Source organism: Methylobacterium symbioticum (assembly GCF_902141845.1).
In the GTDB taxonomy this organism is placed as follows: Bacteria; Pseudomonadota; Alphaproteobacteria; order Rhizobiales; family Beijerinckiaceae; genus Methylobacterium; species Methylobacterium symbioticum.
On sequence record NZ_CABFPH010000002.1, the window covers coordinates 1 to 54958 of the forward strand.

At 70.1% G+C, this 54958-nt stretch carries 56 protein-coding genes, 1 other RNA gene and 1 pseudogene (1 of these 58 cut by a window edge); 31 read left to right on the top strand and 27 right to left on the bottom strand.

Translation table 11 applies throughout. The features are described from left to right. Positions 1–166: 166 nt before the first annotated feature. The 3 genes from ftsL to rnpB all read right to left on the bottom strand — a co-directional run bounded on the left by ftsL (position 167) and on the right by rnpB (position 2466). On the bottom strand, positions 167–577 hold the full coding sequence (ftsL, locus tag MET9862_RS00855; protein ID WP_142581224.1) for a cell division protein FtsL: 411 nt from the start codon (positions 575–577) through the stop codon (positions 167–169). Beyond that, positions 574–1602: a 16S rRNA (cytosine(1402)-N(4))-methyltransferase RsmH gene (gene rsmH, locus MET9862_RS00860; protein ID WP_142581225.1), complete on the bottom strand. Its 1029-nt coding sequence runs from the start codon at positions 1600–1602 to the stop codon at positions 574–576. Before rsmH ends, ftsL begins: the two co-directional genes overlap by 4 nt. Before the next feature lie 466 nt (positions 1603–2068). Beyond that, positions 2069–2466: RNase P RNA component class A (gene rnpB / locus MET9862_RS00865), an RNA gene on the bottom strand. A gap of 177 nt (positions 2467–2643) precedes the next feature. On the opposite strand from rnpB, the gene MET9862_RS29100 reads away from it, so the two are divergent. After that, the gene (locus MET9862_RS29100; protein WP_185156707.1) at positions 2644–2802 is read left to right on the top strand and encodes a hypothetical protein; all 159 of its coding nucleotides are present in this window, start codon (positions 2644–2646) and stop codon (positions 2800–2802) included. 20 nt (positions 2803–2822) lie between these two features. On the opposite strand, the gene gloA is transcribed toward MET9862_RS29100, so the two are convergent. After that, on the bottom strand, positions 2823–3263 hold the full coding sequence (gene gloA / locus MET9862_RS00870; RefSeq protein ID WP_142581226.1) for a lactoylglutathione lyase: 441 nt from the start codon (positions 3261–3263) through the stop codon (positions 2823–2825). A 105-nt stretch (positions 3264–3368) separates the two neighbouring features. Continuing rightward, positions 3369–3638, bottom strand: a complete 270-nt coding sequence (locus tag MET9862_RS00875) for a hypothetical protein (protein ID WP_142581227.1) — start codon at positions 3636–3638, stop codon at positions 3369–3371. A 365-nt stretch (positions 3639–4003) separates the two neighbouring features. Here MET9862_RS00875 and MET9862_RS00880 point away from each other — a divergent pair, with 365 nt between their 5' ends. The 8 genes from MET9862_RS00880 (at position 4004) to MET9862_RS00915 (ending at position 13112) form a co-directional block, all read left to right on the top strand. Next, a complete protein-coding gene (locus MET9862_RS00880; RefSeq protein ID WP_244612510.1) occupies positions 4004–4933 on the top strand; it encodes a helix-turn-helix domain-containing protein in 930 nt (309 codons plus the stop codon). A 458-nt stretch (positions 4934–5391) separates the two neighbouring features. Then, entirely contained in the window at positions 5392–8169 is a 2778-nt protein-coding gene (locus MET9862_RS00885) for a xanthine dehydrogenase family protein molybdopterin-binding subunit (RefSeq protein ID WP_142581229.1), read from the top strand. Then, positions 8166–8681 (top strand): (2Fe-2S)-binding protein, encoded by a 516-nt coding sequence (locus tag MET9862_RS00890; protein ID WP_142581230.1) that lies wholly within the window; start codon positions 8166–8168, stop codon positions 8679–8681. The genes MET9862_RS00885 and MET9862_RS00890 overlap by 4 nt, the downstream gene beginning before the upstream one ends. A gap of 40 nt (positions 8682–8721) precedes the next feature. Continuing rightward, the gene (locus tag MET9862_RS00895) at positions 8722–9303 is read left to right on the top strand and encodes an Isoquinoline 1-oxidoreductase subunit (protein WP_142581231.1); all 582 of its coding nucleotides are present in this window, start codon (positions 8722–8724) and stop codon (positions 9301–9303) included. An 86-nt stretch (positions 9304–9389) separates the two neighbouring features. Beyond that, a complete protein-coding gene (locus tag MET9862_RS00900; protein ID WP_244612511.1) occupies positions 9390–10517 on the top strand; it encodes a hypothetical protein in 1128 nt (375 codons plus the stop codon). Positions 10518–10786: 269 nt separating this feature from the next. Further along, entirely contained in the window at positions 10787–11353 is a 567-nt protein-coding gene (locus tag MET9862_RS00905) for a TetR/AcrR family transcriptional regulator (protein ID WP_142581232.1), read from the top strand. 201 nt (positions 11354–11554) lie between these two features. Further along, positions 11555–12607, top strand: coding sequence for an alpha/beta fold hydrolase (locus tag MET9862_RS00910; RefSeq protein WP_142581233.1), 1053 nt, complete (start codon positions 11555–11557; stop codon positions 12605–12607). Beyond that, positions 12591–13112, top strand: a complete 522-nt coding sequence (locus MET9862_RS00915) for a cytochrome P460 family protein (protein WP_185156708.1) — start codon at positions 12591–12593, stop codon at positions 13110–13112. Before MET9862_RS00910 ends, MET9862_RS00915 begins: the two co-directional genes overlap by 17 nt. Before the next feature lie 789 nt (positions 13113–13901). On the opposite strand, the gene MET9862_RS00920 is transcribed toward MET9862_RS00915, so the two are convergent. The 4 genes from MET9862_RS00920 to MET9862_RS29105 all read right to left on the bottom strand — a co-directional run bounded on the left by MET9862_RS00920 (position 13902) and on the right by MET9862_RS29105 (position 15032). After that, positions 13902–14096 carry a hypothetical protein gene (locus MET9862_RS00920; RefSeq protein WP_142581235.1) on the bottom strand — a complete coding sequence of 65 codons (195 nt, stop codon included), beginning with the start codon at positions 14094–14096 and terminating at the stop codon, positions 13902–13904. 42 nt (positions 14097–14138) lie between these two features. Continuing rightward, positions 14139–14507 carry a DUF6481 family protein gene (locus MET9862_RS00925; protein WP_142581236.1) on the bottom strand — a complete coding sequence of 123 codons (369 nt, stop codon included), beginning with the start codon at positions 14505–14507 and terminating at the stop codon, positions 14139–14141. Positions 14508–14613: 106 nt separating this feature from the next. After that, a complete protein-coding gene (locus tag MET9862_RS00930) occupies positions 14614–14823 on the bottom strand; it encodes a cold-shock protein (protein WP_142581237.1) in 210 nt (69 codons plus the stop codon). Positions 14824–14879: 56 nt separating this feature from the next. Continuing rightward, complete coding sequence (locus MET9862_RS29105; protein ID WP_185156711.1) at positions 14880–15032, bottom strand: hypothetical protein; 153 nt, start codon at positions 15030–15032, stop codon at positions 14880–14882. 442 nt (positions 15033–15474) lie between these two features. Between MET9862_RS29105 and MET9862_RS00935 the strand changes: the two genes are divergently transcribed. Further along, positions 15475–16248, top strand: coding sequence for a hypothetical protein (locus tag MET9862_RS00935; RefSeq protein ID WP_142581238.1), 774 nt, complete (start codon positions 15475–15477; stop codon positions 16246–16248). 140 nt (positions 16249–16388) lie between these two features. On the opposite strand, the pseudogene MET9862_RS00940 reads toward MET9862_RS00935, so the two are convergent. Further along, a pseudogene (locus MET9862_RS00940) lies at positions 16389–16646 on the bottom strand (histidine kinase); the annotation flags it as partial. Between the two features lie 148 nt (positions 16647–16794). Here MET9862_RS00940 and MET9862_RS00945 point away from each other — a divergent pair. Then, positions 16795–19248 (top strand): PAS domain-containing protein, encoded by a 2454-nt coding sequence (locus tag MET9862_RS00945; protein ID WP_142581239.1) that lies wholly within the window; start codon positions 16795–16797, stop codon positions 19246–19248. Positions 19249–19451: 203 nt separating this feature from the next. Then, positions 19452–20003 carry a YciE/YciF ferroxidase family protein gene (locus MET9862_RS00950; RefSeq protein ID WP_142581374.1) on the top strand — a complete coding sequence of 184 codons (552 nt, stop codon included), beginning with the start codon at positions 19452–19454 and terminating at the stop codon, positions 20001–20003. Between the two features lie 312 nt (positions 20004–20315). Here the strand turns inward: MET9862_RS00950 and ssb are convergent, their stop codons facing one another. Both ssb and curA read right to left on the bottom strand, forming a co-directional pair. Beyond that, positions 20316–20867 (bottom strand): single-stranded DNA-binding protein, encoded by a 552-nt coding sequence (ssb, locus tag MET9862_RS00955; RefSeq protein WP_142581240.1) that lies wholly within the window; start codon positions 20865–20867, stop codon positions 20316–20318. A gap of 204 nt (positions 20868–21071) precedes the next feature. Beyond that, entirely contained in the window at positions 21072–22085 is a 1014-nt protein-coding gene (gene curA / locus MET9862_RS00960) for an NADPH-dependent curcumin/dihydrocurcumin reductase (protein WP_142581241.1), read from the bottom strand. A 122-nt stretch (positions 22086–22207) separates the two neighbouring features. Here curA and MET9862_RS00965 point away from each other — a divergent pair, with 122 nt between their 5' ends. Then, complete coding sequence (locus MET9862_RS00965) at positions 22208–22624, top strand: DUF4174 domain-containing protein (RefSeq protein ID WP_142581242.1); 417 nt, start codon at positions 22208–22210, stop codon at positions 22622–22624. A 40-nt stretch (positions 22625–22664) separates the two neighbouring features. Here the strand turns inward: MET9862_RS00965 and MET9862_RS00970 are convergent, their stop codons facing one another. Then, positions 22665–23156 carry a hypothetical protein gene (locus MET9862_RS00970; RefSeq protein ID WP_142581243.1) on the bottom strand — a complete coding sequence of 164 codons (492 nt, stop codon included), beginning with the start codon at positions 23154–23156 and terminating at the stop codon, positions 22665–22667. A 234-nt stretch (positions 23157–23390) separates the two neighbouring features. Here MET9862_RS00970 and MET9862_RS00975 point away from each other — a divergent pair, with 234 nt between their 5' ends. Next, entirely contained in the window at positions 23391–24131 is a 741-nt protein-coding gene (locus MET9862_RS00975; RefSeq protein WP_438616584.1) for a phosphodiester glycosidase family protein, read from the top strand. A 39-nt stretch (positions 24132–24170) separates the two neighbouring features. Here the strand turns inward: MET9862_RS00975 and MET9862_RS00980 are convergent, their stop codons facing one another. From MET9862_RS00980 to MET9862_RS01020, 9 genes are all read right to left on the bottom strand, one after another. After that, positions 24171–24629, bottom strand: coding sequence for a peptidylprolyl isomerase (locus MET9862_RS00980; protein ID WP_142581245.1), 459 nt, complete (start codon positions 24627–24629; stop codon positions 24171–24173). A gap of 94 nt (positions 24630–24723) precedes the next feature. Continuing rightward, positions 24724–25056, bottom strand: a complete 333-nt coding sequence (gene tolA, locus MET9862_RS00985) for a cell envelope integrity protein TolA (RefSeq protein ID WP_438616585.1) — start codon at positions 25054–25056, stop codon at positions 24724–24726. Positions 25057–25184: 128 nt separating this feature from the next. Continuing rightward, positions 25185–25733 (bottom strand): peptidylprolyl isomerase, encoded by a 549-nt coding sequence (locus tag MET9862_RS00990; RefSeq protein ID WP_142581247.1) that lies wholly within the window; start codon positions 25731–25733, stop codon positions 25185–25187. 25 nt (positions 25734–25758) lie between these two features. Further along, positions 25759–26262: a pantetheine-phosphate adenylyltransferase gene (coaD, locus tag MET9862_RS00995; RefSeq protein ID WP_142581248.1), complete on the bottom strand. Its 504-nt coding sequence runs from the start codon at positions 26260–26262 to the stop codon at positions 25759–25761. 214 nt (positions 26263–26476) lie between these two features. Continuing rightward, positions 26477–29203: a DNA gyrase subunit A gene (gene gyrA, locus MET9862_RS01000; protein ID WP_142581249.1), complete on the bottom strand. Its 2727-nt coding sequence runs from the start codon at positions 29201–29203 to the stop codon at positions 26477–26479. 137 nt (positions 29204–29340) lie between these two features. Beyond that, positions 29341–29637, bottom strand: a complete 297-nt coding sequence (locus tag MET9862_RS01005; RefSeq protein WP_142581250.1) for a hypothetical protein — start codon at positions 29635–29637, stop codon at positions 29341–29343. Between the two features lie 92 nt (positions 29638–29729). Next, positions 29730–30404 carry a trna delta -isopentenylpyrophosphate transferase gene (locus MET9862_RS01010; protein WP_142581251.1) on the bottom strand — a complete coding sequence of 225 codons (675 nt, stop codon included), beginning with the start codon at positions 30402–30404 and terminating at the stop codon, positions 29730–29732. A 418-nt stretch (positions 30405–30822) separates the two neighbouring features. Beyond that, positions 30823–32913 (bottom strand): 3-hydroxyacyl-CoA dehydrogenase NAD-binding domain-containing protein, encoded by a 2091-nt coding sequence (locus MET9862_RS01015; protein WP_142581252.1) that lies wholly within the window; start codon positions 32911–32913, stop codon positions 30823–30825. Positions 32914–32947: 34 nt separating this feature from the next. Further along, positions 32948–34138 carry a CaiB/BaiF CoA transferase family protein gene (locus tag MET9862_RS01020; RefSeq protein ID WP_142581253.1) on the bottom strand — a complete coding sequence of 397 codons (1191 nt, stop codon included), beginning with the start codon at positions 34136–34138 and terminating at the stop codon, positions 32948–32950. A 166-nt stretch (positions 34139–34304) separates the two neighbouring features. Between MET9862_RS01020 and MET9862_RS01025 the strand changes: the two genes are divergently transcribed. The 10 genes from MET9862_RS01025 (at position 34305) to MET9862_RS01075 (ending at position 44729) form a co-directional block, all read left to right on the top strand. Then, on the top strand, positions 34305–36032 hold the full coding sequence (locus MET9862_RS01025; protein WP_142581254.1) for an AMP-binding protein: 1728 nt from the start codon (positions 34305–34307) through the stop codon (positions 36030–36032). Continuing rightward, positions 36029–37213, top strand: a complete 1185-nt coding sequence (locus MET9862_RS01030; RefSeq protein ID WP_142581255.1) for an acetyl-CoA C-acyltransferase — start codon at positions 36029–36031, stop codon at positions 37211–37213. The genes MET9862_RS01025 and MET9862_RS01030 overlap by 4 nt, the downstream gene beginning before the upstream one ends. 2 nt (positions 37214–37215) lie before the next feature. Next, positions 37216–38412, top strand: coding sequence for an acyl-CoA dehydrogenase family protein (locus MET9862_RS01035; RefSeq protein WP_142581256.1), 1197 nt, complete (start codon positions 37216–37218; stop codon positions 38410–38412). 257 nt (positions 38413–38669) lie between these two features. Continuing rightward, on the top strand, positions 38670–39821 hold the full coding sequence (locus MET9862_RS01045) for an acyl-CoA dehydrogenase family protein (RefSeq protein WP_142581258.1): 1152 nt from the start codon (positions 38670–38672) through the stop codon (positions 39819–39821). Between the two features lie 140 nt (positions 39822–39961). Continuing rightward, positions 39962–40576 (top strand): hypothetical protein, encoded by a 615-nt coding sequence (locus MET9862_RS01050; RefSeq protein WP_142581259.1) that lies wholly within the window; start codon positions 39962–39964, stop codon positions 40574–40576. Continuing rightward, positions 40563–40931, top strand: coding sequence for a transcriptional regulator (locus MET9862_RS01055; protein WP_142581260.1), 369 nt, complete (start codon positions 40563–40565; stop codon positions 40929–40931). The genes MET9862_RS01050 and MET9862_RS01055 overlap by 14 nt, the downstream gene beginning before the upstream one ends. Positions 40932–40981: 50 nt before the next feature. Beyond that, positions 40982–41707: a di-trans,poly-cis-decaprenylcistransferase gene (locus tag MET9862_RS01060; RefSeq protein ID WP_142581261.1), complete on the top strand. Its 726-nt coding sequence runs from the start codon at positions 40982–40984 to the stop codon at positions 41705–41707. Between the two features lie 125 nt (positions 41708–41832). After that, the gene (locus tag MET9862_RS01065) at positions 41833–42363 is read left to right on the top strand and encodes an ankyrin repeat domain-containing protein (protein ID WP_142581262.1); all 531 of its coding nucleotides are present in this window, start codon (positions 41833–41835) and stop codon (positions 42361–42363) included. 41 nt (positions 42364–42404) lie between these two features. Further along, positions 42405–44192: a pyrroloquinoline quinone-dependent dehydrogenase gene (locus MET9862_RS01070; RefSeq protein ID WP_142581263.1), complete on the top strand. Its 1788-nt coding sequence runs from the start codon at positions 42405–42407 to the stop codon at positions 44190–44192. Positions 44193–44318: 126 nt separating this feature from the next. Then, positions 44319–44729, top strand: coding sequence for an acyl-CoA thioesterase (locus tag MET9862_RS01075; protein WP_142581264.1), 411 nt, complete (start codon positions 44319–44321; stop codon positions 44727–44729). 80 nt (positions 44730–44809) lie between these two features. Here MET9862_RS01075 and MET9862_RS01080 read toward each other — a convergent pair whose 3' ends face one another. The 3 genes from MET9862_RS01080 to MET9862_RS01090 all read right to left on the bottom strand — a co-directional run bounded on the left by MET9862_RS01080 (position 44810) and on the right by MET9862_RS01090 (position 48235). Then, the gene (locus tag MET9862_RS01080; protein ID WP_142581265.1) at positions 44810–45715 is read right to left on the bottom strand and encodes an alpha/beta hydrolase; all 906 of its coding nucleotides are present in this window, start codon (positions 45713–45715) and stop codon (positions 44810–44812) included. 155 nt (positions 45716–45870) lie between these two features. Beyond that, positions 45871–46869, bottom strand: coding sequence for a lytic transglycosylase domain-containing protein (locus tag MET9862_RS01085; RefSeq protein WP_185156709.1), 999 nt, complete (start codon positions 46867–46869; stop codon positions 45871–45873). Beyond that, on the bottom strand, positions 46850–48235 hold the full coding sequence (locus MET9862_RS01090) for a CoA transferase (RefSeq protein WP_142581266.1): 1386 nt from the start codon (positions 48233–48235) through the stop codon (positions 46850–46852). The genes MET9862_RS01085 and MET9862_RS01090 overlap by 20 nt, the downstream gene beginning before the upstream one ends. Before the next feature lie 74 nt (positions 48236–48309). Between MET9862_RS01090 and MET9862_RS01095 the strand changes: the two genes are divergently transcribed. The 3 genes from MET9862_RS01095 to MET9862_RS01105 are packed head-to-tail and all read left to right on the top strand — an operon-like array spanning position 48310 to position 51345. Further along, complete coding sequence (locus MET9862_RS01095) at positions 48310–49929, top strand: ABC transporter ATP-binding protein (protein WP_142581267.1); 1620 nt, start codon at positions 48310–48312, stop codon at positions 49927–49929. A 4-nt stretch (positions 49930–49933) separates the two neighbouring features. Continuing rightward, positions 49934–51148: a phosphopentomutase gene (locus MET9862_RS01100; protein ID WP_142581268.1), complete on the top strand. Its 1215-nt coding sequence runs from the start codon at positions 49934–49936 to the stop codon at positions 51146–51148. Between the two features lie 8 nt (positions 51149–51156). After that, positions 51157–51345, top strand: coding sequence for a DUF1192 domain-containing protein (locus MET9862_RS01105; protein WP_142581269.1), 189 nt, complete (start codon positions 51157–51159; stop codon positions 51343–51345). Positions 51346–51354: 9 nt separating this feature from the next. On the opposite strand, the gene MET9862_RS01110 is transcribed toward MET9862_RS01105, so the two are convergent. After that, positions 51355–51768, bottom strand: a complete 414-nt coding sequence (locus MET9862_RS01110) for a thioredoxin family protein (protein ID WP_142581270.1) — start codon at positions 51766–51768, stop codon at positions 51355–51357. Positions 51769–51871: 103 nt separating this feature from the next. Continuing rightward, on the bottom strand, positions 51872–52174 hold the full coding sequence (locus MET9862_RS01115) for a hypothetical protein (protein WP_142581271.1): 303 nt from the start codon (positions 52172–52174) through the stop codon (positions 51872–51874). A gap of 196 nt (positions 52175–52370) precedes the next feature. Here MET9862_RS01115 and MET9862_RS01120 point away from each other — a divergent pair, with 196 nt between their 5' ends. The 4 genes from MET9862_RS01120 to MET9862_RS01135 all read left to right on the top strand — a co-directional run. After that, positions 52371–52997 (top strand): TetR/AcrR family transcriptional regulator, encoded by a 627-nt coding sequence (locus MET9862_RS01120; protein WP_142581272.1) that lies wholly within the window; start codon positions 52371–52373, stop codon positions 52995–52997. Between the two features lie 70 nt (positions 52998–53067). Further along, the gene (locus MET9862_RS01125; protein WP_142581273.1) at positions 53068–53517 is read left to right on the top strand and encodes a DUF2852 domain-containing protein; all 450 of its coding nucleotides are present in this window, start codon (positions 53068–53070) and stop codon (positions 53515–53517) included. Positions 53518–53665: 148 nt separating this feature from the next. Further along, a complete protein-coding gene (gene upp, locus MET9862_RS01130; RefSeq protein WP_142581274.1) occupies positions 53666–54298 on the top strand; it encodes a uracil phosphoribosyltransferase in 633 nt (210 codons plus the stop codon). A 50-nt stretch (positions 54299–54348) separates the two neighbouring features. Further along, positions 54349–54958, top strand: partial view of an NAD(P)H-quinone oxidoreductase gene (locus tag MET9862_RS01135; protein ID WP_142581275.1) — the 5' portion only. The gene runs 401 nt beyond the window's last position; the window shows 610 of its 1011 coding nt (coding positions 1–610); its start codon is at positions 54349–54351; its stop codon lies off the right edge, out of view.

The window sequence follows — 54958 nt, forward strand, 5'->3', positions numbered from 1 at the left end:
GGCGCGGCGGGCGGCGGCGGCACCTCCTCGATCGCGGGCCGCGGGCCGGCCTCGCCGGCGATCTCGCCGCTCGGCGCAGCCACGGAGGCCGCGCTCTCGAAGACGGGCTGCGCCTCGGCGGCCGGCGCGTCGTCGCGGTGCTCAGTCGGGTGATCGGACACGGATGCTACCTCGCGGCCGCGGTGGGCGTGCGGGTGTTGACGGTGCGGGTCAGGGAGCCGGTGGTCCGCGGCTCGGGCGGACCCTTCTCCTTCGGCGTCGCGGTGGCGGCGAGCAGACGTCCGATCTCATCGCCGCGTTCGGGGCGGTTCGGCAGGTCCGCGAAGCGTCCGAGATGCGTGATGCCGATCGGCTCCAGCGCGAGATGCTTCTCCACCGCGGCCTGGAGACGGTCCGGCCGCGTCAGGAGCTGCCACTCGGCGCGCAGCACCGCGATGGCCTGCCGCTCCTTGTGCAGGGCCGATTTCAGCTTCGAGACCTGACCGCCCTGATAGAGCGTGTCGTACTTGGTCGAATAGGCGTAGATCGCCGAGGCGATCAGGCCGCAGACCGCGAGCAGGTTGAGCAGGCGGATCACCGGCGCCCTCCCCCACGTGCGTCAGGCAGGCTCGCCAGCGCCTCGACCGCCGCCAGCGGCGCCGGCGCGGGGGCCTCCGTGCGCTCCGCGACCCGGAGCTTGGCCGAGCGCGCACGGGGATTGCGCCGCTGCTCGTCCTCGCCCGGCAGGACCGGCCCCTTGGTCACGGGCGCGAAGCTGCGCGCGGGTGCCGCGCCCGGCAGGCCGCCGGGCAGGTGGCGCGAGCCCTGGGCCGAGCGACCGCTGCGCCCGGCGAAGAACTGCTTGACGATCCGGTCTTCCAGCGAGTGGAACGTGACCACGGCGAGACGGCCGCCGGGGCGCAAAATCCGCTCGGCGGCGTGCAGCGCGCGGACGAGCTCGCCGAGCTCGTCGTTCACGGCGATGCGCAGGGCCTGGAAGGTCCGCGTCGCCGGGTGAATGCCGGGCTCGGACCGCACCACGCCCGCGACAAGGTCGGCGAGCTGGGCGGTGGTCTCGATCCGCCCGCGGCGGCGCGCCTCGATGATGGTGCGTGCGACGGCGCGGGAACGGCGCTCCTCGCCGTAATGGTAGACGATGTCGGCGAGGTGGGATTCCTCAGCCTCGTTGACGAGATCGGCCGCGCTCGGGCCGGTGGCGGCCATGCGCATGTCGAGGGGGCCGTCGTTGCGGAAGGAGAAGCCGCGCTCGGGCCGGTCGAGCTGCATCGAGGAGACGCCGATATCGAGCACGATGCGGTCGGCGCCCGCCTCGCCGATCGCGGCGAGCAGCACGTCGAGGCTTCCGAAACAGCCCTCGATGATGCGCAGGCGCCCCGCCGATTCCGCCACGAGCGCAGCGCCCGCGGCAATGGCGGTCGGATCGCGGTCGATCGCCACGACCTGGATGTCGGGCTGGGCGGCGAGCAGGGCACGGGTATAGCCGCCGGCCCCGAACGTGCCGTCGACCGCGAGCCCGGTCTCCGGCAGCGCGAGGCTCTCGATCACCTCGTCCAGAAGAACGGGAATGTGGGGCTGAGGTGCGGAACCCGCGCTGGCGCGCATGCTCACGCCTCCCCGGAGCGGGGTCGCGCCCCGTCGCGCACGCGCTGCGGGATGGCCGGAACGGCGCCTGCGATGGGTCGGCTCATGAACACCTGTATCCGGCCGCGGCGCGGCGCGCGGATTCCCTGAGGCGTCACCTGAGATGGGGGCAGCCATGGCCCGCATCCGGGCACGCCCTGCTCTGAGGAAGGGTGAGCCCGCCGATCCGATCGACGCCGTTGACGGTATGATGCCGGGTAACATGGGCCTCGGAGGATCGTCAACGCATCTAGACTGCCGGACGGCGTCGCACGATCAGACCGGAGCAAGGTTAACCGAGCGTTATCCGGACACGCGATTTCCGGCCGTCGGGCCTAGGTCTCATCGGCACAGAAGCTTGGCAGGACACGCGATTTTCGATCGCCGCGCGCGGCGGGCGCGAATGCTTGCAGGCGGCGGCGCGAAGACTTCTGCATCGCAGCCCTGGCGGATCAGGCGGCCTGTAAGCCGGGTTCTGTAGGGCCCGGAGCGCCGGAGCGCCCGGACGTGGCAGCCATTCCTCTGGGACGGTCGTCGCCGACCGCCTCAAGCAACCAACCCGGGCGACTGGCCTGGAGAGAGGGCCTGCCCCGGTCCCGAGGAACCGGGGCGCGTCGCCCCTATTCGGTTTTGCTCCCGGTGGGGTTTGCCGTGCCGTCCGCGTTGCCGCGTCCGCGGTGCGCTCTTACCGCACCCTTTCACCCTGACCCTGCAAGCAGGGCGGTCTGCTTTCTGTGGCACTGTCCCTGGGGTCGCCCCCGCCGGAGGTTATCCGGCACCGTCTCTCCATGGAGCCCGGACTTTCCTCCCCGGGCCGAAGCCCGGAGCGGCCGCCCGGCCGCCTGATCCGGGCTGCAGATGCGCCGCCGGCCGGGCACCCGTCAAGCGCGTCCGGGACATGCCTCGCCGATGGGCATGCCTGGATATGCGGCAGATGGTTGCCCCGGATTGCCGGTGGCCCACCTCCTCCGGAGGCGCGAGCGGCGGTCCACACCGACGGCTCGCGTTCCGGAGGAGGAAACCATGACGGAAACGACCTGGAGCCTCGACACCGTGCAGACCCTGCGGACGATGGCGCGCGAGGGCATCACCCCCGAGGTGATGAGCCTGAAGCTCAAGCGGCCGGTGGAGGCCGTGCGGGCCAAGCTCGCCGAACTCGGCATCACGCCCGCGACGACCTGAGCCCGTGCGGCATCGGCCGGCTACCACGTGCCGGTATTCTCCATCGAGGCCCAGGGCTCCTGCGGCGGCTTCGCGCCGCCCTTCTGCAGGATCTCGATGGAGATCCCGTCCGGCGACTTGACGAAGGCCATGTGGCCGTCGCGCGGCGGCCGGTTGATGGTGACGCCGGCATCCTTGAGCTTCTGGCAGAAGGCGTAGATGTCATCGACCTGATAGGCGAGATGCCCGAAATTGCGCCCGCCCGTATAGGTCTCAGGGTCCCAGTTGTAGGTGAGTTCGACCAGCGGCGACTTCGTCGTCTCGGCGCGGGCGGCGTCTCCCGGGGCTGCGAGGAAGACCAGGGTGAAGCGGCCCTTCTCGTTCTCGACGCGTCGCACCTCCTTCAGGCCGAACGTGTCGACGTAGAAGGCCAGCGCCCGATCGAGGTCGGCCACGCGAACCATGGTGTGCAGGAATTCCATAGTCGAGGCATCCTTTTCTGGAAGAAAGAATTCCGATCCCCGCGCAAGGGGCCGGACAAGCTTCAACGCCGCATGCCGATCGGTCGATCCTGCTCGGACAGACCGTCAGAGTGTCCGAGCCACGGGTTTGCCGGACAGACCTTGCGGCCCGCCGACGAGGAGCACGCCGCTGGCCACGAGGACGGCCGTGAGCACCGCGAACATGCCGTGGGGACCGTAGGACGCCAGGGCGCGCAGGAGAAGGCACGGTGCCGCTGCGGAGGCGATCCGGCCGGCCGCCCAGGCCGAGGTCAGGACCGATGCTCGCAGCCGCGTGGGCAGCAGTACCGTCGCGTAGATCGATAGGATCGCACCGTAGCGTGGCAGCGCAAGCACGGGAGTCAAGCCGGGAGGATAATTCTTTTGCAGCTGGATCGGATCTGGTCGGCAGATATAAAATTCATGCCATCGAGCCTTTTTGTATTGGATGGATTCTTCTCTGGTTCGATCGCCCTCGATGCGGGATGAGATCACCCGAAACCTTGCGACTCTCGGTCGCGATGCCCCGCTAGGCGAGGCGTGGGCCGTTCGGCCATTCTCATGGTGACGACCGTGCGATCAGGATAGGCCGCGTGACGCGGCCGCTTCCGTGTCCTGCCAACACCGCACATCGCACCGGATAGAGGCGCGGAAATGATAGGATGTAAGATCGAGTGCCGCGGGGAAATCTGTTTGTGTCAAAACTAGCAGTTGTGCCTAGCGTGATCGAGACGACGAGCCATGTCGAGCCGACCTGCGCCTTCGAGTTCTGGCGCAGCACGGCGCTCGCCCGGTTCGGCGATGTCGATCCCCAGCACCCGCGCGCTCCGTTCTCAGCCAAGCGCCTGACGGTCGCACAGCCGGACTGGATCCTGACTCACACGGTGAGCAGTCCGGTCGGGCTGAATTTCAGAACCCGGCACATCGATCGCAACGCGCGGGACATGGTGGTGATCGGCGTCGGCATCGACGGGATCGGATACCAGCAGCAAGGCGAGCGCGGCACGCAACTCGGAGGCGGCGACGTGAGCATCCTCTCCCGCGGTCTTCCGTTCGTAGCCGGCACACGCAGCGCCTACGAGGAGATCCGCCTCGCCGTGCCGCGGGAGACCATCGAGACCCGGATCGGCCGCGTCGAAGCCTTCGCGGGCGGCTGCGTCGGTGAGCCGTCGACGAGCGCGGAGTTCAGGGCCTTCATGCGCAAGCTTGCCGCATCGGTCGCCTGGATGACGGAGAGCGAGGCCCAGGTCGCGATCGACGGCGCACTGCACCTGCTCGGTTGTCTCGTCCGCGACACGGACGAGCCATCCGGAACGGAGGTCTCGCAGGCGATGGCGGTCTCGCTCGCCCGCGCGCACATCGTGCGCCGGATGCACGATCCGAATCTCGATCCGCGCGCGATCCATGTCGCGCTGGGCATCTCGCGGGCACAGCTCTACCGGGCCTTCGCCGAGACCGGTGGCGTCGCGGCGGCAATCCGTGACGTGCGTCTCGACCTTGCATATCGGCGCCTGACATCGCCGCGCGATGACAAGCTGAAGGTCGCGACGATCGCCTATGGCTGCGGGTTCACCGACATTCCGACATTCAACCGCGCGTTCCGCCGCCGCTTCCACCTCTCGCCGCGCGACGTGCGAGCGAGCCGCGCCTGATCGACCACTTTGCAGGTCGGGTATCGGGGGCCGCGGCCGTGGAGCACGGACAAATTCATTGTCGATCCGTCTCCGAGGCCGTGCGAGGCCGAACTACGAAATGCCGAACACGGCAATGGAACGATTCTAAATCAATCTTCTCAGAAGAAATATAAACAATAAATCTTCGCTATATTTCGATTTGGCAAATAAGCAGACACTATACATTTATGTCGTTCTCGCGACGCTATAAGCTGTTGATTTCTGCATGCCAAGTGTGGTTACAAGCCATTCCGGGGCGTGATTGATATCGTGCTCTCGTGCAGGTTGGACGATGTGAGCCAGGGCCGGCGATTTTCAGTAATATTTCCGTATAAAACAGCACAATGAGCTCATATTTTTGAGACATGAGATCTTTTTAGAAAACATTTGAGATTTAAACCGACCGCCCCGTTTCCGTGTGTTGGAGAGCCTGCAGAATGCGAGCGTCACGGCGCGATTTCGTCAAGCTCGGTATGGCCGGCGGCATCGCGGTCACGCTGTCTCGTCTCGGCCCCGCCCAGGCAGCCTCCGGGCCGCAGCCCTTCCTCGGTCATGAGACGCTGCCTCAGACGGGTCTCGGCGGCCCGATTTCCGGGCGGATCGACGGCGTCGCGAAGGTGACGGGCGCGAAGCTCTACGCCTCCGATTTCCGGGCCTCGGACATGCCGGGCTGGCCGACCCGGACGAGCCACGCCCTGCTCGTGCGCGCCCATGACGCGAGCCATGTCTACGAGGGGCTCGACCTGGCCCGCCTCGACCCGGCCGCCGTGCCGGACGTGGTGGTGACGGCGGCCGATCTCGCGCGCCTCGGCGTGACGGTGCCGGCCTTCTACGCCGGCGACCTGCTCTGCCCGGTCGGCGAGACGCCGCTCTATCTCGGCCAGCCGGTCGCGCTCCTGCTGTTCGCGCAGTTCGACGCCTACGATCGGGCGCGGCTCGCCTTCCGCGAGGGGGGCATGCTGCGATTCGGCCGGGAGACCGGACCGCTGAAGCGGCCGAACTACGCCGCCTATCGCTTCACCCGCGTCGCCGGCGCGACGCCCGAGGCGCCCGACCTCTACGCGCCGATCCGGGAGGGCTGGATCAGCCCGGGCTTCACCGAGAGCTCCGGTCGGCCGATCTGGGCGCCGCTGCCGGTGGCCGAAGGCGGCGCCTACGCGGAGGGCGCCCGGCACGGCGAGGCGATCCGCGCGGAGCTGAAGGCGGCCGATCCGGCCGTGCTGACGCTGGAGCGCGCCTTCACCACCCAGTCGGTCGACCCGATGTTCCTGGAGCCCGAAGCCGGGCTCGCTTGGTACGAGCCGTCGTCCAAGGTGCTCGACATCGTGCTCGGCGTGCAATCGCCTTTCGAGGCGGCGGAATCGGTGGCGACGCTGCTCGGCAGCGCGCAGGCGGACCGCCGGCCTGCGCGGATCGACGCCAAGTTCGCCTATGTGGGCGGCGGCTTCGGCGGGCGCGACCACACGCCCTTCCCCCTCTACGTGGCGCTGGCGGCGCTCTTCCTGCCTAGCCGGCCGGTGCGCCTCGCCCATGACCGGTTCCAGCAGTTCCAGGGCGGCGTGAAGCGCCACGCCTTCGCCATGCGCTCGCAGATCGGGGTCGACCGGGCGAGCGGATTGATCCGCGCCTTCGCGGCCGACCACGTGCTCGACGGCGGCGGCCTCGCCAATTACTCGGCCAGCGTCGCGACGGTCGGGGCCACTGGCGCGATCGGCCTATACGACGTGCCGAAGGTCGACGTGACCACGGTGGCTGAGCACAGCCGCGGCGTCACCGCCGGGTCCATGCGCGGCTACGGCACGCTTCAGACCATGACGGCGCTGGAGACGCTGATCGACGAGGTCGCGGTCGCCTTGCCCCTCGACCCGATCGAGCTGCGCCGGCGCAACGCCCTGCCGCCCGGCGGCCGCACCATGACCGGCAACCCCTTCTCGGTCTCGGTCCGCGCCCCGGAGATCCTCGACAAGCTCGAGGCCCATTCGATCTGGCGGGACCGCGCGCTTCACCAGAGGCAGGCGCGGCCGGGCGTGCTCGTCGGCACCGGCGTCGCCTGCGCGGCCAAGGATTACGGGACCGGGGCGGATTGCTCCCTCGGCGCGGTCAGCATCGACCCCGAGGGGCGCATCGCGATCCACAGCGACGCCGTGGAGATGGGCAACGGCATCGGCACGGCACTGGCCAACCGCGTCGCCGCCCATCTCGGCCGCCGCGCCGACGCGGTGACCGTGGCACAGGTCGACGCCTTCGACGCCCTGGGCCTGCGCAGCTCGGGCGATCCCTATGCGATCAGCCAGGCCGAGCAGGACGCGGCGGCGCGCGACCCGCGCTGGGTGCCGGCGATCTCCTCGCCGACCAGCGCCTCCATTGGCGCGCAGGTGGGCACGCACGCGGCCGCAGAGGCCGCCCGCGTCGTCTTCCGGTTCGGCCTGTGGCCGGCGGCCCTGGCGCTCTGGGCGATCGATTCCGGCGATCCGCGTGCGCGCCAGTGGCGGGACGCCTACTGGCAAGGCGACAGGCTGATCCTCTCCGGCCTTCCGCCGCTGCCGCTCAAGGCCATCGCCGCCGAGGCCCACCAGCAGGGTGGCGTGACCGGGGCGATGACGCACGCCTTCTCCCGCTGGGCCTGGGCGGAGGCGACCTTCGGGCTTCCCGGCGAGGACTGGACCGCCGACATCGACGCCCTGGCGGTCCGGCGCGGCGCGGGCGGCTTCATACGGATCGACCGCCGGGCGGTCGCCTTCCCGCCGACGGAGTACAACCGCATCGGCACGGCCTTCACATCCATGTGCGGCACGGTGGTGAGGGTGGAGATCGATCGCGCCAGCGGCGCGCTCACCATCGCCAAGGCCTACAGCGTGCTCGAATGCGGCGCGGTGCTGGTGCCCCAGGTCGTGCTCGGCCAGGCGCAGGGCGGGTTCGCCATGGGGGTCGGCTACGCCCTGCTGGAGACCCTGCCGCCCTTCGAGGACGGGCCCGGCAACGGCCAGTGGAATCTCGGCCGCTACCTGGTGGCGCGCGGCTCCGACCTGCCCCTGCACGACCTCGAGATCGAGGTCCTGCCGCCGCTCTCGCCGCGCGAGCCGCCCAAGGGCATGGCGGAGGTGGTGATGATTCCGGTGGTGCCGGCGCTGCTCAACGCCATCCATGCGGCGACCGGCCACCGCTTCCAGTCGCTGCCGGTGACCCAGGCGATGATCAAGGGAGTTCTGGGGTGACGACGATCTCGCTCACGATCAACGGGCGCCCGCAAGGCCCGGTCGCGATCCGCGACGACCTGACCATGAACGACTTCCTGCGTGAGGTGCTGGGCATGACCGGCACCAAATTCGGCTGCGGGGCGGCGCAGTGCCTGAGCTGTGCGGTCATCATCGACGAGGCCGACGGCACCAGCGCGACGATGCCGACCTGCATCGCGCCGGCCGTGTCGTTCGACGGGAAGGCGATCCGCACCGTCGAGGGCCATGCCCGGGACGGCCGCCTGACGCCCCTGCAGGCGCGCTTCATCGAGCATTTCGCGTTCCAGTGCGGCTACTGCACCCCGGGCTTCCTCAACGAAGGCCAGGTGCTGCTGGAGCGCCTGGAGAAGGCGCCAATCGCCCGCGCCGACCTGGAGCGGGTGGTGGCCGAGGCGCTGGACGGGCATCTCTGCCGCTGCTCGGGCTACGTGAAGTATCACGAGGCGGTGCGCGCGGTGATCCTCGCCGACCCCGCCCGCTACCTCGCCTGAGGGACGTGCCGATGCGCATCGGTCTCCTCGCGCCGCAGCGTTGGGCCTCGCCGGCCTTCTCGCCGGCACCCTGGCGAGCCGGGGCGGCCGCGACGGGCCGTCCTCCGCCCTGGCCAGCCCCGAAAGCTTCGCCGGGATCGCCGATTCCCGGGCGCGCTCGGCGGCGACCTTCACCGAGCTCGGCCGGGTGCTGACCCATCCGCGCTGCACCAACTGTCACCCGGCCGGGGACCGGCCGCGGCAGGGCGACGAGGCCCGGCCGCATCAGCCGCCGGTCTTCCGGGGCGCGGACGGCCACGGCCTCCCGGCCTTGCGCTGCGCCCGCTGTCACGGGCCGGCCAACTTCGACCCGGTCGGCCTGCCCGGCCATCCGGTCTGGCACCTCGCCCCGGCGGAGATGGCCTGGGAGGGCCGGAGCGTCGCGGCGATCTGCGCGCAAATCACGGACCCGGCCCGCAACGGCGGCCGCTCGCTGCAGGATCTCGTCGCGCATATCGGCGACGACAGCCTCGTCGTCTGGGCCTGGGCGCCGGGCCGCGGGCGCAGCCCGGCGCCCGGCACTCAGAAGCAGACCGAGGCGCTCGTCGAAGCCTGGATCGCCAGTGGCGCCGCCTGCCCCTGACACGCCGTCCGAGAACCCTGGGAGCGGGCGCGGCAATGCCGCCGGGCCCGCGGATGAGACCTGCCTGTCGCGACCTGGAGCCTTCGATGAAGAGGACAGACTTGAGCCGCCTCGCCCCACTGCGCCGCCGCTGGTCCGCTGCGACGCTGTCTGGCGCCCTCGCGCTCGCCATCGGCGCGGCCCAGGCGCAGCCGGAGATCCCGGCCTATATGGACGTCATCGTCGGCGCCCGGGTGCCGACGCCGGCACAGGCCGCGCGGCAGGACGTGCTGGCTCTCAACACCGGCATGTTCGACCTCTACGCCGATGCCGGCCGGCTGGTGCAGGCGAGCTTCCTCGCGCAGCACCCGGTGATCCTCGGCCTGTTCTCCGGCGCGGGCGGCCGCTTCCTGCTCTACCGGCCGGGCCAGGCGCCCTTGGAGGCGCCGACGGTGCCCGACGTCTACCAACTGCTCAAGTCGGTCGCGCATAGCGTGATGGCCCTCGGCGTCGTGGTCGGCCCGCATATCGGCAAGACCGACGATGCCTCCTGGCAGCCGCAGGTGCGCGCCTACCGGGTGCGTCTGCAGGCGGCCCTCGACAGCCTCGACAAGACCAGCATGCCCGAGGCCTGGCGCGCCAACAATCGCGCCCTGATCGCCGAGAACATCGCCTTCATCGATCGGGTCGCCGCCGCGAAGGTGGTGAGCTTCGCCGAGATGCAGGCCTTCGCCGCGGCGCAGAAGGACCGCCTGAAGCTCAACATCCGCTGGGCTGCCGACACGCAGGTGAAGCACTGGATGGGTGTGCTCGCCGAGTGGAAGCAGCACCTCGGAGCGGACTGGTCGAAGGTCTATGCGGCGAGCAACACCATCTACGTCGCGCGCCAGAACAACGTGCTCTACAGCGTTCTGGCCCAGTTCTTCACTCCGGAGGACATCAACACGCGCCTGATGCTGATCGAGACCGTGTCCTTCACCACCACGCCGCAGGACATGCTCGATTCGCTCACTCGCATCATCGCCGACCGCACCGTGGGCGAGACCTTCTTCGGCAGCCGATACCTGATGGATTACGAACTCATGGGGGGCGACGCCCGCGACTCCATCGTCGCCGAGACCGAGGCCCGGGGGTTGCCCACCCATCTGCCGCCCAAGGTTCCGTTCGGCTCCCATCAATGGCCGACCCTGATCACCACCGGCCCGGGCCCGGCCTCGCTCGCAGATCTGCCCTGAGAGCCTGTTTGAGGCCCTCTGCCGGCCGTCCCGATCGCTCCTGTGTCGCGACCCCATTCCGCCTGCATCGCCAGCCTCATGGCCGCCAACGCCCTCAACAATCCCGCCCGACATCATCAGGTCGAACAGGCTCTGAGAATCTGGCTGTGGCCCGGGGCGGACGCCACACTCTCTTGGCGCCGGTCTGGCCCAGGACGGAAGATCGTCGCTGCTGGCCTCGGCCGCCCTGATTATTGACTGATCGTTCCATAATGAGCTAATGGTCGCCCATGGCAAGGCCGAAGGCATTCGACACAGATGCGGCGCTCGATGCGGCGCTCGGCGTGTTCCGCGAGCACGGGTTCGAAGGCACCTCCGCCGAGATGCTCGTGGAGGCGATGAAGATCGGCCGGCAGAGCCTGTACGACACGTTCGGGGACAAGTGGCGCCTCTATCAGGCGGCCTTGCAGCGCTACTGTCAGACGGAGGGGCAAGCGCATATCGCAGCGTTGCGTGGGCCGTCACGAGCCTGCGACGGCCTCCGCGCCATGGTCGAACGGGTGGTGGCCGAGGCTCACCAAGCCTGTCTCGGTGTCGGCTCGACCTGCGAGTTCGGGCAGGCCAAGCCGGAATTGAACACGATCAAGGTCGCGGCCGACCGCGTTCTGCGGGCGGCGATCACCGAGCGGGTTCGCGAGGCGCAGTCCGATGGCGATCTCGCCGCCGATCTCAAGCCGGACGAGATCGTGGACTTCCTCTACGCGGCCTTTGCCGGGATGCGTGTCGCCGCACGCGGGGGTGCCGCCCCATCGCAGCTGGACGCTCTCGGACGGACCACCCTTCGAGCCCTGCGCTGAACGGGGGCCTTTTTTTTGGCCGATTATTGAACGTCCATTCCATTAAAGATCGGCAATGATGACTGGAAGGAGGAAGGCGGGAGCAAAGTCCGCGCTGGTCTTCGCCGCCCCGAGATGACCGCACCCGCGACCGCCCCGAGACGCGGATCGGTCGTGGCGAGCCCCTTTCATCGCGACATCGGCAACATGGAGGACTGAGACATGCCTGAGCAGGGAAACTGGACTCGCAGAACCTGGATGAAGACTGCCGGAGCACTCGTGCTGTCAGCGCCTGCCGTGCAGGCAGGGGGCGCCGCTGGACAGGCGGCGAAGGCACAATCCGGCACGCTTCCGATTGCCGAGGCCGGCTCACTGGTCTCCTTCGGGCCCTTGAAGCAGGTCGCGGCCGGGGATCTGAACGTCGCCTATGTCGAGGCCGGTCCGCCGAATGGGCGGCCGGTTCTGCTGCTTCACGGCTGGCCCTACGACATCCACAGCTACATCGACGTGGCGCCGCGTCTGGCCTCGGCGGGCTACCGGGTCCTGATCCCCTTCCTGCGCGGATACGGCGCCACCCGCTTCCTCTCGGACGCCACGCCGCGCAACGGCCAGCAGGCGGCCCTCGCCGTCGATGCGCTGGAATTCCTGAACGCCCTGAAGATCGAGCGGGCACTCGTCGCGGGCTACGATTGGGGTGCGCGCACCGCCTGCATCCTGGCCGCGCTCTGGCCGGAGCGCTGCACGGGGCTCGTCTCGGTCAGCGGCTACCTGATCGGCAGTCAGCAGGCGAATGCGCTGCCGCTGCCGCCCAAGGCCGAGTTGCAATGGTGGTACCAGTTCTACTTCGCGACCGAGCGGGGGCGCGAGGGCTACGCCCGCTACACGAGCGACTTCGTCCGGCTGATCTGGGAACTCGCGTCGCCGAAATGGCAGTTCGGCGACGACACCTTCGCCCGTTCGGCCCCGGCCTTCGAGAACCCCGATCATGTGGCCATCTCCATCCACAATTACCGCTGGAGGCTGGGGCTGGCGCAGGGCGAGGCCCGCTTCGACGCGATCGAGCGCACGCTGGCCGGGTTCCCGACGATCGGCGTGCCGACAGTCACGATGGAGGGCGATGCGAACGGGGCTCCCCATCCCGAGCCCTCGGCTTATGCCAGGAAGTTCACGGGCCGCTACGAGCATCGCCTGATCACCGGCGGCATTGGACACAATCTTCCGCAGGAGGCGCCGCAGGCTTTCGCTCAGGCGGTGATCGATGTCGATGGCGCCTGATCTCCGCCCGCGCCGGTATCGGCCCGTCTCAGCCGCATTCCTCGTCTCGGGTCTCGCGCTCGCCGCGACGGCTCAGGAAGCCGGCAAGCCTGCCGCGCCGATCTTCGGCGTCACCGTCCCGGACGGCTACCGGGCCTGGCAGCTCATCGCGCCCGCGCTGGAGGGAGAGCCGCTCAACGAGCTGCGCGCCGTTCTCGGCAATGACGTCGCGGTGTACGCCTACACCAGGGCCACGCTGCCCTTCCCCGACGGCACGATCCTGGTGAAGCTCGCTTGGCGGCACCAGCCCTCGGCCGACTTCGAGCCGGCGACCGTGCCGGGCCGGGCGACCACCGTGCAGGTGATGGTGAAGGATGCCCGACGCTACCCGGAGACGGGCGGGTGGGGCTTCGGACGCTTCGTCGATGGCAAGCCGGTCGATGAAGCGCAACACCGGACCTGCTTCGCCTGCCACGAGGCCCGTGTGAAGGATCGGGATTACGTCTTCACGCGCTATGCCCGCTGACCCACCACCCGCCGGGCTTGGATTGCCCGGCGGCTTGTCACCGCATGCCTTCATCCCTGCGGTCCGAACCGGCGTCCGGACCGTAGTGCTCACCAGAGAGCGACTGGCAGGCTGCTCTACGGTCTCATCGATGGGATGAGGGTGCACGATCTCGACCCCGGTCGTTCGTCGGGTCGCCGAGTTTGCCGCCCTGAGCCACCGCTGGCTCGGAATGGACCGCTTCTGCGGATCGTGTGGTCGTGATGAACGAGGCGCCGTACAAAGTCACGGCACCGATCAAGACCAGAGAGAGTGTCAAGCGCACGCAATATCCTTCCCCGGATCGAAGATCGGTAGCCTAAAACCATACAACCACGGCAGGCTTAACGCTTCGGGTCGGGCTTCACGCCACGCGGAGCGGCCTTGCGAGGCTCCTTGGCGTTTAGCGGGGCAGGCTTATCAGCGAGCAGGCGCTTGACGCGCTCATTGAAATCTTCGGGCGAAACCGACGCAGCGCGGCCGGTATTTGGTATGCGCGCCATGATTGGCCTCCGCATCGTTGCCCAAGGCACGGGAATGCGCGGAGGGATGAGACTGACTTGGGTATGCGTGCACCCGCTTACGAGGGCGACGCCGACAGATTGATCCGCAGGCGCCGCATCGATCTCATACGGATCACGGAGGCCATGGACCGGTCAGAGGCCAGAAAGCCCGAGAACCACCATCCGGTCGATCGGCGCGGTCATGATCGAGGATCCGGTTGGGCAGCGGCCGCCGTCGCGTATGTGCGGCCGCAGATCGGCCCCTCCATCAAGCGAGCGTGAGATCGCTTTCCCGCATCGCACGCTCGCCGGCGGTCGATCTGACCCGGTAGGACGGCTCGCCTGAGCGGTCCTCAGGCATCAGCCGGACCACTTCGAAGAGATCGCCCAGCGCACTCTTGGAATCGGCATAGACGGCGTTGATCAGCCGTACGCGTTGTCCGACCTTGAACTTGTGTGCCATTTGCTGATCTCCAGGGCTGGGCCGGCTCGCTCGGCACTTTGCTTATCGGCGCGCCTTCACCTTCGCTTTGCGAGCGGCGAACCGCGCATCGCGAATGGCCTTCTGCTCGGCAGCAAGGGCGATTTGCCGTTCCGCTTTCTCGGCCGCCTGGCGTGCGGCTTCGGCCGCTTCGCGCTCCCGGGCGGCGCGTGCCTCGGCCTCCCGCTGGGCCTCGGCAACGAGACGAGCCGCCTCACGCTCGCTGGCCCGGATCTCGCGCGCCTGGACGATGGCGCGTCGCGCAGCCTGTCGAGCGAGGACAGCCGGGTCATCCGCCGCAGGGCGTGCCCGCAGTCGGGCTATGGTCGCCTGTCGCGCCTTCGCGGCCGCCTCCAGGCGATCAACGAGCTGGTTCGCTTTGAATTGTCCCACGTATCGTCCTTATCCGCACCGCATCTGAGCGGTCATGGCTGGGCGTCGACGAAGCCGACCCCGTGCGGGAGCGACTTCGAAATTGTTGGGCCTGGAAAGGAGAGGCTCAGGCCGCTTGCAGCTGACCAGCCGATTCCTTGCCGGACTTGCGATCCTTCTCGATCTCGTAGGAGATCTTCTGGCCCTCGACGAGAGTGCGCATGTTGGCCCGCTCAACCGCGGAGATGTGGACGAAGACGTCCTTGCCGCCGTCGTCGGGCTGGATGAAGCCGTATCCCTTGGTCTCGTTGAACCACTTCACGGTGCCAGTGCTCATCGGTATCCTCTTTGGGTCGTTGACGTTGACAATGGTGTCGGCGGGGCACGCCACGCTCAGCCGAGTGCGTCGAGAACGATCTTGCGCAGCTCTTCGCGAGTCAGGCCGCCGGGTTGCGGCTTCCAGGACGCCTTCGCGACCGGTGCAGCTTTGTTGTTTTGCGGGCGCAGTTGTCCTGCTGTGGGCGTTTGTTCCGGTATCTGATGCATGTTCATCCATGACCACGCTGAAGTAGATCAGGCGTGGCGTGTACAATGAGACCCTGCGCGGTTTTCGCACAGGGAAGCGCCGCAAGAGGTGCAGCGATCAAACGTCGATTGAAGCGGGGAACCGGACTCGGCGCTCGATCAGGAGCAAGAGAGCGGGCCGAATTGATCTCATCCGATGCACGTGATGTAGCCCCAAAGCCCGAGATTTTCAAGCGCTAGGCCATTGCCCGATCGAAAAATGCTGACATTCTCGGAGAGTGGGCCAAATTTTGCGTTTCAATTCGCGATATTTTTCAGTCCTCTAGGGCTGTGAGGAACGGCGCATGCGATTGAGCAGGTGGCGATATCTGCGTCGAAGATGCCCCTGAACGCCCCCTCACGTCGAAGAAGCGGGTGAGGAAGCGGGAGTGGTCCGGCCGAGCCACGGCGCTGCCGATACGCAATGGCGGCGACCGGTGTTCAGGCGGTCTCTACCCGTGATGCGGCGCCCTGCCGCCCGGAGGTCGAGGGGCTGCCCCGCAATGTTTTGCTGTCGGGCATCGCCGAGCTTGCAGAGGCTGTCAGCGACCGGATTGGCAGCCCAGCGGCCTCCTGCAGGTACGACGAAAGACCTCGGCCTTTCGGCCTAGTGTCCGGCAAAATCTGGCAAAAAATCAGTATTGGGAACGTGCCGTCATTGAATGAATTGTTGTCGGGGGTTTCAGGAGAAGAGGCTGCCATGCGACGCCTGTTGTCCATTGTCTTATTCAGTGCTCTCCCAGCGGGTGTGCTGGCGCAGGAGGATGCGGCCAATGACCCTGCGCCGCAGGGCATGACGAAGCCTCCTGCTCCGGCCGTGACGGCGCATTCCGAGGCCCTCGACCGGCTCCAGGCCCTGCCGAAGCCTGCCGCGCAGAAGGACCTGAACACGTTCGACCTCGCCTCGGCGCATCGCGAGCGGGCGGCCTCGATGGAGGAGAAGACGAACGGCCTGTGGCAATCCTGGCTGGTCTCGGTCTGCGAGGGGTGCGGACCCGATGGCCGGCGCTTCACCGACCAGAGCGGCGAGGCCTATGTCCGGAGGCTTCGCGCGCAGCAGGACAGGAACGCGACGGACCGGCCGCGCTACACCTATTCCTATCCGTCCGGTGGCGATCGATCCGGGCGGATCGACAATGTCGCCTCCCATCTGACGAACGAGAACATCGACCAGATTCGGCGCGATCCCAATCGGTGATTGGGGCGACCGCGAGAGCCGGTGCCTCGACGCGCCCTCTTCCGCCGATCCGCCGGCCTCCACCGCGGCTGAGCGCGTGCTCGGACGGCGCCGGCGTCTCATAGGAGATCAGATGGATCCTTTCGGGATGTCGGCGTCGCTCAGGCGGCCTTCTCGTCGGGTCGATCCTGCATGGCGGCGAGCGGTGCCTCCCGGCGGCAGATGAGGCCGGTCGGCGCAGAGGTGAGCTTCACCGCGCCGCCGACCTCGGTGGCGAATCTGCGCTCGACCAGGCGCGAGCCGAAGCCTTCGCGGGTGGGCTGCACGAGCACGGGTGGGCCGCCCGGCTCGGACGAGGTCAGGCAGAGGCGGGCGGCATCGTCTCCGTGCACCACGTGCCAGCGCAGGTCGATCACGCCTTTGGTGTCCGGTCCGTCCGGAACCGACGGGCGTCGTGGCCGTCATGCCAGGACGGACGTCGCCGACCGCAGGCGAAGTCACGGGGCATGGTCGGCATTGCGGGCGCGTGCGGCAAGAGAAGCGGTAGGAGCCTGGGCTGCGGACACCGTGACGGACACCTTCTCTTTCCTGCCCCATGGTGGCCTGACCGGCGCCGAGATCCGTGCCCTGGACTGGTCGGATACCGCGTTGGGGCCGCCGGAGCGCTGGCCGCCGGCCCTGCGCGCCGCGCTCTCCCTGATGCTCGGCTGCCCGACGGCGATGTTTCTCGCCTGGGGGCCGGACTTGCTCTGCTTCTATAACGACGCCTACCGCCCGATGCTCGGCTATCGCCTCGATACGGCCCTGGGCCAGCCGTTCCGCACGGTCTGGGCCAGCATCTGGGACGAGATCGGCCCCCTGGTCGACGCGACCCTTGCCGGCGAGAGCCAGACGCTGACCGATGTCATGCTCGACCTCTCGCGGGAGGGAAGGCCCGAGCGGAGCTGGTGGTCCTTCACCTACTCGCCCGTTCTGGACGATGCGGGTGCGATCACCGGACTGCTCTGCGTGACCGCAGAGACGACGGGCCGGGTTCTCGGTGAGGCACGCCTGCGGGAGAGCGAGGACCACTTCAGGCACAGTGTCGAGCTCAACCCCCAGGTCCCGTGGACCTGCGACCCGCACGGCAACGTCGAATCCTACTCCAATCGCTGGCTCGAACTCACCGGCCAGGCCCCCGGCGAGCCGCTCGGCTCCGGCTGGGCGAAGGCGCTGCACGCCGACGACGTGCCCTGGACCATGACGGTGTTCGCGAATTGCCTGGCCTCTGGCGAGCCGGTCGACGTGGATTACCGCATCCGCATCGCCGCCACCGGCGAGTACCGGTGGATGCGCGCCCGCGCCCAGCCGCGGCGGGACGAGGCCGGCGCCATCATCCGCTGGTACGGCGTCGTCGAGGATGTGCACGACCGCAAGCTCGCGGAGGCGCGTCTGCGGGACATGAACGAGACGCTGGAGCGGCGCGCCGAAGACGCGCTCGCCCAGCGCAAGCTCTGGGCCGACGTGTTCGAGACGACCGATGCCCTGGTCGCCGCCCTCGACCTTGACTACCGCTTCCTGGCGGTGAACCGCGCCTATGCCGAAGAGTTCGAGAGGATCTACGGCGTGACTCCCCGGGTCGGCGAAAGCCTTCTCGACCTCCTGGCCCGGGACCCCGCGCAGCGGGAGGCCGCACGGACCGTCTGGTCGCGCGCCCTCGCGGGCGAGGAGTTCGCCGTCGTCGAGGAGTTCGGCGATCCGGCGCGGAAGCGGCCCTCTTACGAATTGAAGTTCACGATCCTGCGGGATGCGTCCGGGCACCGGATCGGCGCCTTCCAGTACGCGCAGGACGTCACCGAGCGGCTGCGCAACCAGGATCAGCTCGCCCGCGCCGAGGAAGCGCTTCGCCACGCCCAGAAGATGGAGGCCGTCGGCCAGCTGACCGGCGGCGTCGCGCACGACTTCAACAATCTGCTGACGATCATCCGCTCCTCGGTCGAGTTCCTGCAGAGGCCGAACCTCGCCGAGGAGCGACGCTCCCGCTACCTCCGGGCCGTCTCGGACACGGTCGACCGCGCTGCCCGCCTGACGAGCCAGCTCCTCGCCTTCGCGCGGCGCCAGCCGCTCAAGCCGGAGGTGTTCGACGTGGGCGCCCGGCTTCACGACGTGGCGGACATGCTGAACGCGGTCACCGGCGCGCGCATCCGCGTCGTCGTCGAGGTGCCGGAGAATCCCTGCTACGTCCTGGCCGATCCGAGCCAGTTCGAGACGGCCCTCGTCAACCTGGCGGTGAACGCTCGGGACGCCATGACGGGCGACGGCGTCCTGACGCTCCGGCTGACCTGCGGAGCGGCCCTGCCCCCCATCCGCGGCCATGCCGGTGCGCCCGGCCCCTTCGCCGCCCTGGCCGTCGCGGATGCGGGGACCGGGATCGCACCCGCGCTGCTCGGGCGCATCTTCGAGCCGTTCTTCACCACCAAGGATGTCGGCCACGGCACGGGGCTCGGCCTCAGCCAGGTGATCGGCTTCGCCAAGCAGTCGGGCGGCGACGTGGATGTCGCGAGCGAGCTCGGCCGGGGCTCGATCTTCACGCTCCTCCTGCCCGAGGTCGAGCCGCCTTCGCGGAGCGCGGACACCCGACAGGCGAGGATCGGGACGCCGGTCGCGGAGCGCGGATTGTGCGTGCTGGTGGTCGAGGACAACCTCGATGTCGGCCGGTTCTGCACGCAGCTCCTTGAGGATCTCGGCCACGCGACGGTCTGGGCGCACAACGCGGAGGCCGCCCTCGCCGAGATGGAGCGGGTGCCGTTCCGGTTCGATGCCGTGTTCTCCGATGTCGTGATGCCGGGCATGGGCGGGGTCGAGCTCGCGCGGCGCCTGCGGGCGGACCACCCGGAGCTGCCGGTGATCCTGACGACCGGATACAGCGACGCACTCGCGCGGAACGACGCGCATGGATTCGAGCTCGTGCGCAAGCCCTACTCGGCCGAGCAGGTCGCCTCGGCGCTCAGCGCCGTCCGGGCGCGGCGGCCGATCCCGTAGGGGGCCGCGGATCCGGTCGGACCGCGTGGATCCGCGGGAGCGACGAAAGTTCCTCCTGCGGCTGCGGGCGTCCCCGAATTTTTGACAGTTCTCAACCCCAACTTTTCGGGATCCGGCCGGCGTGGTGCTGGGTTTCAGAGACAGATGGGACGAGCGCGTTTCAGACGCCTCCCATGTCGATCGGATCTGGAAAGTGCATCACGATGGCGAATAAGCGCAAAACCTTGCACGACGCGTTCTATGAGACGCTGAAGGACGTCTATTATGCCGAGAAACAGTCTGTTCGCGCTCTGAAGAAGTCGGCGAAATCTGCCGAGCACGAGGAGCTGCGCGCGGCCTTCGAGACGCACGCCGAGGAGAGCGCCAACCAAGTGGAGCGCCTGCAGCAGGTGTTCGAGATCATCGGAAAGGCCCCGCGCGCCAAGACATGCGAGGCCATGCAGGGGCTGACCTCCGAGATGGAGGAGGATCTGGAGGATTTCGGCGACAGCCCGGCGGCCGATGCGGTGCTGGCGGCCTGCGCGCAGGCGGTCGAGCACTATGAGATCGCGCGCTATGGCACGCTCAAGACATGGGCCGCACAGCTCGGATACCCGGATGCTGCCAAGCTCCTCGACGAGACGCTTCAGGAGGAGAAGAAGACCGACCAACTCCTGACCGAGATCGCCGAACGCATCAACGTCGAGGGTACCGGCGCGGAGATCGACGGCGAAGAGGCCGTCGAGCCGAAGGGCAACGGTCGGAAGGCGGCCTGAGGCCCCGTTGCCGCGGAAGGGCGCCGGGCGGCGCCCCTCATCTCTCGGCGGCACGCGGTGGGAGACGCCGTCACCGAAACCCGGGTCGCACGGGCCTGTCCTTGACTCCGGCTCGTGTCTCATCGGGCGCGCAAAGAAAAAGGATCAGAGCCGAGGCTCTGATCCTGCTCTTCGAACCGGTCTCTGGAGCCGCTCTCGATCGTGTCGCAATCGGGAACGGCTCCGTGTCGTTGTGTTGACGCGCTCTCTTTTGCCGAACCGGCTTCCGCTTCACCGGAGAGCGCTCCGGCGGTGCCGAACTCGGCTCAGGCTCTAGAACGGGATGTCGTCGTCGAGGTCGTAATTGCCCTTGCCGCCGCCACCGCCGCTGCTCGGGGCCGGACGGCGCTCGCCACCCTGGGCGCGCCCGCCTCCGAAATCGCTGCGACCGCCGCCACCGCCGCCGTAATCGCCGCCCCGGCTGATCTGGCCGCCGCCCTCGTCATCCGACGCGAAGTCGCCGCCACCACCGCCGCGGCCGTCGAGAATCGTCATCTCGCCGCGGAAGCGCTGCAGCACCACCTCGGTCGTGTACTTCTCGACGCCGGAATTGTCGGTCCATTTCCGGGTCTGCAGCGAACCCTCGATATAGACCTTCGAGCCCTTGCGCAGATACTGCTCCGCCACGCGGGCGAGGTTCTCATTGTAAATCACCACCGAGTGCCACTCGGTGCGTTCCTTGCGCTCGCCGCTGGACTTGTCCTTCCAGGTCTCCGAGGTCGCCAGGCGCAGATTCACCACCGGATCGCCCGATCCAAGCCGGCGCGTCTCGGGGTCGCGCCCGAGATTGCCGACCAGAATCACCTTGTTCACGCTGCCCGCCATCGCTCTCTCCTACCGTTCGATCTCACTGGGCGTTCGTTTCTCGAGCCCGGGCCGGGCAGTGATGACCGGGGATGGCCGGGGCGGCAACGCCGCCCCCGTCCTTGTTCCCGGTAAACACAATCCGGAAGGGCCCAGGAATGTTCTATATTTGTTCGGAGCCTCCGGCAAGCAATGGCGCCGGTTGGGCTGAGGATTTTCCCGATCTCAGGCAACGTGGACGATCAGCTTGCCGAAGTTGCGCCCCTTCAGCAGCCCGATGAGGGCCTCGGGCGCCTTCTCCAGCCCCTCCACGATGTCCTCCCGATGCTTCACGCGGCCGTCCCGCAGCCAGTGGCCGACATCGCGCAGGAAAGCTTCGGCCTGATCGGCGAAGTCCCAGACGATGAAGCCCTGCAGGTGCAGGCGCTTGGTCAGGATCGTGCGCATCAGGGCCGGGGCACGGTCCGGCCCCGGCGGCAGCTCGGTGGCGTTGTAGGCCGAGACGAGGCCGCAGACAGGCATCCGGGCGAAATCGTTGAGGAGCGGCAGCACCGCCTCGAAGACCGCGCCGCCGACATTCTCGAAATACACGTCGATGCCGTCGGGGCAGGCCGCCGCCAGGGCCTGGGGCAGGTCGTCGCCGCGGTGGTCGATCGCCGCGTCGAAGCCGAGCTCGTCGATGAGGTAGCGGCACTTCTCGGGGCCGCCCGCGATGCCCACCGCCCGTGCGCCCTTGAGCTTCGCGATCTGCCCGACGAGGGAGCCGACCGGGCCGGCCGCGGCGGCCACCACCACGGTCTCGCCGGCCTTGGGGCGGCCGATGGTGAGAAGGCCGGTATAGGCGGTCATACCCGGCATGCCGAGGATGCCGAGCGCGGTGGTCGGCGGGACGCCCGGCGGGATCCGCTGAACGCCGCGCCCGTCGGAGACCGCATAATCCTGCCAGCCGCCGAAGGCCGAGACCAACTCGCCCACCGCGAAGTCGGGATTGTTCGATTCGACCACCTCGCTCACCGTGCCGCCGGTCATTGGCTCGCCGATGGCGACCGGCGCGGCGTAGGATTTCGCTGCGCTCATGCGCCCGCGCATATAGGGATCGAGGGAGAGCCAGCGGGTGCGCAGCAGGATCTCGCCCGCCTTCGCCACCGGCACGCGTGCTTCCTCCAGCCGGAAATGGGCCGGGCTCGGCTCGCCGTGCGGCCGAGCGGCGAGCACGATGCGGCGGTTCATGGCGGCCATGGACATCTCCTGTCGGCATTCCCGATCGCCGCAATCTGGCGCGCCCGCGGCATCCGGCAAATCCGGGGCGATCTCTCCAACGTCTCGCGCGTTCACCGCCTGGGACGGATGGAGACGGTGCGATGCGGATCGGATCGGGAACGCTCGGATGGGGCGTGGCGCTGGCGGTCGCGGGCAGCGCGGCGGGCCATGCGGCCCCGGACCCGCTTGCCGCCCATCGCTGGCAGGCCCGCATCCTCGTGGTCGCCGCACCGGACGGCGCCGATGCGCGGCTGAGGGCGCAGCGGGAGGCCGTGGCCGCGGCCCGCTCCGGCTTCACCGAGCGTGATCTCGTCGTGATCGATGCCGTGGGGCCGGGCGAGGCGGCGGTCGCCCTGCGGCGCCGGCTTGGCCTGCCCGATGCGACGTTCCGCGCCGTGCTCGTTGGCAAGGACGGCGAGGCGAAGATCACGGCGTCCGAGCCGATCTCGCCGGAACGCCTGTTCGCCACGATCGACGCCATGCCGATGCGCCGCGACGAGATGCGGTCCCGGCGTTGAGGTGGGTGAACGGGGCCGGTTCAGGCCGGCCCCGAATGCATCAGTAGCAGCGCTCGACCAGAACGCGGCGGTAGCCGTAGGGCGTCCAGCGGACGCGCGGGACCGTGTAGCAGCCGCCGCCATAGCCGTAATCATAGGCGCCATAGCCGACCGGGGCGTATCCGTACCCATAGCCCGGATAGCCGTAGCCGCCGTAGAGGCCGCCCGCCGCGAGGCCGAGGCCCACGCCGAGACCCAGGCCGCCGAGGCCGTAGCCGTATCCACGCCGCCAGCCGCCGCCGTAATAGCCGCCGCGCCAGCCTCCGTAGCCACCGCGCCAGCCTCCTCCGAAGCCCGCGCCCCGATAGCCGCCGAAGCCGCCACGGAAGCCGGCACCACCGAACCCGCCGCGGAAGCCGCCGCCGCCGAAGCCACCGCCATGGAAGCCGCCGCCGTGAAACCCGCCGCCGCCGAAGCCGCGCGCGTCGGCGGTCGCCGGCAGCATCGCCATCGCACCGGCCATCAGAGTCGAGGCCAGAAGAACCCGCTTCATCTCAAACTCTCCCAGAACAACCTGAACATGCCCCAACAACTCATTAACGTTTGGACAGTGCCGCTTGTTCGGCCAGCGCGTGCGACAGATCGGTCCGGTTCACTCAAAGTTCCGTGTCCGAGGCTTGGACCGCGCGGTGCCTTGAAAGCGCCCGGGATTTCGCGCGAAGAACGGCCCCGCTCGGCGCCCACATACGGAGTTCGGTCAGGACCCATGATGTCAGGATCCATGACGATGACGGCATTGCGGGCTCTCGTCGCCGCGACCGCCCTGGTCCTGGCGGGGCCTGCCCCCGCTGCGCCGGTCGATGGCCCCTGCGCGCCGATCCAGGCCCAGGGCGAGACCTTCACGGTCTGCACGCTGGACCTGCGACGCCAGCGGGTGCGCCTGTTCTGGCTCGGTCCGGACGGCTTGCCCTACGCCTCACTCGGCAGCCTCGCCGAGAAGCAGGGCACGCGGCTGACCTTCGCCATGAATGCGGGCATGTACGACAAGGGGCAGGCCCCGGTGGGCCTCTATGTCGAGGAGGGGCGCGAGCTGAAGCCCGTCTCGACCGCGAACGGGCCGGGCAATTTCCACCTCAAGCCCAACGGTGTGTTCTACGTGAAGGGCGAGCGCGCCGGCGTGCTCGACACGGCGCATTACCTCAAGGCCAAGCTGAAGCCGGACTTCGCCACGCAATCCGGGCCGATGCTGGTGATCGACGGGCAGATCCACCCGAAGATCTCGGCGGATGGCCCCTCCCAGAAGATCCGCAACGGCGTCGGCGTGCGCGAGGACGGCCGCACGGCGGTGTTCGCGATCTCGGAGCGCCCGGTGAGCTTCGGCGCCTTCGCGCGGCTGTTCCGGGACGACCTGCACTGCCGCAACGCGCTCTTCCTCGACGGCAGCGTGTCGAGCCTCTACGCGCCGAATCTGAGCCGCAACGATCTCAGCCGCCCGCTCGGGCCGCTGGTCGGCGCGGTCACGCGATAGGACGGCGCCGCCCGGCCGAACCGGGCGGCGCGCGCTGTGTCAGGCGGTGGCGACGGTCGCCTTGACGATCTTGTCGGGGGAGCGCGGCGGCTCGCCCTTGTTGATCGTGTCGACCACGTCCATGCCCTCGATGACCTTGCCCCAGACCGTGTACTGGCGGTCGAGGAAGCGGGCATCGTCGAAGCAGATGAAGAACTGCGAGTTCGCCGAGTGCGGGAAGTTCGTGCGCGCCATCGAGCAGGTGCCGCGCACATGCGGCTCGGCGTTGAACTCGGCGTTGAGATCGGGGAGGTCGGAGCCGCCCGAGCCCGTGCCGGTCGGGTCGCCGGTCTGGGCCATGAAGCCGTCGATCACCCGGTGGAAGGGCACGCCGTCGTAGAAGCCCTGGGCGGCGAGCGTCTTGATCCGCTCGACGTGGTTCGGCGCGAGGTCGGGGCGCAGCGCGATCACCACGCGGCCCTTGGTGGTCTCGAGCACGACGGTCTCGGTGTCTGCCATGTCAGTCGCTCCTGGTTGGTGAAAACGGGATGAAGTCAGGCGGGCGTGACGGAGGGCGTACCCGCCGGACGCGCCCGCGGCAAATCCGGGCCCGTCACGGACCGCGCCGGCGCTGGATGAGGCGCAGCGCGATCGGCCGGCCCGCGATGGCCCGCCCGAGATCCGGCGTGATCCGCGCCGGGGTGCAGGCCCGCAGCGCGGCGAGCGTCGCCTTGGCGAGGCGGCGGCGCCCCTCTCCCGAGACGCCGGCCGTGAACACGATGCGGGGCACCGCGATCAGGCTGCCATCCCGCCGAAGCGAGAATCGCGCCGTGACCTCGATCTCCTGATCGCTCGCGCCCTCGGGCGGCTGCCAGCAGGCGGCCAGCACCGGGTAGAGCGCGGCCAGCGTGTCCGCAGGCTCCGCCGGCCTCTCCGGCAGAGGCACCGCGACCGTGCCGCGCAGGGTCTGCGGCAGGGTCAGCGGCGGCCCCGGTGCGCCGTAATACGAGGCGCTGGCCGCCCCCGGCGCCAGGGCGCAGAGGCCCGCGAGCGCCGCGAGGGCATACCGAGCGCTCAGTTGGCCTTCTCGGCCATCTGCATCTTCACGATCTTGTCGGGATCCTGGACCGCGCCGTTGTCGCTCTTGGAGCCCTTCTTGACCTTGTCGATCACGTTCATCCCGTCGGTCACGACACCGACGACGGTGTACTGGCCATCGAGGAAGTTCGCCGGGCCGAGGCAGATGAAGAACTGCGAGTTCGCCGAGTTCGGGTTCCCCGAGCGCGCCATGCCCACCGTGCCGCGCAGGAACGGCGCCTGCGAGAACTCGGCCGGGATGTCGGGCAGCTTGGAGCCGCCGGTGCCGTTACCCTTTGGGTCGCCAGTCTGGGCCATGAAGCCGTCGATGACGCGGTGGAACTTCAGGCCGTTGTAGAAGCCCTGATTCACCAGGGTCTTGATCTGCTTCACGTGCTTGGGTGCGAGGTCCGGGCGCAGCTCGATGGTGACGCGGCCGTCCTTGGTGTCGAGATAGACCGTGTCCGGTCCGGCGGCCTGGGCCGCGGGGGCGAGCGCGAGCGTGGCGGCGAGCGCGAGTCCGAGGACGGCGTGGCGTCGGTTCATGGGGCGTCTCCGTTCAGTCGGGAAATCAGGGCGTCCGCGTGAAGCGCGCGGCGAGGCGTGCTGCCACGGGGGCGGGCACGAAGGGGGCGACGTCCCCGCCCATCGCGGCGATCTGCCGGACGAGGGTCGCGGTGATCGGGCGGACATGGATCGAGGCCGGCAGGAACACGGTCTGGACCTCGGGGGCCATCGCCCCGTTCATGCCGGCGAGCTGCATCTCGTAGTCGAGGTCGGTGCCGTCGCGCAGGCCCCGGATGAACAGGGTCGCGCCGAAGCGGCGCGCCGCCGAGACGGCGAGGTCGTCGAAGGTCGCGATCTCGAGCGCCGTCCCCTCGGCCTGGGCCAGCGGGGCGCAGGTCTCGCGCAGCAGCTCCGCCCGCTCGTCGGCCGAGAAGAGCGGCGCCTTGCCGGGATGCACGCCGATGGCGATGACGAGCCGCGAGACCAGCCGGCACGCCTGGCGCACCACGTCGAGATGGCCGTTCGTGACCGGATCGAAGGATCCGGCATAGAGCGCTGTGCGGTTCATCGCGGCCGGACCTAGCGCGTTTTGATGGGAAACGGAACCTGCGCCCCGGCGGGCGCGGCCGAAACCACGGACCTTGCCGCGTCACGGATCGGGTGGACTGGCGCGATCCCTCCCCCCGCAGGGGGGAGGAAGAGCACGCCGGGCACGATACGATGGGCGAACAGAATAGGCTCGAGGAGCGCGGGGCGGCTTCCAGATTGCCCGGAGGCGCCGCTCAGGCCGCCTCCTCCCCGCCATCCTCCTCGCCCTCGATATGCTCCACCGAGACGACCTTCTCGGCCTTGTCGGTGTTGAACACCGTCACGCCCTGCGAGGCGCGGCCGACGATGCGGATGTCGTCCACCGGCACGCGGATGAGCTGGCCGCCATTGGTGACCAGCATGATCTGGTCGGTGCTCTCCACGGGGAAGGAGGCGACGAGCTTGCCGTTGCGGGCATTCACCCGCATCGCCGTGATGCCCTTTCCGCCGCGGTTCGAGGTCCGGTACTCGAAGGAGGATGAGCGCTTGCCGAAGCCGCGCTCCGAGAGCGTCAGCACGAATTGCTCGGCGCCGCCCATCTCGGCGTAGCGCTCCGACGAGATCGCGGCGGCGCTCGCCTCCTCGGCCTCGCCGTTCTCCGCGGCTTCGCCCTCGACGCCGTCGCCGATGACCGCGCGGCGCATCTTCAGATAGCCGGCACGCTCCTCCGGCGTGGCCTCGAAATGGTTGAGGATCGCCATCGAGATGACGCTGTCGCCGGCGCCGAGATTGATGCCGCGCACGCCCGTCGAGTCGCGGCCCTTGAAGACGCGCACATCCTCCACGGGGAAGCGGATGCACTGACCCTCCGCCGTGGTCAGCAGGACGTTCTGATCTGGCCGGCAGATCTCGACATGGACGATGTGGTCGCCCGGGTCGAGCTTCATCGCGATCTTGCCGTTGCGGTTCACCTGCACGAAGTCGGACAGCTTGTTGCGCCGGACATTGCCCGAGGCGGTGGCGAACATCACGTCGAGCGTTTCCCAGGACGCCTCGTCCTCGGGCAGCGGCATGATCGTGGTGATGCGCTCGCCTTCCTGCTGGAGCTGGAGGATGTTGACCAGCGCCTTGCCGCGGGCGTTCGGCGCGGCGATCGGCAGGCGCCAGACCTTCTCCTTATAGGCCTGACCCTGGTCGGAGAAGAACAGCACCGGCGTGTGCGTGTTGGCCACGAACAGCCGCGTGACGAAATCCTCGTCGCGCGTGCTCATCCCGGAGCGGCCCTTGCCGCCGCGGCGCTGCGACCGATAGGTCGAGAGCGGCACGCGCTTGACGTAGCCGGCATGTGACACGGTCACGACCATGTCCTCGCGGGCGATCAGATCCTCGTCCTCGACGCTCGAATCGTAGTCGACGATCTCGGTCTTGCGCGGCGTCGCGAATTGCTCGCGCACCTCGGTCAGTTCCTGCTTCACGATCGCCTGAATGCGGGCGCGCGAGCGCAGGATGTCCAGATAATCGGCGATCTCGTCCGCCAGCACCTTGAGCTCGTCGCCGACCTCGTCGCGGCCGAGCGCCGTCAGCCGCTGCAGGCGCAGGTCCAGGATCGCGCGGGCCTGGGTCTCGGACAGGCGGTAGGTGCCGTCCTCGGCCACCCGGTGGCGCGGGTCGTCCACCAGCGCGATGAGGGGCGCGATGTCGTGGGCGGGCCAGTCGCGGCCCATCAGCGCCTCGCGGGCCGCGTTCGGGTCCGGCGAGGTGCGGATCAGGCGGATGACCTCGTCGATATTGGCGACCGCGATGGCGAGGCCGCACAGGACGTGGGCCCGCTCGCGGGCCTTGCCGAGCAGGAATTTGGTACGCCGGGAGACGACCTCCTCGCGGAAGTCGTTGAAGGCCTGGAGCAGGTCCTTCAGGTTCATCAGCTCGGGTCGGCCGCCGTTCAGCGCCACCATGTTGCAGCCGAACGAGGTCTGCAGCGGCGTGTAGCGGTAGAGCTGGTTCAGCACGACGTCGGCCATGGCATCGCGCTTGATCTCGACCACGATGCGCATGCCCGAGCGGTCGGATTCGTCGCGCAGGTCCGAGATGCCCTCGACGCGCTTCTCCTTCACCAGTTCGGCGATCTTCTCGATCAGCGTCGCCTTGTTCACCTGGAACGGGATCTCGGTGAAGATCAGCGCCTCGCGCTCCTTGCGCAGCTCCTCCACATGCGAGCGGGCGCGCATGATGATCGAGCCGCGGCCCGTATTGTAGGCCTGCCGGGTGCCGGCGCGGCCGAGGATGAGGCCGCCGGTCGGGAAGTCCGGGCCGGGGACGATCTCGTTCAATTGCTCGATCGACAGGCCCGGATCGTCGAGGAGCGCCACGCAGGCGTCGATCAGCTCGCCGAGATTGTGCGGCGGGATATTGGTGGCCATGCCCACCGCGATGCCGCCCGCCCCGTTGACCAGGAGGTTCGGGAAGCGCGCCGGGAGGACGCTGGGCTCCTCGCGCGACTCATCGTAGTTGGGCCCGAAATCGACGGTGTTCTTGTCGATATCCGAGAGCAGCGCAATCGCGGGCTTGGCCAGGCGCGATTCGGTGTAGCGCATGGCGGCCGGCGGATCGCCGTCGACCGAGCCGAAATTGCCCTGCCCATCGATGAGCATCAGGCGCATGGAGAAGTCCTGCGCCATCCGCACCAGGGCGTCGTAGATCGATTGGTCGCCGTGCGGGTGGTAGAGACCGATCACGTCGCCGACGATGCGCGCCGACTTGACGTATTTGCGCTCCGGCAGGTGCCCTGACTCGAAGGCAGAGTAGAGGATGCGCCGGTGCACCGGCTTCAGGCCGTCGCGCGCGTCCGGCAGAGCGCGGCTCACGATCACGCTCATCGCGTAATCGAGGTAGGAGCGGCGCATCTCGTCGGTGATGGAGACGGGGCGAATGTCGGTGGCGGGCGGCGGCGCGCCGGCCCCCGGATCGTTTGTCTCGGCCAAGGCTACCTGTCCAGAACGCGGGGCGCGCGCAGGGTCGCACCCCTCGGGATCGCGTCGCGCCCATCCGAGCGCGCGGGAAAATCCATGATATCAAGTGGTTAATTAATGATCACGACGGCCCCGCGCAAGGCTCCGCGTCAGGCCGCAAGCGCCATCGGCTCAGCCTTCGGGGCCTTTCGGAGACCGAGGAAATCCTCGACCGCGCCCAGATCGGAAAAGCTCATGAATTCCGGTCGCAGCGGGGCCGGCAACCCCTCGAAGGTGAGCCCGGGGAAGGCGTCCGGATGGGGGTAGAGCTGCCAGGGCGCGCCCGGCTCGGCCGGCTGGAACAGCATCGCGACCTTGCGGCGGCCGAGCCGCACCAGCCGGGTCGGGCTGTAGCTCAGCGTCTCGATCACGTAGGTCTCCTGACGGCGGTCGTTGGTACGGCGCATCGAAGGCTCCTTCGGATGGTGCGGCGCGAGGGCCGCGGCTGTCATCGGTCCGCCCGGCCCCTCAGGAGGGGGCCGCAGGCTGGCGTGGTAATTCAAGCGGCGCGGCGGCGGCCCTTTGTCCCGGGCCAGCCGAGCGCCACGAGGCGGGCCTTGGCGTAGTCGCGCACCTCGTCGCGGGTGCCCTGGGGCATGCCGGCCAGGATCTGCTGCGTCTCGCCGGCCAGCATCAGATCGGTGACGGCGTTGATCGTGTCCGCGGCGTCGATCGCCCGCTTCAGATCGGCCTCGGCCTCCGTCACCTCGTCGAAGGGCGGCGCATCGAAATCCTCGCTCACGGCCTGGACCTCGGCGAGGCGGCCGCCGCGGAACTCGTCGGCCTCCTCCTCCGAATAGACCAGCCCGTGCAGCTCGATCAGCTTGAGGATGACGCGGTCCTTCGCCCGCTTCTCGGCCATCGCGTAGACATAGGCCGCCTGCTTGCCCGAGACGCGGTAGTTCACGTTCACCAGCGCCTCGCCGATCGACCACTCGACCCGCTCGGCGCCGGCCTTGGCGCCCGGCAGGTGGCCGGTGACGAGCAGCACGGCCTCGTCGCGCTCGGAGCGGATGATCGTCGGCGGCTCGAAGCGGATGCCGGCCTGCGCGGCGATGCGCTCCAGGGTCTTGTGATAGATCACCGCCGTGCCCTGGACCCGCCAGACATTGCCGGCGAAAGGCTCGCCGTAGCGGATGAGGGTGTCGGCGATCTGCTTGTCGGCGGTTCGCATGCGCTGCACCTCGCGGCTTGGCCAAGCCCGCGAGCTTGACCATTCGTTCGTGTTTTGTTCTCACCTATATGCGGAGTTTTCCACAGGCTCGCAAGGGCGCGGCGCGCGCGAATTTCGGTGCATGCGCCGCACCCCTCCCCCGTTGCGGGACCGGGGACCGGCCTTCCGGACGAGGCGGGGAGCCCCTCTCCCGTGCGGGAGAGGGACAGGGTGAGGGTCGAGAACTCTCAGGAAAGGGCGGAGCCGGAGCCGCTTCGCTGGCGCGACCTCTCCGGACAATTCTCATCCCTCGCCCCAACCCTCTCCCGAACGGGAGAGGGAGCCTGTCGCGGATCCTGCGCGAGGCCGGAAGAGGATCCCCTCTCTCCAGTCGCGCTTCGGGCGCCACCCTCCTCCGCAGCAGAGACGGAGCCTCGCCTCAGCCCTTGCGGCGTGCCTTGTCGAACGCTGAGAAGCTGCCGCCCTCGGCGGCGAGCGTCGCGAGGAGCGGCGCCGGCGTGAAATCCGGCCCGTGCTCGGCCTCGAGGGCGCGCAGGCGCTCGACGATCCGGGCGAGGCCGATCCCGTCTGCCCAATGCATCGGGCCTCCGCTATAGACCGGCCAGCCGTAACCGTTGATCCAGACGATATCGATGTCGGAGGCGCGCAGGGCCTTGCCCTCGTCGAGGATCTTCGCGCCCTCGTTGACCATCGGGTAGAGGCAGCGCTCCCGGATCTCCTCATCGGAGATCTCCCGCTGCGTCACGCCCTGGCGCGCGGCGACCGCGCGGATCACGGCCTCCACCTCCGCCGAGGGCGTGGCCTTGCGGGCCTCGTCGTAGTCGTAGAAGCCCCTGCCCGTCTTCTGGCCGCGGCGGTCGCGCTCGCACAGGATCTCGCGCACGGTCTCACCCTTCGAGGTCTCGCGCGACCAGCCGAGGTCGAGCCCGGCGAGGTCGATCATGGCGAAGGGGCCCATCGGCAGACCGAGATCAGTGATGACGCGATCGACCTGTTGGGGTGTCGCGCCCTCCAGCACCAGGCGGTTCGCCTGGGCCTGGCGCTGGGCGAGAATCCGGTTGCCGATGAAGCCGTGGCAGACGCCTGCCAACACCGCGATCTTGCCGATACGGCGGCCAAGCGCCATCGCGGTGGCGACCACGGCAGGCGCGGTCTTCGCGCCGCGCACCACTTCGAGGAGCCGCATCACGTTGGCCGGCGAGAAGAAGTGCAGGCCGAGCACGCGCTCGGGCCGGGCGGTCGCGGCGGCGATGGCGTCGATATCGAGATAACTCGTGTTCGAGGCGAGGATCGCCTCTGCCTTCACGATCCGGTCGAGCCGGCCGAAGATCTCTCGCTTGAGGTCGAGATTCTCGAAGGCCGCCTCGATGACGAGGTCGCAGTCGGCCAGCGCCTCGACGTCGAGGCCCGGCGCGAGGAGGCCCATCCGGGTCTCCACGTCGGTGGCGCTGATCCGGCCCTTCCGAGCGGTGCCCTCGTAGTTGCGGCGGATGGTCGCGAGGCCGCGCTCCAGGGCCTCCGCCTTCGCCTCGACGATGCGCACCGGAATGCCCGCGTTGAGGAAGTTCATGGCGATGCCGCCGCCCATCGTGCCGGCGCCGATGATGCCGACCCGGGTGATGGGCAGGAGCGGCAGGTCGGCCGGCAGATCCGGGATCTTGGCGGCTTCGCGCTCGGCGAAGAAGACATGGCGCTGCGCGATCGACTGGGCGCCCGCCACGAGACGCAGGAAGGTCTCGCGCTCGAAGGCGAGCCCCTGCTCGAAGGGCATGGTGCAGGCCGCCCGGACGCAGGCGATGCAGGCCTCCGGCGCCTCGAAGCCGCGGAACCGCTTGGCGTTCTCCGCCCGGAAAGCATCGAACAAGCCCGGGTCGTCGCGGCCCTCGGCGAGCCTGTCGTCGCGGTCACGGATCCTTGGAGAGGGCCGGCCCTCGGCGATCAGGCGCTCGGCGAAGGCGATCGCATCGGCAACGAGACGATCCTCGGCGGTCAGCGCGTCCACGAGCCCCGTCTCCAAGGCCGCCCTGGCGCCGACCGGGTTGCCCGAGGTGATGATCTCCAAGGCCTTCCGCGGCCCGACCACGCGCGGGAGGCGCTGCGTGCCGCCCGCGCCCGGCACGATGCCGAGCTTGACCTCGGGCAGGCCGATCCTGGCCGAGGGCGTCGCCACGCGATGGTGGCAGGCGAGCGCGAGCTCCGTGCCCCCGCCCAGCGCCTGCCCGTGGATCGCGGCGATCACGGGTTTGGCCGAGCCCTCGACCGCGGCGTTGAGCCCGTTGAGGTCGATGCCCTGTGGCGGCCGGCCGAATTCGGTGATGTCGGCGCCCCCGCAGAACAGTTTGCCGGCCCCGGTGAGCACGATGGCCGAGACCTCCGGGTCGGAGCCGGCCTCCGCGATGCGCCGCGCCAGGCTCTCGCGGAGGCTCGCGCCCAGCGCGTTCACCGGCGGGGTCGCCAGGGTGATCACCGCCACCCGGCCCTCACGGCGCATCTCGGTTCTGTCGCTCATGCGTTGTCCTCGCAGGTCTGGAAGGGGGATCCGGTCAGGCCACCACGCCACGCGCGCGCAGCGCACCGATCCGCGCCGCGTCGAGGCCGATCTCGGCCAGGACCGCCTCCGTGTCGGCGCCGAGGCGCGGCGGCGTGCGGCGCACCGGCGGGCGGGCGCCGTCGAGGCGGTAGGGTGGGGCCAGGACCGGGGCAGGTCCGTCGTGGAGCATGCCGGCCTCGGCGGTGCGCGGCGAGCGCAGGGCCTCGTGCAGGCCCAGCACCTCGCCGCAGGGGATGCCGGCCGCCTGGAGATCGGCGATGAGCTGCGCCCGCGGGCGCCGCGCCAGCTCCGCCTCGATCACGGGTCCGAGCGTCTCGCGCAGGCGTGAGCGGCCGAGATTGGTCGCATAGTCCGGATTCTCGGCAAGCTCCGGCCGGCCGATCACCGCGCAGAAGCGGCGGTACTGCGCGTTGTTGCCGACCGTGATGACGAGGGGGCCGTCCGCCGCCTCGAACACGCCGTAGGGCACGATCGCCGGGTGGGCGTTGCCGACGCGGGCCGGATCCTGCCCGAGCGCCAGCGCGCCGAGCCCGACATAGGAGGTGAGGCTGAGCCCGGAATCGTAGAGCGCCATCTCGACATGGCGCCCCCGCCCCGTCCGCTCGCGGGCATAGAGCGCGGCGAGCACGGCCTGCGCGGCGTATTGCCCGGTGAAGAGGTCGACCGCGGCGACGCCGAACTTCAAGGGCGGGTCCTCGGCGCGGCCGTTCATGGCCATCAGGCCGGATTCGCCCTGCACCACGAGGTCGTAGCCCGGCCGCTCGGCTTCCGGACCGTCCCCGACATAGCCCGCCACCGAGCAGTAGATCAGCCGCGGGTTCTCGGCCGAGAGCCGCTCGTAGCCGAGGCCGAGCCGGTCGGCCCCGCCCCGCTTGAAGTTCTGGATCAGCACGTCGGCGCGGGCGGCGAGGTCGCGCGCGATGGCCGCGCCCTCCTCGCTCGCGAGGTCCAGGCCGAGCGAGCGCTTGTTGCGGTTCACGCTGTCGAAATAGGTGGTGCCGCCCGCCCCCGTCGGCACGCCCCAGTCCCGGGTGTCGTCGCCGCGCTCGGGATGCTCGACCTTGATCACCGCGGCGCCGAGATCGCCCAGGACCTGCGCGCACCACGGGCCCGCCAGGACCCGCGAGAGATCGAGCACGCGCACGCCCTCAAGCGGCAGGTCGGCACCGGCTTGCGCCGTCATCGCTTCCTCTCCTGACTCGTCCGTGACACGGCCGATACCGCATTTTCGAAAATACGGTACGGTCCGTTGACAGGCGTTTGCCCGAGCACATATCGAATTTTCGAAGCCGGAGATAGCGGCCCGTCCGAGGTCGCGCTCCGAGGCCGCAAGGGAGGCTGGCCGAGCGATGGATGCAGCGCGCGAACGTGCGGCGAGCCCGGAGTCGCGGCCGATCTGGCGGCAGCATTTCCCGGATTCCTGCCGCTGGGACGGCGAGATCGAGCGCGTCACCGTCCCGGATCTGCTGGCGCGTGGTCTCGCCCGAGCGCGGGGCCCCCTCTTCGACTTCCGCGGCCGGGCGATCGGCTTCCCCGAATTCGCTGCGCGGGTTGAGCGGCTTGCCGCCGGGTTGATCGCGGCGGGGTTCGTGCCCGGAACGGTCATCGGCCTGCACCTGCCGAACACGCCCTTCCACCCGGTCGCCTTCTTCGCTGCGGCCCGGGCCGGGCTGACCGTGGTGCATCTCTCGGGCCTCGACGCGCCGCGCGAGCTCGCTCACAAGCTCGCGACCACGCGGGCCCGGGCCCTCGTGACCACCAACCTGCCGGGCTTCCTGCCCGTCGCCCTCGGGCTCCTCGACGCAGGACAGGTCGAGCGCCTCTTTGTGGGCGACGATGCCGAATGGGGGCCCTCCGCCGTCGCCGCGCCGCTGCCGATCCCGGACAGGTCCGGCGTGATCCCGCTCGCCGCGCTCGAGGCGGATCCGCCGGAGGCGTGGCCGGAGCGCGCGCCCGGCGACGTGATGCTGCTGCAATTCACCGGCGGCACCACCGGCCTGCCGAAGGCCGCGATGCTGACCCATGCGAACCTGACGGCGGCGGCCTCGATGTACCGCCTCTGGTGCGACGACGGCGACGATGACGCGGTCTCGGCGCGGGTGATCTGCGTGCTGCCCCTGTTCCACATCTACGCTCTGACCACCGTGCTCCTGCGCTGCGTCCGGGCGGGCAACACCATCCTCCTGCGCCAGCGCTTCGATCCGGCCGAGATCGTGGAGGATATCGCGGTGCGCCGCGCCACCGCCTTCCCCGGCGTGCCGACCATGTGGATCGCGCTCCTCAACCGGCCGGGCATCGAGCAGGTCGATTTTTCTTCCCTGCGTTCCTGCATGAGCGGGGGCGCGCCCCTCGCCTTCGAGGTGATGAACCGGCTGACGCGGCTGATGGGCGTGCGCCTCTCGGTCGGATGGGGCATGACCGAGACGGCGCCGGCCGGCACGCGCCTGCCGAAGGGTGCGGAGCTGCGCCCCGGCGTGATCGGCATCCCGCTGCCGGGCGTGGCCATGCGGATCGTCTCCCTCGACGATCCCGGCCGCGCGCTCCCCACGGGCGAGACCGGCGAGATCGCCATCCGCGGGCCCAACGTCTTCGCCGGCTATTTCGAGAAGCCGGAGGAATCCCGGGCCGCCTTCCGCGACGGCTGGTTCCTGACGGGCGATCTCGGCCGGGTGGATGCGCGCGGCGTGTTCGAGATCGTCGACCGGCGCAAGAACATGATCATTTCCGGCGGCTTCAACGTCTATCCGGTGCAGATCGAGAGCGCGATCTACGAGCATCCGGACGTGGCCGAGGTCATCGTCATCGGCGTGCCCGACGCCTATCGGGGTCAGGCCGCCAAGGCCTTCGTCACCCTCAAGACGGGAGCCGAACCCTTCACGCTCGACTCCCTGCAGGACTTCCTCGGCAGCCGGATCGGCCGGCACGAGATTCCCCGCGCCCTCGAGTTCCGAGAGGCGCTGCCGCGCAGCCCGGCCGGCAAGCTGCTCGCCAGCGTGCTCGTCGCAGAGGAGGCGGCCAAGGAAGCGGTGAGGGAAGCCTCGGGGCACGCCGCGAGAACCGGACAGGACGCACCATGAACGAGGCCGTCATCGTCTCCACAGCCCGCACGCCGATCGGCCGGGCGTTCCGCGGCGCACTCAACCTCACCGGCGGCGCCGACCTCGGCGCGCACGCGATCCGGGCCGCAGTGGAGCGGGCGCGGCTCGACCCGGCCGAGATCGAGGAGGTCGTGCTCGGTTGCGGCTATCCGGAGAACGCCACCGGCGGCAACGTGGCCCGCCACGCGAGCCTCGTCGCGGGCCTGCCCGTGCAATCGGCCGGCGTCACCGTCTCGCGCTTCTGCGCCTCCGGCCTGGAGGCGATCGCCAGCGCGGCCCGCCGCGTGGTGCTCGACGGCGTCCCCGTGGCGGTTGCGGGCGGCCTCGAATCGATCAGCCTCGTGCAGCCCCGCGTGCAGCGCGAGCTGACCCGCAACGACTGGCTGACGCAGCACCTGCCCGCGATCTACATGCCGATGATCGAGACGGCCGACATCGTCGCCGAACGCTACGGCATCTCCCGGGAGGCACAGGACGTCTTCGCCCTCTCCAGCCAGCAGCGCACGGCCGCGGCGCAGGAGGCGGGGCGCTTCGACGACGAGATCGTGCCGATCACGGCCATGATGGCGGTGACCGACAAGGCGACCGGCGAGACGCGCAATGTGGAGACGCGGCTCGCCAAGGACGAGGGCAACCGGCCCGATACCACCCTGGAGGGGCTGGCGAAGCTGACGCCGGTGCGCGGCGAGAGCGCCTTCATCACCGCGGGCAATGCGAGCCAGCTCTCGGACGGAGCCTCGGCCTGCGTGGTGATGTCGGCCGCGGAGGCCGCGCGTCGGAGCCTTGCCCCCCTCGGCACCGTCCGCGGCTTCGCCTCGGCCGGCTGCGGCCCGGACGAGATGGGCATCGGCCCGGTCTTCGCCGTGCCGCGCCTCCTGGAGCGGCACGGCCTCACGGTCTCGGACATCGACCTGTGGGAGCTGAACGAGGCCTTCGCCTCCCAGTCGATCTATTGCCGCGACCGGCTCGGGATCGATCCCGACCGGGTCAACGTCAACGGCGGCGCGATCAGCCTCGGCCACCCCTTCGGCATGTCGGGCGCCCGCCTCGTCGGCCATGCCCTGATCGAGGGCCGCCGCCGCGGGGCGCGCTACGCCGTCGTCACCATGTGCGTCGCCGGCGGGCAGGGCTGCGCCGGCCTCTTCGAGATCGGAGCCTGAGCATGGACCTGCGCTTCACACCCGAGGAGGTCGCCTTCCGCGACGCGGTGCGCAGCTTCTGCCGCAGCGAGATTCCGGCCGAGATCCGCCGCAAGGTCTCGGAGGGGCGCGGCCTCACCAAGGACGACATCGTCGCCTCCCAGCGCATCCTCAATGCGAAGGGATGGGCCGTGCCGCACTGGCCCCGCGCATGGGGCGGCCAGGATTGGACCCCGATCCAGCGCTACATCTACACGGAGGAATTGCTGCAGGCCGCCGTGCCGCTGCCGCAGCAATTCAACTGCTACATGTTCGGCCCCGTGCTCGCGACCTTCGGCAGCGAGGTCCAGAAGGAACGCTTCCTGCGTCGCGCCGCCAATCTCGACGATTGGTGGTGCCAGGGCTTCTCCGAGCCCGGCGCCGGCTCGGACCTCGCCTCGCTCAAGACCCGGGCCGTGCGCGACGGCGACCACTACGTGGTGGACGGCCAGAAGACCTGGACCACGCTCGGCCAGCACGCCGACTGGATCTTCTGCCTCGTGCGCACCGACCCGGAGGCCAAGAAGCAGCGCGGCATCTCCTTCCTGCTCATCGACATGACGAGCCCCGGCATCACCGTGCGGCCGATCCTGACGCTCGAGGGCCGGCACGAGGTCAACGAGGTGTTCTTCGATTCCGTGCGCGTGCCCGTCGAGAACCTGGTCGGCGAGGAGAACCGGGGCTGGGACTACGCCAAGTTCCTGCTCGCCAACGAGCGCACCGGCATCGCCCGGATCGGCCTGACCAAGGAGCGCATCACCCGCATCAAGCGGCTCGCGAAGGAGATGCCCGCGGGCGACGGCACCATGTGGGACGATCCCGCTTTCCGCACCCGCGTCGCCGAGGTCGAGATCGAGCTGAAGGCGCTGGAGATCACGCAGATGCGTGTGGCGGCGCGGCAGGGCCGCGCGGATTCGGTTCAGCCCGACCCCGCCTCCTCCCTCCTCAAGATCCGCGGCTCGCAGCTGCAGCAGGCGGCGACCGAGCTGCTCGTCGAGCTTGCGGGACCCTTCGCCCTGGCCGCGCCCGAGCGCGGCGCCGGGGCCAACGATCCGCCCGGCGGCTTCGACTGGGTCGATGCGGCCGCGCCGAGCTACTTCAACAACCGCAAGGTCTCGATCTACGGCGGCTCGAACGAGATCCAGCACAACGTCATCGCCAAAGGCGTGCTGGGGTTGTGACGCACCCAACCCTCCCCCCTCTGCGGGGGAGGGTGCCTCGCGGATGCGAGGCGGGAGAGGGGAGCGACGCTGCAAGCGCGTGCTCGGCATCGACGCGGGGCCTGTGCCGGAAGTCGGGTTCCCCTCTCCCGACCCCCTTTGGGGGCCACCCTCCCCCGCAGCGGGGGGAGGGAGAGCGCGCCCTTCCCCTGACGATGCGTGAACCTGGTCGCGTCACGGGAGAGCGAGAACCGGATCAAATGGGGCACGTAAAATCCATGGATTTCGATTTCAGCGAGGAGCAGGGCCTGCTGCGCGACAGCGTCACGCGCGCCCTCGCCGATGCCTACCCGTCCCTGGAGAGGCGGCAGGCGCGGATTGCCGCCTCTCTGGGCTTCCCGGAGGAGGGCTGGCGCAGCCTCGCCGAACTCGGCCTGCTCGGGCTGCCCTTCGCCGAGGATGATGGCGGCTTCGGCGGCGGCCCGGTCGAGACCATGATCGTGATGGAGGCGATCGGCCGGACGCTCGCGGTTGAGCCTTACCTGGCGAGTGCCGTCCTCGGCGGCACGGCTCTCCGCCTCGGCGCCGACGCGACGCAGCGCGCGCGCTTCCTCCCCGGCGTGATCGACGGATCCCTGCGGCTGACCCTGGCCCAGACCGAGCGGCAATCGCGCTACGATCTCCACGACGTCGCCACCACCGCGCGGCGCGACGGCGACGGCTACCTGCTCGACGGCCAGAAATGCGTCGTCCTGAACGCCGACGCCGCCGGCCTCCTCGTGGTCAGCGCCCGCAGTGCCGGCGAGCGGCGCGACCCGCACGGCATCGGCCTGTTCCTGGTGCCCGCCGATGCCGCCGGCCTCTCGATCCAGCCCTACCCCACCCAGGACGGCGGCCGCGCGGCCGAGGTGAGCCTGTCGGGGGTCCGCATCGGTGCGGATGCGGTGCTCGGCGATCCGCAGAACGGCCTGCCGCTCCTCGCCCGCACGGTCGAGCACGGCATCGCGGCGCTCGCTGCCGAGGCGGTCGGCTCGATGGAGGCGCTGCACGCCTTGACCGTCGAATACCTGAAGACCCGCAAGCAGTTCGGCGTGCCGGTCGGCAGCTTTCAGGCCCTCCAGCACCGGGCCGTCGACATGATGATCGCTCTGGAGCAGGCCCGTTCCATGGCCCTCTACGCCGCCATGATGGTCGAGGCCCCGGACGCGGCCGAGCGCGCCGCCGCGCTCGCCGCCGTGAAGGTCCAAGTCAACAAGGCCTGTCGCCTGGTGGGCCAGGAGGCGGTGCAGCTCCATGGCGGCATCGGCATGACCCTCGAATATATCGGCGCCCATCACTTCAAGCGCCTCGCGATGATCGAGTACCAGTTCGGCGACACGCCCCACCATTTGCGTCGAGTGGCCGAGGACGGCGGCCTGATCGCGGCCTGAGCGGCGAAAACAGATTCCGGCTTCGCGATTCCGATCGGCACTTCGCTGTTGCGTTGCGGCAATTGACGGAGCAGCCTTGTCCCGGCAGGCCTTCCGCGATACTTTGCATTGCAAAGCGCGTCGCGCCGGGGGTGGGGTTCATGCACGAGCTCGACAGAGCGTTGGCCGACATCGTCGCGATCCGCAGCCAGATCGCGCGCGACACCACCTTCCGCGGCCTCGGCGCCGCGACGGTGGCGGCCACGGGCCTCGTCGCCCTGGTGGTCGCCTGCGGCCAGGCCCTGCTGCTCGGCGATCTGAAGGCTCGGCCGCTCCTGTTCTTCTCTCTCTGGATCGGCGCGGCCCTCCTGGCCTTCGCTCTGGTCGGCGTCGAGGCGGTGCGTCGCTCGCGCCGCCTGCATTCGGGGCTCGCCGGCGCGATGATCGGGAACGCCATCGAGGTGTTCCTGCCCACCGCCGGCGTGGGCGCCTGCCTCGGCCTCGTGGTGGCCCGCTTCGCGCCTGAGGCGCTGTGGATGCTGCCCGGCCTCTGGCAGGTGCTGATGGGGCTTGGCCTGTTCGCCGCCTCCCGCATCCTGCCCCGCCGGGTCCAGATGGTGGCGGCCTGGTACTTGCTCGCGGGCCTCGCCGGGCTGGCGCTCGCCAGCGCGACGCACGGCCTGTCGCCTTGGCTGATGGGCGTGCCCTTCATGGTCGGCCAGGGCTGGCTCGCCCTCATCCTTCACCGTGCGGGAGCCTGCGATGCCGATCTCTGAGCGCGAGCACGGTCGCTTCTCCTATGAGGGACTCGACCGGGTGATCCACGAGAAGGCGCGCCTCAGCGTGCTAACCTCCCTCGTCGCCCATCCGAAAGGCCTGCCGTTCCCCGACCTGAAGCGCCTGTGCAACCTGACGGACGGCAACCTCAGCCGCCACCTCGCCGTACTGCAGGAGGCCGACCTCGTCAGCCTGGAGAAGGCCCAATCCCAGAAGCGGCCGCAGACCGTCTGCCGGCTGACGCCGGCCGGGCGCAGCCGCTTCCTCGACTATCTCGCCGTTCTTGAGCAGGTGGTGCGCGACACCGCCAAAGCTGCCGAACGCGCGCCCGATTTCTCGACCAAGACAGCCTGACGCCCGTGCGGCGCATTACCTCGGCCAGCCGACCGATCGGAGACTTTACGATGCAAAGCCCGACCGCCGCGAGATCCGGTCTGCACGCGGCGATCATCATGGACGGCAATGGGCATTGGGCCACGCAGCGCGGCCTTCCGCGCATCGCCGGGCATCGGCGCGGCGTTGAGGCGATCCGCGTCACGGCCGAGGCCTGCCCCGATCTCGGCATCGGCACGCTGACGCTCTACGCCTTCTCCGCCGACAATTGGCAGCGGCCGGCCGACGAGGTCGGCGGCCTGATGCGCCTGCTGCGCACCTATCTCCGCAACGAGACCGCCCGGCTCGCCCGCACCGGGACGCGGCTCAGCGTGATCGGCCGCCGCGACCGCCTGCCCGACGGCATCGCCCAGGCGATCCAGGCGGCGGAGGCCGCGACCGCAGCGGGCGAGCGCCTGCATCTGCGCATCGCGGTCGATTACTCGGCCCGCGACGCGATCATCGCAGCCGCCGCGCGGTTGCAGGATCCGGAGATCGGACGGGCCGGGTTCGGCCAGATGGTGGCGGGCGAGATGCACGGCTCGCCAGTCGATGTGGACCTCCTGATCCGCACCGGCGGCGAGAAGCGGCTCTCGGACTTCCTGCTCTGGGAGGCGGCCTATGCCGAGCTTCACTTCACCGAGCGGATGTGGCCCGAATTCGGCGAGGGCGACCTCGCCGAGGCGGTGGCCGAGTTCCGCCGCCGGGACCGCCGGTTCGGCGGGCTGACCAACCCGAAGGTGCCGGCCGCCGCCTGAAGGGGGATCCCGGACCGCGATCCCGGTGGGATCGGCCCTGACGACCAAGTCCTGACGACTGGACAGCGCCGGCACCCGGCGCCAGATCCCGCGGGCATTCCAGTGCGTGCCACGCGAGATCATCGATGACCGACGCCCCCTCCCCGCCCGCCCTCGATGCCGAGACGCTCGCCTTCGCCGGCCGCATCTTCCAGTTCGCCCGGATGGGCCATGCGGAGGAGCTCGCCGAGCTGTTCGGCCGGGGGCTTCCCGCCAATATCCGCAACGACAAGGGCGACAGCCTCCTGATGCTCGCCGCCTATAACGGCCAGCCCGACGCGGTGCGGGTGATCCTGGGCGCCGGGGGCGATCCCGAGCTCGCCAACGATCGCGGCCAGACGCCGCTCGCCGGAGCTGCCTTCAAGGGCGAGGTCGAGATCGTCCGGATGCTGCTCGACCACGGCGCCGCCGTGGACGGCAGCGGCGAGGGCGGCCGCACCGCCCTGATGGTCGCGGCGATGTTCGACCGCACCGAGATCGTCGAGCTGCTGCTTGCGCGCGGCGCCGATCCGGACCGCCGCGACGCCGGCGGCAAGACCGCCGCGGAGATGGCGCAGGCGATGGGCGCGCAGGCCACACCCGGCCTTCTGGCCCAGGCGCCGCGCCGGCAGCCCTGAGGCGGCGATCCGGGACCAAGACGAACAATCGGGAGGACACCATGGCGGCGAGATCCACCGCGCTCGGCCGGGCGCTGTCGCTGGCCTGTCTGCTCGGCCTGTCCGTGTCCGGTCCCGGCTGCGCCGCCGACGCGGATTGGCCGGCCTTCGGGCACGATGCCAGCAACGCGAACTTCTCGGGGCTCAGCCTGATCGACCGCGGGAACGTGGCGCGGCTGCGCCCCGCCTGGCTGTTCCAGACCGGGGTGACCGGCTACTTCCAGGCGCAGCCGATCATGGTCGACGGCACGCTCTACGTCTCGACCACCGGCAACAACGTCGCGGCGCTCGACGCGCGCACGGGCCGCGTGGTCTGGACCTACACGCACAAGGCGCGGACGGAGAAGATCTTCGGGCCACCCTCGAATCGCGGTCTCGCCGTGTCGGACGGCCTCGTCTTTCAGGCGACCATGGACGGGCGCGTGATCGCCCTCGACGCGAAGACCGGCGCGGTCGCCTGGGACCACGAGGCTGTGCGCCCGGAGGAGGGTGAGACCGAGACGGCGTCCGGGCTCGCGCAGACGCTCGGCGGCAAGCCGGTCCAGGGGTCGAGCCGGCTGGGCTTCAAGATGCCGCCGCTGGTGGCGGGTGGCCTCGTCATCGTCGGTGTCACCGGGGCGGGCTACGGCCTGCATGTGGAGGACGAGCGCGGCGGCCTCGACGGCGGCTCCGTCGTCGGCATCGAGGGCGGCTACGGACGGCGCGGCTGGCTCGCGGCCTACGACGCGAAGACCGGCGCCGAGCGCTGGCGCTGGTACGTCACCAAGGCCGATGGCTGGGAAGGCGATTTCGTCACCGCGACCGCCGACGGCGTGCCGCTCCATCGCGACATCGCCGCCGAGAAGGCGGCCGCCCCGGCCAACCGCGACGCCTGGCGCGTGGGCGGCGGCTCGCTCTGGATGACGCCGGCCTACGACCCGGATCTCGGCCTGATCTATCTCGGCACCGGCAACCCGGCGCCGCAGAATTTCGGCCTCTCGCGGCCGGGCGACAACCTCTACACGATGAGCCTCGTCGCCCTCGACCTGCGCACCGGGCAGCTGCGCTGGCACTATCAGCAGGTGCCGCACGAGGAATGGGGCTACGACGTGGCGAGCCCGCCCGTGCTCCTCGATCACCGCACGGCCGATGGCCGCACGGTGAAGGCGGTCGCCTCGGCGAGCAAGACGGGCTGGGTCTACGTGCACGACCGAGCGACCGGCGCCCTGCTCGCGCGCTCCGAGCCGCTGATCACCCACAAGAACCTGTACCAGCCGCCGAGCCCGGAGGGCACGGTGGTGAGCCCGGGACCGCTCGGGGCGGTCTCCTGGCCGCCGACCGCCTACGATGCGGCCCGCGGCCTCGCCTTTATCCAGGTCCGGCACGGGGCCGCGACCTACACGGTGAAATCGGTTCCCGGCGCTCCCGGCCGTCCCGAGATCCGCTACACAGAGACCAGCGAGGCCAAGGGCGAGCCGAGCTTCAGCACGCTGACCGCCGTGGACCTCGCCCGGACCGGCCGCATCGCCTGGTCGGCGCGCGCGGGCAGCCGCCTGTCGGGCGGGACGCTCGCCACGGCGGGCGGCCTGGTCTTCTCCGGCGAGGAGGACGGCCATCTCGACGCCCATGATGCCGAGACCGGCAAGATCCTCTGGCGCTTCCAGTGCGGAGCGGGCATCAGCGGCCCGGCGATCACCTATGCCCTCGACGGGCGGCAATATGTGGCGGTCGCCGCGGGCGGCGCGTCCTTCACCAAGGCGTCCGGCTTCGGCACGGGAGATGCTCTCGTGGTGTTCGCGCTGCCTGATTAGAGCATTTTCCGCGGACGTGGTCGCCGGTTCCGCGAAAGAAAACGCGGCAGGATCAGATAGATAGAGCGTTTTCCGTGATCCAGGGATCATGGAAGATGCTCTCGGCACGGACAATCCGGGGGATCGATGAGCGCAGAGACGATGCTGGCCGAGGCCGTTCAGCCGCAGGATCGCGGGGCTCCGGTCATCCGGACCATCGCGATGCCGTCCGACACCAATCCGGCCGGCGACATCTTCGGCGGCTGGCTGATGGCGCAGATGGATCTGGCGGCGGGCAACGTCGCCGCGCGCCGCGCGCGCGGGCGCTGTGCCACGATCTCGGTGGAGGCGATGACCTTCCACCACCCCGTCTTCGTCGGCGACGAGGTCAGCATCTACGCGCAGATCCTGAAGGTCGGGCGCACCTCGATCCGCATCCACGTCGAAGTCTGGCGGCGCGAGCGCGAGAGCGAGACGACGCGCAAGGTGACGGAGGGGATCTTCACCTTCGTGGCGATCGGGCCGGACCGCCGGCCACGGGTGGTGCCGGCGATGTGAGCGGATAAGGCGCACCCTCGCCCCTCTGCCGGAGAGGGAGATCGTTCGGGATCGCGCGGGGCCCTCCGTTCCTTGGGTCCTTACCGCACTCCGACGGTCACCTGCTGCCTGTTGAGGGCTTGGCCCTTCAGGAAGGCCGCCATCTCGGCGAGCACCGGCGCCTTGGAGCGGAAGGTGACGGAGAGAGCGAGCAGCGGGTCGCTGTGGTCGAGGCGCGGATAGATCCGCTCCTGCACCGGCACATGCGCCGCGCGCAGCTTCGCGGCGAGGCTCTGGGTGTTGCGCGGGCGCACGACTGTGTCGGCCTCGCCGGTCGCCAGGAAGGCCGGCGGCGCGTTCGGGCCGGCGAAGGTCACGGGCTGGGTCGCGGCCGGGTCGGGCGCTCCCCCGAAGACGCGGATCGAGGTCTCGGTGTCGAAGGGCGCGAAATCGTAGGGGCCGGAGAGGCCGGCCACCGCGCGGATCACCCGCGGATCGACGCCGGCTGCGCGCAGATAGCTCGGGTCGAGGCCGAGCATCACCGCGTTGTAGGCGCCGGCCGAATGGCCGGCGAGGACGATCCGGCGGGGATCGCCGCCATAGGCCGCGATGTTGTCGCGCACCCAGGCCACCGCCTGGGCCCCATCCTCCAGGAAGCCCGGGAACGGGCTCTCGGGAAACAGCCGGTAATCCGGCACCACGGTCACGAAACCCTGCGCCGCGAGCGCCTGGCCCACGAAGGCGTAGTCGTCCTTGGTGCCGCTCTGCCAGGAACCGCCATAGAAGAAGATCAGCACGGGAGCCCGGTCGGACGCCCCCACCGGCACGTAGACGTCGAGGCGGCGCCGGTCGCCCTCACCGAAGGGCTCGTCGCGCAGAGCCTGCCGGCCGCCAGGATCGCGCGGCCCGATGGCGTCGAACAGCGACAGCGGCGACCCGGCCGCGATCCCGAAGGCCGCGAGAACGAGGCAGACCAGACTGGCGAGTGCGGTGAGAACGCGTGTCATGCTGTGCCCGATTGCCCCTTTGCCCCAAGGAAGCCCGTCCTCCGGGCGGATTCATGACGCGAAAGCGGCCGAACCCAGCGGCCGATCAAAGAATGCGTGCGCTCACGGGGAAACCGACGCGCGGCGGCCAATGGCGGGCGGATGCGGCGGCAACTCTAGGTCTTCAGGACGATGCAGGCGCCGCCGGCGCCGCGGATCCGCCCGCACACCGCATCGGCCGCCTGCCGGCTCTCGGCCGGGATGCGCACCCGGTAGAATGCCCGCGTGCCCCGGTTGCGCAGGCGCGTCCCGATGATCATCGGGCGGACCTCGCCGATCGCCTTGGCATAGGCGGTGCGCGCCCTCTGGAAGCTCGCCAGGGCGAGCGACTTCGAGAAATTGCCGGCGAGCTGGATGCCCCAGGGCGCCGCCGGCCCCTCGTTCGGCCCGATGGCGAAGCGGTCGCCGCGGGACGGGATGCGCAGGGCCGCGGTGGTCTGCAGGCAGGTCTGGTGCGTCTCGGCCGGGATCTCGGCCTTCGCCTGCTTGGCATCCTTGGCTTCGGCGTCCTTCTTGATCTCCGCGTCCTTCTTGGGCTCGCCGCCCTCGGGAAACTCGATCGTGCCCCGCTGCCCGCCGCGCCAATCCTCGGCGGGGCTGCCGGTGATCCAGAGCACGTAGGCGCGGGTCTCGGCCGGGAGGCCGCCGCTGCCCGCGAGCCAGTTCGTCACGCGTTGTGCGCCGCCATTATAGGCCGCCGCGGCGAGGCCGAGATTGCCGAATTGCCGCTTGAGGTCGGCGAGGAGATGCGCGGCGTGCGGGATCGCCTGCTCGGGATCGAAGGGATCGAGCAGCCCACGCTCCCGGGCGGTGCCCGGCATGAACTGCGCCACGCCCTGCGCGCCGGCCGGGCTGACCACGCCCACGCGAAAGCTGCTCTCGCGCCAGATCAGGCGGGTCAGGAAGGGAACGGGCAGGCCGCGCGTCTTGGCCGAGCCCTCGATGAGGCGGCAGAGCGCCTGCTCGACGGTCTCGGTCGCCCCTTCGGAGGGCGCGGCCTGCGCGACACCGGCGGCGAGGAGCGCGCCGAGCGCGGCGAGGATCCGGAACAGGAAAGCGGTCACGGCCCGGGTTCTAGTGTTCCGGGCGGCGCGATCAATCCGCGCTCTCCGCATCGGCCCACCTGGCCGGCGCGCTGCCGAGCGTCCGGGCGGGACGCGCGAAGCGCATCGGCAGCGCGCCGACGACGAGCGGGGAGCGCAGCCGCCGCGCCGGGCCCCAGGCGGTCGCTTCCGTCGCGGCGTCGAGATCCGCCTCGGTCTCGGGCGCCAGAGGCGGTTCCGGACCCTGGGGCCCGGCATCGGTCAGGAGCTTGGCGGTGCGTGCCAGCGACAGCCTCGCGGTGAGCGCGCTGCCCTCCGCCTCCCGGCGGTGCAACCCGCGCAGTGCCGTCGCGGCAAGGATGTAGCCGGTGGCGTGGTCCAGGGCCTGCACCGGCAGCGGCACCGGCCTGTCGGCGCCGCGCCCCGCCTGCCCCGCCTCGGCGATGCCGGCGCTCATCTGAACGAGGCTGTCGAAGCCGCGGCGCCCGGCCCAGGGGCCGGTCCAGCCATAGGCATCGAGCCGCACATCGATCAGGCCCGGCGCCAGCGCCCGCCGCGCGGCCTCGCCGTAGCCGAGGTGTTCCAGCGCGCCGGGCCGGTAGCCATGCAGCAGGATATCGGCACCCGCCAAAAGCGCCTCGAACCGCGCGCGCTCCTCGGCGTCACGGAGATCGAGCCGAGCGCAGGCCTTGCCGGCGGTGATGTCGGGCACCAGAGCGGGCTCGTCCCAGCCCGGCGGATCGATCCGCAGCACGGCGGCCCCGTAGCCCGCGAGAAACCGCGTCGCGACCGGACCGGCCAGCCCCCGGGTCAGGTCGAGCACGCGCAAGCCGTTGAGCGGGCGCTCCCGGGTCGGGCGCCACCGCGTCCGGCCGGACGCCGCCTCGCCGATCGCGGCGACCAGCGGCTCGGCCGCGACCGCCACGCCCTGCGGGTGCGCCAGCCACGCCGCAAGGCTGCGCATCTCGGCGGCACAGCCTCCCTCGGCGAGCACCGCCGCTTCGAGATCGGCCTTGGTCCAGCGCGCCACCGCCGCCGCCATCCCGGCCCGGTCGGATTGCGTGCCGAGCACCCGCTCGGCCGCCGCGCGGTGATGGGGCGCGTTGGTGTGCAGGCGGATCCAGCCGTCGCGGGTCTCGTAATCGCCCGCGATCGGGTCCCAGGGCGCGGGGACGGTCCATCCGATGGGCCGAACCGAAGACGCGAACCAGAACGCGGCGAGGCGCCGATCCACCGTGACGGAGGCCGGCGCAGCCCTCCTCAGCGCTGCCAGCTCGGCGAGAGCGAGGCCGGCTGCGGCGACCGAGCCGGCAGCGAGATCGGTGACCGCGAACAGGGCCGGCAGCGCCCCCTCCCCGGTGAAGGCTGCCCGCTCGAGCGCGGCGGCGGGAGCGCCGAGAGCCGCCCAGATGATGCGGAGACAGTCGCATGCCGCCATGACAAGCCCCGTTCGCCGTGGCACCGCGCCCGCGCTATAACCGGCCGACGATCCGCCGCCCGAACCCGCGTGTGATGCCCGAGCCGCTGCTTTCCGTCGAGAATCTCTCCGTCACGTTTCCGGGCGCAGGCACGCGCGCCGTCGACGGCGTCAGCTTCACCATCGAGCCGGGCGAGACCGTGGCGCTCGTCGGGGAATCCGGCTCCGGCAAGTCGGTCACCGCCCTGTCGATCCTGCGGCTGGTGGACGGCGCCGCGACGCTCGGCGGCGCGATCCGCTTCAAGGGCCGCGACCTCGTTCCCCTGCCGGAGCGCGCGATGCGCGCGGTGCGCGGCGCCGACATCACCATGGTGTTCCAGGAGCCGATGACCTCGCTCAACCCGCTCCACACCATCGAGCGGCAGATCGGCGAGGTGCTGGCCATCCATCGCGGCCTCACCGGGCGCAAGGCGCGGGCGCGCATCCTCGAACTGCTCGAACTCGTCGGCCTTCGCGATGCCGGCCGGCGCATGGGCGCCTACCCGCACGAGCTTTCCGGCGGCCAGCGCCAGCGGGTGATGATCGCCATGGCGCTCGCCTGCGAGCCGGACCTGCTGGTGGCCGACGAGCCGACCACCGCCCTCGACGTGACGGTGCAGGCCCAGATCCTCTCCCTTCTGGCCGACCTGCAGAAGCGGCTCGGCATGGCGATGCTGTTCATCACGCACGATCTCGGCATCGTGCAGCGCATCGCCTCGCGGGTCTGCGTGATGCTCGCCGGCAAGATCGTGGAGGCGGGAACGGCCGCCGACGTGTTCGGCGCGCCGCAGCACGAGTATACGCGCCGCCTCATCGCCTCCGAGCCCAAGGGGCGCGCCAACCCGGTGCCGGCCGATGCGCCGACCCTTCTGGAAGCCGGTCCGCTCAAGGTCTGGTTTCCGATCCGCTCCGGCATCCTGCGCCGCGCGGCCGGGCACGTGAAGGCGGTGGATGGCGTGTCGCTGCGCGTGCGCGCCGGCGAGACGGTGGGCGTCGTCGGCGAATCGGGCTCGGGCAAGACCACGCTCGGACTGGCGCTCCTGCGCCTGATCCCCTCCGATGGGCCGATCGTCTTTCTGGGGCAGGCCATCGACGGGCTCGGTATCGGCGCCATGCGCCCGCTCCGGCGGGACATGCAGGTGGTCTTCCAGGACCCCTACGGCTCGCTCTCGCCCCGCATGGCGGTGGCCGACATCGTCGCCGAAGGGCTGATCGTGCAGGGCCAGGTCCGCTCGGGATCGGAGCGCCGCGCCATCGTCGCCAAGGCATTGCACGATGTCGGGCTCGACCCGGCGGTGATGGACCGCTACCCGCACGAATTCTCCGGCGGCCAGCGCCAGCGCATCGCCATCGCCCGGGCGATGGTGCTGCAGCCCCGCTTCGTCGTCCTCGACGAGCCGACCTCCGCCCTCGATCGCTCGGTTCAGGCGCAGATCGTGGGCCTGCTGCGCGACCTGCAGCGGGAGCGCGGCCTCGCCTACCTGTTCATCAGCCACGACCTGAAGGTGGTGCGCGCGCTGGCCAACCACGTCCTCGTCATGCAGCACGGCCAGGTGGTGGAGTCGGGGCCGGCCGAGCGGATCTTCGCCGCGCCCGAGACGGAGTATACCCGCACCCTGTTCTCGGCCGCCTTCGACCTGCGCAGCGACACCGTCGCCGATCTCGAGCCGGCCTGAACCGATGGCGCGCGCCTTCCTCATCGTCCTCGATTCCGTCGGCATCGGCGGCGCGCCGGACGGTGCCGCCTATGGCGATGCCGGGGCCGACACCCTCGGGCATATCGCCGAGGCCTGTGCCGCCGGTCATGGCGATCGCCCTGGTCTGCGGGCCGGCCCCCTGCGCCTGCCGAACCTCGCCGGCCTCGGAATCGGGCTCGCCGCGGCCGGCGCGACCGGCCGCGTTCCGCCGGGGCTCGAACCCGCGAATGCGGTTCAGGGCGCCTATGGCCACGCCGTCGAGACGGCGGCCGGCAAGGACACGCCCTCCGGTCACTGGGAGATCGCCGGCCTGCCGATGCGCGAACCCTGGGGCCACTTCCCGGACACGGTGCCCGCCTTCCCCGAGGCGCTGACGCGTGACCTCGTGGCGCGGGGCGGCATTCCGGGCCTTCTCGGCGATTGCCACGCCTCGGGCATCCCGGTGATCGAGCGGTTCGGCCCCGAGCACATGCGGACGGGCCGGCCGATCTGCTACACCTCCGCCGACAGCGTCTTCCAGATCGCGGCGCACGAGGAGACCTTCGGCCTGGAGCGGCTCTACGCCCTCTGCCGCGTGGCGCGCGATCTCTGCGACGGCTACCGCGTCGGCCGCGTGATCGCCCGGCCCTTCCTCGGCGAGGCCGGGACCGGGTTCCGCCGCACCGGCAACCGCAAGGACTTCTCGGTGGCGCCGCCCGGCGAGACCCTGCTCGATCTCGCGGCCGGCCGCGCGGTCGTCAGCGTCGGCAAGATCGGCGACATCTTCGCCCACCGCGCCACGGGCACCGAGATCAAGCCCGCCGGCAACGCCGCCTGCCTCGACGCCGCGCTCGACGCCTTCCGGGCCCTGCCGGACGGCGGGCTCGTCTTCCTGAACCTCGTAGATTTCGACACGGAGCACGGCCATCGCCGCGACGTTCCGGGCTATGCCGCGGAGCTCGAGGCCTTCGACGCGCGCCTGCCGGAGATCCGCGCCGCGCTGGGGCCGGGCGACCTCTGCGTGATCACGGCCGACCACGGCAACGATCCGACCTGGACCGGCACCGAGCACACCCGCGAGCAGGTCCCGGTCCTGGCCTTCGGGCCCGATGTGCAGGCCGGATCGATCGGCCGGCGCGCGAGCTTCGCCGATATCGGCGCGACGGTGGCGCGCCATCTCGGCCTGCCGAAGCTGGCGCACGGCATTTCCTGGTGGTGAGGACAGCGATGCGGGACGACGAGGACAGGCCGCGCACGGTGACGGCCCACGAGATCGGCCAGCGGCTCGACGCCCTGTCGGTCGAGGATCTCGCCGCGCGCATCGTCCTGCTGCGCCAGGAGATCGAGCGTCTGGAGGAGGCGCGCCAGGCCAAGGTCGCGGCGCTCGGCGCGGCGGACGCCTTCTTCAAGCGCTGAGGGCGGTCCTCACAACGTCTTGTCGAGCAGGCCCTCGATCCATTCGGGCTGCGTCTCACCCACCGAGCGGCCGGTCTCGGTCTGGCCCTTGAAGGCGATCAGCGTGCTCTGCATCCGCGCGTCGAATCGGCGCAGCAGATCCTTCTGGCTGTCGAAATCGATGCCGTAGATCACGAGGTCCTGGAAGCGCGGCTCGGCCGAGAGGCGCGCCAGGATCGGCTTCTGCGCGCGGCAGATCGGGCACCAGGGCGCCGAGACCACCACCAGGATGCCTCGCCCCGCCTTCTGGGCCGCCTCGAACGCGTCCGCCGAGAAGGGTTCCGGCTCGCCGGCTCGCGCGGGACCGCCGAGCAGGGCTGCGGGTGCGGCGAGCGCGACGACGAGGGTGACGACGTGGGCGACGACGTGGCGGCGGGTGATCATGGCGGCGCTCTCGGCGGTTCCTCCGGGCAGATCGTGCGGCCTGCCTCGACGCTCCGATGTTCGCCGCACGCGCGCCCGCGGTTACGGTCCTCCGGCGTGCGGCTCAGGATCGCGGCTCGGCGCGGAGCGCGCGCTCCTCCTCGGCCAGCCCCGCCAGGTCGGCCGGCGTGACCGCATCCATGGTGCGGCGGATGCGCAGGGCCCGCGTCGGCTCTCCGAGCCGCATCACGAGGACGATGGTCTCGAGGTCCGGGCAGCCCGGATCCGGGCAGGCGATCTCGTTGACGGTCAGGGAATCCACGGGATCGAGGCCGAGCGCCGCCGCGATGTCGCGCTTGAGCGTCGCCGCCAACGCTGCCTGCTCCGCCGAGCGGGCCCGCCACGCTTTCAGACTGACGAAGGCCATCGAATCTCTCGCCACCGATCCCCGAGGGCGTCGATGTAACTATGTTACAGAGCCGACGCCATGCCCGTCCCGCCGCGCCTGCCGGCATCAGCATTCGCACGCATTGGACGGTTTCTGCCAGTCGCATCAGAGTCTGTTAATCAGGCGATGGTCCGGGAGAGTCCGACAGGATCTCCCGGCCCTTCAGGAGCGGTCATTGCGACACTGGCACGAAGGACCGGGTGACCGGCGCAACTACCATCACGGGAACCTCAAGGAGGCCCTGATCGAGGCCGCACGGCGCTTCATCGCGGAGCGCGGCATCGGCGGCTTCACCCTCGTGGACGCCGCGCGCCTCGTGGGCGTGACCCCGGCCGCCCTGTACCGGCATTTCCGCGGCCGGGAGGCGCTCCTTGAGGAACTCGCCAGCCGCGGCTTCGCCGAACTCGCCGAGCGCCTCGCCCGCGCCCTGACCTCCCGGGGCACGGCGCTGGAACGCTTCACCCGCATGGGCGAGGCCTATCTCGCCTTCGCCGAGGAGGAGCCGGCCTATTACGCGGCGATCTTCGAGACGCGGGGCCTTCATGTCGAGGTCGCGGCGAATGGTCGGCCGAGTCCGTTCGACCTGCTGGTCGAAGCCCTGCAATCCACCTTTCCCGAAGGGTTCGGCGGCGTCGCGCCCCGCTTCATCGCCCTGGAGGTCTGGGCCCTGTCGCACGGCCTCGCGACGCTGGGGGCCGCCGGCCACCTTCCGAAGGGCCCCGGCATCCCTGACAAGTACGAGCTCCTGCGGGCGGGCGTGCTCGCCCTGGTCCACGGCGCGAGCGGCCGTCCGATTTCGTGAGCCGGGGTCTTGAAAGGCCGGATCCGCCCCCGCATGTTAACGGCGTTCACATGACAGGCGGAGCGCACTCGTGAGCACATCGTCCAACCCATGGGCTGCCGGCAAGGTCTGCCAGTCCGGCCCATTCCCGCGGCGTTCGATCGAGATCGGCGCCATCGTCCTGGCCTTCGTCTACTGGTGGCCGATCGGTCTCGCGCTGATCGCCTGGAAGGTGGCCGGCTACCCGGCCCTGTCCGAGTTGCGCGGCTTCGCGGAGCGCGCCCGCTCGGGTCGTGCGCCCTCGCGCTTCGCCCAGGCCTTCGAGGCGGCCAACCGCCGCTCGACCGGCAACTGGGCCTTCGAGGAGTATCGCCGGAACGAGATCGACCGTCTCGAGGCTCAGCGACGCGCCCTCGAGGAGGAGAGCCGCGCCTTCGCGGCCTTCGTGGATGAACTGAAGCGCGCCAAGGACCGCGAGCAGTTCGACGCCTTCATGGCGAAGCGTCGCGCCGATGGCGGCAACGGCGCCACGGGCGTCTGACCGCCGGGCCGTTCCGGCCGCAGCTTGCGTTCCGGGCTCCCCGCTTTCGGGCGGGGAGCCCTTTTTCATGCGCGTTTGCCGCGCGGCGCCGTTGCGCACCGGCCTCGCCTTCGGCACACCATCTGCCGGTCGGTGCGCGGGAGGTGGCATGGCAGCTTCGGTGACAGTGGTGGACCATCCCCTGGTGCAGCACAAGCTGACCCTGATGCGCGACAAGGCGCGCTCGACCCAGGGCTTCCGCCGGCTGCTCAATGAGATCGGCATGCTGCTGGCCTACGAGGTCACCCGTGACCTGCCGCTCGAGCCCGTGACCATCGAGACGCCGCTCGAGCCGATGGAGGGGCGGCAGATCCAGGGCAAGAAGCTCGTGTTGGCTCCGATCCTGCGGGCGGGCGTCGGCTTCCTCGACGGCATGCTCTCGCTGCTGCCCTCGGCCCGTGTCGCCCATGTCGGCCTCTACCGCGATCCCGAGACGCTGGAGGCAGTGGAATACTATTTCAAGGCACCCTCGGATCTCGCCGACCGCACGGTTCTGGTGCTCGACCCGATGCTCGCGACCGCGAACTCGGCGGTGGCTGCCCTGCAGCGCCTGAAGGAGCGCGGCGCGCACGATCTCCGCTTCGTCTGCCTGCTCGCGGCCCCCGAGGGCATCGCCCGCCTGCAGGCCGCGCATCCGGACGTGCCGATCTGGACGGCGAGCATCGACAGCCATCTTAACGACCACGGCTACATCGTGCCGGGCCTCGGCGATGCGGGCGACCGCATGTACGGCACGCGCTGACCCGACGGGCTTTTGCCCTGCTGCCGAACGAGACAGACGAGGAGACGCCCATGCCCGCGACCCTGCCCGAGACCATGCGCCAGCTCCGCTACGCCGGTGCGGGCGGCCCGGAGGTGATCGCCCTGGAGACCGCGCCCGTACCGCAGCCGGGGCCGGGCCAGGTCCTGATCGAGGTGGTGGCCGCCGGCATCAACCGGCCGGATCTGATGCAGCGGCAGGGCAAGTATCCGCCGCCGAAGGGCGCGACGGACATTCCCGGCCTGGAGGTCGGCGGCCGCATCGTCGCGCTCGGCGACGGCGTGTCGGGCCACGCGCTCGGCGACGAGGTCTGCGCCCTGGTGATCAGCGGCGGCTACGCCGAATACGCCGTCGCCGAGGCCGGCCATTGCCTGCCACGTCCGAAGCCGCTCTCGCTCGCCGAGGCCGGCGGCATCCCGGAGACCTTCTTCACCGTCTATTCGAACGTCATCCAGCGCGGCCGGCTCGCCTCCGGCGAGAGCTTCCTCGTCCATGGCGGATCGAGCGGCATCGGCTCCACCGCGATCCAGATCGCCAAGGCGCAAGGAGCGCAGGTCTTCGCCACGGCCGGCTCGGCGGAGAAGTGCCGCTTCTGCGAGGATCTCGGCGCGGATGCCGCGATCAATTACCGCGAGGCCGACT

Excerpts from the sequence above, each read along its gene's own strand:
- rsmH (WP_142581225.1), bottom strand. The coding sequence starts at position 1,602 with ATGCGCGCCAGCGCGGGTTCCGCACCTCAGCCCCACATTCCCGTTCTT.
- MET9862_RS29100 (WP_185156707.1), top strand. The coding sequence starts at position 2,644 with ATGACGGAAACGACCTGGAGCCTCGACACCGTGCAGACCCTGCGGACG.
- gloA (WP_142581226.1), bottom strand. The coding sequence starts at position 3,263 with ATGGAATTCCTGCACACCATGGTTCGCGTGGCCGACCTCGATCGGGCG.
- MET9862_RS00885 (WP_142581229.1), top strand. The coding sequence starts at position 5,392 with ATGCGAGCGTCACGGCGCGATTTCGTCAAGCTCGGTATGGCCGGCGGC.
- MET9862_RS00900 (WP_244612511.1), top strand. The coding sequence starts at position 9,390 with ATGAAGAGGACAGACTTGAGCCGCCTCGCCCCACTGCGCCGCCGCTGG.
- MET9862_RS00905 (WP_142581232.1), top strand. The coding sequence starts at position 10,787 with ATGGCAAGGCCGAAGGCATTCGACACAGATGCGGCGCTCGATGCGGCG.
- MET9862_RS00910 (WP_142581233.1), top strand. The coding sequence starts at position 11,555 with ATGCCTGAGCAGGGAAACTGGACTCGCAGAACCTGGATGAAGACTGCC.
- MET9862_RS00915 (WP_185156708.1), top strand. The coding sequence starts at position 12,591 with ATGTCGATGGCGCCTGATCTCCGCCCGCGCCGGTATCGGCCCGTCTCA.
- MET9862_RS00920 (WP_142581235.1), bottom strand. The coding sequence starts at position 14,096 with ATGGCACACAAGTTCAAGGTCGGACAACGCGTACGGCTGATCAACGCC.
- MET9862_RS00930 (WP_142581237.1), bottom strand. The coding sequence starts at position 14,823 with ATGAGCACTGGCACCGTGAAGTGGTTCAACGAGACCAAGGGATACGGC.
- MET9862_RS29105 (WP_185156711.1), bottom strand. The coding sequence starts at position 15,032 with ATGCATCAGATACCGGAACAAACGCCCACAGCAGGACAACTGCGCCCG.
- MET9862_RS00935 (WP_142581238.1), top strand. The coding sequence starts at position 15,475 with ATGGCGGCGACCGGTGTTCAGGCGGTCTCTACCCGTGATGCGGCGCCC.
- MET9862_RS00950 (WP_142581374.1), top strand. The coding sequence starts at position 19,452 with ATGGCGAATAAGCGCAAAACCTTGCACGACGCGTTCTATGAGACGCTG.
- ssb (WP_142581240.1), bottom strand. The coding sequence starts at position 20,867 with ATGGCGGGCAGCGTGAACAAGGTGATTCTGGTCGGCAATCTCGGGCGC.
- curA (WP_142581241.1), bottom strand. The coding sequence starts at position 22,085 with ATGGCCGCCATGAACCGCCGCATCGTGCTCGCCGCTCGGCCGCACGGC.
- MET9862_RS00965 (WP_142581242.1), top strand. The coding sequence starts at position 22,208 with ATGCGGATCGGATCGGGAACGCTCGGATGGGGCGTGGCGCTGGCGGTC.
- MET9862_RS00970 (WP_142581243.1), bottom strand. The coding sequence starts at position 23,156 with ATGAAGCGGGTTCTTCTGGCCTCGACTCTGATGGCCGGTGCGATGGCG.
- MET9862_RS00975 (WP_438616584.1), top strand. The coding sequence starts at position 23,391 with ATGACGGCATTGCGGGCTCTCGTCGCCGCGACCGCCCTGGTCCTGGCG.
- MET9862_RS00980 (WP_142581245.1), bottom strand. The coding sequence starts at position 24,629 with ATGGCAGACACCGAGACCGTCGTGCTCGAGACCACCAAGGGCCGCGTG.
- MET9862_RS00990 (WP_142581247.1), bottom strand. The coding sequence starts at position 25,733 with ATGAACCGACGCCACGCCGTCCTCGGACTCGCGCTCGCCGCCACGCTC.
- coaD (WP_142581248.1), bottom strand. The coding sequence starts at position 26,262 with ATGAACCGCACAGCGCTCTATGCCGGATCCTTCGATCCGGTCACGAAC.
- MET9862_RS01005 (WP_142581250.1), bottom strand. The coding sequence starts at position 29,637 with ATGCGCCGTACCAACGACCGCCGTCAGGAGACCTACGTGATCGAGACG.
- MET9862_RS01010 (WP_142581251.1), bottom strand. The coding sequence starts at position 30,404 with ATGCGAACCGCCGACAAGCAGATCGCCGACACCCTCATCCGCTACGGC.
- MET9862_RS01015 (WP_142581252.1), bottom strand. The coding sequence starts at position 32,913 with ATGAGCGACAGAACCGAGATGCGCCGTGAGGGCCGGGTGGCGGTGATC.
- MET9862_RS01020 (WP_142581253.1), bottom strand. The coding sequence starts at position 34,138 with ATGACGGCGCAAGCCGGTGCCGACCTGCCGCTTGAGGGCGTGCGCGTG.
- MET9862_RS01025 (WP_142581254.1), top strand. The coding sequence starts at position 34,305 with ATGGATGCAGCGCGCGAACGTGCGGCGAGCCCGGAGTCGCGGCCGATC.
- MET9862_RS01030 (WP_142581255.1), top strand. The coding sequence starts at position 36,029 with ATGAACGAGGCCGTCATCGTCTCCACAGCCCGCACGCCGATCGGCCGG.
- MET9862_RS01035 (WP_142581256.1), top strand. The coding sequence starts at position 37,216 with ATGGACCTGCGCTTCACACCCGAGGAGGTCGCCTTCCGCGACGCGGTG.
- MET9862_RS01045 (WP_142581258.1), top strand. The coding sequence starts at position 38,670 with ATGGATTTCGATTTCAGCGAGGAGCAGGGCCTGCTGCGCGACAGCGTC.
- MET9862_RS01050 (WP_142581259.1), top strand. The coding sequence starts at position 39,962 with ATGCACGAGCTCGACAGAGCGTTGGCCGACATCGTCGCGATCCGCAGC.
- MET9862_RS01055 (WP_142581260.1), top strand. The coding sequence starts at position 40,563 with ATGCCGATCTCTGAGCGCGAGCACGGTCGCTTCTCCTATGAGGGACTC.
- MET9862_RS01060 (WP_142581261.1), top strand. The coding sequence starts at position 40,982 with ATGCAAAGCCCGACCGCCGCGAGATCCGGTCTGCACGCGGCGATCATC.
- MET9862_RS01065 (WP_142581262.1), top strand. The coding sequence starts at position 41,833 with ATGACCGACGCCCCCTCCCCGCCCGCCCTCGATGCCGAGACGCTCGCC.
- MET9862_RS01070 (WP_142581263.1), top strand. The coding sequence starts at position 42,405 with ATGGCGGCGAGATCCACCGCGCTCGGCCGGGCGCTGTCGCTGGCCTGT.
- MET9862_RS01075 (WP_142581264.1), top strand. The coding sequence starts at position 44,319 with ATGAGCGCAGAGACGATGCTGGCCGAGGCCGTTCAGCCGCAGGATCGC.
- MET9862_RS01080 (WP_142581265.1), bottom strand. The coding sequence starts at position 45,715 with ATGACACGCGTTCTCACCGCACTCGCCAGTCTGGTCTGCCTCGTTCTC.
- MET9862_RS01085 (WP_185156709.1), bottom strand. The coding sequence starts at position 46,869 with ATGCGGAGAGCGCGGATTGATCGCGCCGCCCGGAACACTAGAACCCGG.
- MET9862_RS01090 (WP_142581266.1), bottom strand. The coding sequence starts at position 48,235 with ATGGCGGCATGCGACTGTCTCCGCATCATCTGGGCGGCTCTCGGCGCT.
- MET9862_RS01095 (WP_142581267.1), top strand. The coding sequence starts at position 48,310 with ATGCCCGAGCCGCTGCTTTCCGTCGAGAATCTCTCCGTCACGTTTCCG.
- MET9862_RS01100 (WP_142581268.1), top strand. The coding sequence starts at position 49,934 with ATGGCGCGCGCCTTCCTCATCGTCCTCGATTCCGTCGGCATCGGCGGC.
- MET9862_RS01105 (WP_142581269.1), top strand. The coding sequence starts at position 51,157 with ATGCGGGACGACGAGGACAGGCCGCGCACGGTGACGGCCCACGAGATC.
- MET9862_RS01110 (WP_142581270.1), bottom strand. The coding sequence starts at position 51,768 with ATGATCACCCGCCGCCACGTCGTCGCCCACGTCGTCACCCTCGTCGTC.
- MET9862_RS01115 (WP_142581271.1), bottom strand. The coding sequence starts at position 52,174 with ATGGCCTTCGTCAGTCTGAAAGCGTGGCGGGCCCGCTCGGCGGAGCAG.
- upp (WP_142581274.1), top strand. The coding sequence starts at position 53,666 with ATGGCAGCTTCGGTGACAGTGGTGGACCATCCCCTGGTGCAGCACAAG.